The sequence below is a fragment of the Photobacterium phosphoreum genome (genome assembly GCF_002954725.1).
In the GTDB taxonomy this organism is placed as follows: Bacteria; Pseudomonadota; Gammaproteobacteria; order Enterobacterales; family Vibrionaceae; genus Photobacterium; species Photobacterium phosphoreum.
On record NZ_MSCQ01000002.1, the window covers coordinates 1259029 to 1316699 of the forward strand.

At 38.4% G+C, this 57671-nt stretch carries 49 protein-coding genes (1 of these 49 running past the window's edge); 25 read left to right on the forward strand and 24 right to left on the reverse strand.

Annotated elements, in window-relative coordinates; translation table 11 throughout:
* The first annotated feature begins 182 nt into the window (after positions 1-182).
* Positions 183-752 (forward strand): hypothetical protein, encoded by a 570-nt coding sequence (locus tag BTO21_RS17475; protein WP_045029519.1) that lies wholly within the window; start codon positions 183-185, stop codon positions 750-752.
* Positions 753-866: 114 nt separating this feature from the next.
* Here BTO21_RS17475 and BTO21_RS17480 read toward each other — a convergent pair whose 3' ends face one another.
* On the reverse strand, positions 867-1259 hold the full coding sequence (locus BTO21_RS17480; protein ID WP_045029521.1) for an H-NS family histone-like protein: 393 nt from the start codon (positions 1257-1259) through the stop codon (positions 867-869).
* Positions 1260-1874: 615 nt separating this feature from the next.
* Here BTO21_RS17480 and BTO21_RS17485 point away from each other — a divergent pair.
* Entirely contained in the window at positions 1875-3797 is a 1923-nt protein-coding gene (locus tag BTO21_RS17485; protein WP_082056854.1) for a BCCT family transporter, read from the forward strand.
* Positions 3798-3899: 102 nt separating this feature from the next.
* Here the strand turns inward: BTO21_RS17485 and BTO21_RS17490 are convergent, their stop codons facing one another.
* Entirely contained in the window at positions 3900-4529 is a 630-nt protein-coding gene (locus BTO21_RS17490) for a phage repressor protein CI (RefSeq protein WP_045029522.1), read from the reverse strand.
* A gap of 411 nt (positions 4530-4940) precedes the next feature.
* Complete coding sequence (locus BTO21_RS17495; RefSeq protein ID WP_036792931.1) at positions 4941-5189, reverse strand: Ogr/Delta-like zinc finger protein; 249 nt, start codon at positions 5187-5189, stop codon at positions 4941-4943.
* 654 nt (positions 5190-5843) lie between these two features.
* Here BTO21_RS17495 and BTO21_RS17505 point away from each other — a divergent pair.
* The 9 genes from BTO21_RS17505 to BTO21_RS17545 all read left to right on the forward strand — a co-directional run bounded on the left by BTO21_RS17505 (position 5844) and on the right by BTO21_RS17545 (position 18143).
* Positions 5844-6413, forward strand: a complete 570-nt coding sequence (locus tag BTO21_RS17505) for a lysozyme (protein ID WP_045029526.1) — start codon at positions 5844-5846, stop codon at positions 6411-6413.
* Positions 6414-6424: 11 nt separating this feature from the next.
* On the forward strand, positions 6425-6742 hold the full coding sequence (locus BTO21_RS17510; protein WP_045029527.1) for a hypothetical protein: 318 nt from the start codon (positions 6425-6427) through the stop codon (positions 6740-6742).
* Positions 6743-6758: 16 nt separating this feature from the next.
* The gene (gene lysC / locus BTO21_RS17515; protein ID WP_065192394.1) at positions 6759-6962 is read left to right on the forward strand and encodes an Rz1-like lysis system protein LysC; all 204 of its coding nucleotides are present in this window, start codon (positions 6759-6761) and stop codon (positions 6960-6962) included.
* Between the two features lie 11 nt (positions 6963-6973).
* Complete coding sequence (locus BTO21_RS17520; protein ID WP_045029531.1) at positions 6974-9718, forward strand: hypothetical protein; 2745 nt, start codon at positions 6974-6976, stop codon at positions 9716-9718.
* A gap of 315 nt (positions 9719-10033) precedes the next feature.
* A complete protein-coding gene (locus BTO21_RS17525; protein WP_052672648.1) occupies positions 10034-12952 on the forward strand; it encodes a phage tail-collar fiber domain-containing protein in 2919 nt (972 codons plus the stop codon).
* A gap of 768 nt (positions 12953-13720) precedes the next feature.
* Positions 13721-16978, forward strand: coding sequence for a M66 family metalloprotease (locus BTO21_RS17530; RefSeq protein ID WP_045029532.1), 3258 nt, complete (start codon positions 13721-13723; stop codon positions 16976-16978).
* Between the two features lie 144 nt (positions 16979-17122).
* On the forward strand, positions 17123-17374 hold the full coding sequence (locus BTO21_RS17535) for a DUF2999 family protein (RefSeq protein WP_045029534.1): 252 nt from the start codon (positions 17123-17125) through the stop codon (positions 17372-17374).
* A 149-nt stretch (positions 17375-17523) separates the two neighbouring features.
* Positions 17524-17739 (forward strand): hypothetical protein, encoded by a 216-nt coding sequence (locus BTO21_RS17540; protein WP_128973080.1) that lies wholly within the window; start codon positions 17524-17526, stop codon positions 17737-17739.
* Complete coding sequence (locus BTO21_RS17545) at positions 17724-18143, forward strand: flavin reductase family protein (RefSeq protein ID WP_052672649.1); 420 nt, start codon at positions 17724-17726, stop codon at positions 18141-18143. The genes BTO21_RS17540 and BTO21_RS17545 overlap by 16 nt, the downstream gene beginning before the upstream one ends.
* A gap of 39 nt (positions 18144-18182) precedes the next feature.
* On the opposite strand, the gene BTO21_RS17550 is transcribed toward BTO21_RS17545, so the two are convergent.
* Genes BTO21_RS17550 through BTO21_RS17560 form a run of 3 tightly spaced genes read right to left on the reverse strand, consistent with a single transcriptional unit; the run spans position 18183 to position 22194 of the window.
* Complete coding sequence (locus BTO21_RS17550) at positions 18183-18857, reverse strand: polyphosphate polymerase domain-containing protein (RefSeq protein ID WP_045029537.1); 675 nt, start codon at positions 18855-18857, stop codon at positions 18183-18185.
* Complete coding sequence (locus tag BTO21_RS17555; protein ID WP_052672650.1) at positions 18854-21469, reverse strand: CotH kinase family protein; 2616 nt, start codon at positions 21467-21469, stop codon at positions 18854-18856. Before BTO21_RS17555 ends, BTO21_RS17550 begins: the two co-directional genes overlap by 4 nt.
* 2 nt (positions 21470-21471) lie before the next feature.
* Positions 21472-22194, reverse strand: a complete 723-nt coding sequence (locus BTO21_RS17560; RefSeq protein WP_045029538.1) for a DUF4956 domain-containing protein — start codon at positions 22192-22194, stop codon at positions 21472-21474.
* A 312-nt stretch (positions 22195-22506) separates the two neighbouring features.
* On the opposite strand from BTO21_RS17560, the gene BTO21_RS20140 reads away from it, so the two are divergent.
* The 3 genes from BTO21_RS20140 to BTO21_RS17570 all read left to right on the forward strand — a co-directional run bounded on the left by BTO21_RS20140 (position 22507) and on the right by BTO21_RS17570 (position 24538).
* Positions 22507-22644: a hypothetical protein gene (locus BTO21_RS20140; RefSeq protein WP_156728303.1), complete on the forward strand. Its 138-nt coding sequence runs from the start codon at positions 22507-22509 to the stop codon at positions 22642-22644.
* 271 nt (positions 22645-22915) lie between these two features.
* On the forward strand, positions 22916-23923 hold the full coding sequence (locus BTO21_RS17565) for a transposase (RefSeq protein ID WP_105026935.1): 1008 nt from the start codon (positions 22916-22918) through the stop codon (positions 23921-23923).
* Positions 23924-24199: 276 nt separating this feature from the next.
* The gene (locus BTO21_RS17570; RefSeq protein WP_045030264.1) at positions 24200-24538 is read left to right on the forward strand and encodes a hypothetical protein; all 339 of its coding nucleotides are present in this window, start codon (positions 24200-24202) and stop codon (positions 24536-24538) included.
* A 272-nt stretch (positions 24539-24810) separates the two neighbouring features.
* On the opposite strand, the gene BTO21_RS17575 is transcribed toward BTO21_RS17570, so the two are convergent.
* A complete protein-coding gene (locus tag BTO21_RS17575; protein ID WP_045030263.1) occupies positions 24811-25854 on the reverse strand; it encodes a GMP reductase in 1044 nt (347 codons plus the stop codon).
* Positions 25855-26247: 393 nt separating this feature from the next.
* Here BTO21_RS17575 and BTO21_RS17580 point away from each other — a divergent pair, with 393 nt between their 5' ends.
* Complete coding sequence (locus tag BTO21_RS17580; RefSeq protein WP_045030262.1) at positions 26248-26622, forward strand: hypothetical protein; 375 nt, start codon at positions 26248-26250, stop codon at positions 26620-26622.
* An 85-nt stretch (positions 26623-26707) separates the two neighbouring features.
* On the opposite strand, the gene BTO21_RS17585 is transcribed toward BTO21_RS17580, so the two are convergent.
* Positions 26708-27721 carry an AraC family transcriptional regulator gene (locus BTO21_RS17585; RefSeq protein WP_045030260.1) on the reverse strand — a complete coding sequence of 338 codons (1014 nt, stop codon included), beginning with the start codon at positions 27719-27721 and terminating at the stop codon, positions 26708-26710.
* 207 nt (positions 27722-27928) lie between these two features.
* On the opposite strand from BTO21_RS17585, the gene BTO21_RS17590 reads away from it, so the two are divergent.
* Both BTO21_RS17590 and BTO21_RS17595 read left to right on the forward strand, forming a co-directional pair.
* Positions 27929-28267, forward strand: coding sequence for a hypothetical protein (locus tag BTO21_RS17590; protein WP_045030258.1), 339 nt, complete (start codon positions 27929-27931; stop codon positions 28265-28267).
* A gap of 1 nt (position 28268) precedes the next feature.
* On the forward strand, positions 28269-29492 hold the full coding sequence (locus BTO21_RS17595; RefSeq protein ID WP_105026936.1) for an HlyD family secretion protein: 1224 nt from the start codon (positions 28269-28271) through the stop codon (positions 29490-29492).
* 103 nt (positions 29493-29595) lie between these two features.
* Here the strand turns inward: BTO21_RS17595 and BTO21_RS17600 are convergent, their stop codons facing one another.
* Both BTO21_RS17600 and BTO21_RS17605 read right to left on the reverse strand, forming a co-directional pair.
* Positions 29596-30768 carry a cation:proton antiporter gene (locus BTO21_RS17600; protein ID WP_045030256.1) on the reverse strand — a complete coding sequence of 391 codons (1173 nt, stop codon included), beginning with the start codon at positions 30766-30768 and terminating at the stop codon, positions 29596-29598.
* A gap of 29 nt (positions 30769-30797) precedes the next feature.
* Positions 30798-31121 carry a hypothetical protein gene (locus BTO21_RS17605; RefSeq protein WP_045030254.1) on the reverse strand — a complete coding sequence of 108 codons (324 nt, stop codon included), beginning with the start codon at positions 31119-31121 and terminating at the stop codon, positions 30798-30800.
* A gap of 307 nt (positions 31122-31428) precedes the next feature.
* On the opposite strand from BTO21_RS17605, the gene BTO21_RS17610 reads away from it, so the two are divergent.
* Positions 31429-31734, forward strand: coding sequence for a hypothetical protein (locus BTO21_RS17610; RefSeq protein ID WP_045030252.1), 306 nt, complete (start codon positions 31429-31431; stop codon positions 31732-31734).
* An 84-nt stretch (positions 31735-31818) separates the two neighbouring features.
* Here BTO21_RS17610 and sstT read toward each other — a convergent pair whose 3' ends face one another.
* The 7 genes from sstT to BTO21_RS17645 form a co-directional block, all read right to left on the reverse strand.
* Positions 31819-33060: a serine/threonine transporter SstT gene (sstT, locus tag BTO21_RS17615; RefSeq protein ID WP_045030250.1), complete on the reverse strand. Its 1242-nt coding sequence runs from the start codon at positions 33058-33060 to the stop codon at positions 31819-31821.
* Between the two features lie 396 nt (positions 33061-33456).
* A complete protein-coding gene (locus BTO21_RS17620) occupies positions 33457-35136 on the reverse strand; it encodes a BatD family protein (protein ID WP_045030248.1) in 1680 nt (559 codons plus the stop codon).
* A gap of 14 nt (positions 35137-35150) precedes the next feature.
* On the reverse strand, positions 35151-37313 hold the full coding sequence (locus BTO21_RS17625) for a VWA domain-containing protein (RefSeq protein WP_105026937.1): 2163 nt from the start codon (positions 37311-37313) through the stop codon (positions 35151-35153).
* Positions 37306-38271, reverse strand: a complete 966-nt coding sequence (locus BTO21_RS17630; protein ID WP_045030236.1) for a vWA domain-containing protein — start codon at positions 38269-38271, stop codon at positions 37306-37308. The genes BTO21_RS17625 and BTO21_RS17630 overlap by 8 nt, the downstream gene beginning before the upstream one ends.
* On the reverse strand, positions 38264-38788 hold the full coding sequence (locus BTO21_RS17635) for a DUF4381 domain-containing protein (RefSeq protein WP_045030234.1): 525 nt from the start codon (positions 38786-38788) through the stop codon (positions 38264-38266). Before BTO21_RS17635 ends, BTO21_RS17630 begins: the two co-directional genes overlap by 8 nt.
* Entirely contained in the window at positions 38788-39738 is a 951-nt protein-coding gene (locus BTO21_RS17640) for a DUF58 domain-containing protein (RefSeq protein WP_105026938.1), read from the reverse strand. Before BTO21_RS17640 ends, BTO21_RS17635 begins: the two co-directional genes overlap by 1 nt.
* Entirely contained in the window at positions 39735-40691 is a 957-nt protein-coding gene (locus tag BTO21_RS17645; protein ID WP_045030232.1) for an AAA family ATPase, read from the reverse strand. The genes BTO21_RS17640 and BTO21_RS17645 overlap by 4 nt, the downstream gene beginning before the upstream one ends.
* 677 nt (positions 40692-41368) lie before the next feature.
* On the opposite strand from BTO21_RS17645, the gene BTO21_RS17650 reads away from it, so the two are divergent.
* The 6 genes from BTO21_RS17650 (at position 41369) to BTO21_RS17675 (ending at position 46614) form a co-directional block, all read left to right on the forward strand.
* Positions 41369-42109, forward strand: a complete 741-nt coding sequence (locus BTO21_RS17650) for an SDR family oxidoreductase (protein ID WP_045030228.1) — start codon at positions 41369-41371, stop codon at positions 42107-42109.
* A gap of 57 nt (positions 42110-42166) precedes the next feature.
* Positions 42167-43372: an acetyl-CoA C-acetyltransferase gene (locus tag BTO21_RS17655; RefSeq protein ID WP_045030226.1), complete on the forward strand. Its 1206-nt coding sequence runs from the start codon at positions 42167-42169 to the stop codon at positions 43370-43372.
* 74 nt (positions 43373-43446) lie between these two features.
* Entirely contained in the window at positions 43447-43797 is a 351-nt protein-coding gene (locus BTO21_RS17660) for a phasin family protein (RefSeq protein ID WP_045030223.1), read from the forward strand.
* Positions 43798-43912: 115 nt separating this feature from the next.
* Complete coding sequence (phaC, locus tag BTO21_RS17665) at positions 43913-45694, forward strand: class I poly(R)-hydroxyalkanoic acid synthase (protein ID WP_045030221.1); 1782 nt, start codon at positions 43913-43915, stop codon at positions 45692-45694.
* Positions 45695-45885: 191 nt separating this feature from the next.
* Complete coding sequence (locus tag BTO21_RS17670; RefSeq protein WP_045030213.1) at positions 45886-46290, forward strand: DUF4332 domain-containing protein; 405 nt, start codon at positions 45886-45888, stop codon at positions 46288-46290.
* Positions 46291-46332: 42 nt separating this feature from the next.
* A complete protein-coding gene (locus BTO21_RS17675; protein WP_052672674.1) occupies positions 46333-46614 on the forward strand; it encodes a DUF1496 domain-containing protein in 282 nt (93 codons plus the stop codon).
* 117 nt (positions 46615-46731) lie between these two features.
* Here the strand turns inward: BTO21_RS17675 and BTO21_RS17680 are convergent, their stop codons facing one another.
* The 6 genes from BTO21_RS17680 to BTO21_RS17705 all read right to left on the reverse strand — a co-directional run bounded on the left by BTO21_RS17680 (position 46732) and on the right by BTO21_RS17705 (position 53923).
* Positions 46732-47031, reverse strand: a complete 300-nt coding sequence (locus BTO21_RS17680; RefSeq protein ID WP_045030210.1) for a DUF406 family protein — start codon at positions 47029-47031, stop codon at positions 46732-46734.
* Positions 47032-47157: 126 nt separating this feature from the next.
* Complete coding sequence (locus BTO21_RS17685) at positions 47158-49083, reverse strand: RecQ family ATP-dependent DNA helicase (RefSeq protein WP_045030208.1); 1926 nt, start codon at positions 49081-49083, stop codon at positions 47158-47160.
* Between the two features lie 211 nt (positions 49084-49294).
* On the reverse strand, positions 49295-50731 hold the full coding sequence (locus tag BTO21_RS17690) for an amidohydrolase family protein (protein ID WP_045030206.1): 1437 nt from the start codon (positions 50729-50731) through the stop codon (positions 49295-49297).
* A gap of 100 nt (positions 50732-50831) precedes the next feature.
* Positions 50832-51548: a LuxR family transcriptional regulator gene (locus BTO21_RS17695; RefSeq protein WP_232572734.1), complete on the reverse strand. Its 717-nt coding sequence runs from the start codon at positions 51546-51548 to the stop codon at positions 50832-50834.
* A 285-nt stretch (positions 51549-51833) separates the two neighbouring features.
* Positions 51834-52712: a phospholipase A gene (locus BTO21_RS17700; protein WP_045030202.1), complete on the reverse strand. Its 879-nt coding sequence runs from the start codon at positions 52710-52712 to the stop codon at positions 51834-51836.
* Positions 52713-52879: 167 nt separating this feature from the next.
* Positions 52880-53923, reverse strand: coding sequence for an alkene reductase (locus BTO21_RS17705; RefSeq protein WP_045030200.1), 1044 nt, complete (start codon positions 53921-53923; stop codon positions 52880-52882).
* A gap of 124 nt (positions 53924-54047) precedes the next feature.
* Here BTO21_RS17705 and BTO21_RS17710 point away from each other — a divergent pair, with 124 nt between their 5' ends.
* Positions 54048-54626 (forward strand): TetR/AcrR family transcriptional regulator, encoded by a 579-nt coding sequence (locus tag BTO21_RS17710; protein ID WP_045030198.1) that lies wholly within the window; start codon positions 54048-54050, stop codon positions 54624-54626.
* A gap of 131 nt (positions 54627-54757) precedes the next feature.
* Here BTO21_RS17710 and BTO21_RS17715 read toward each other — a convergent pair whose 3' ends face one another.
* Positions 54758-57671 carry the 3' portion of an efflux RND transporter permease subunit gene (locus BTO21_RS17715; RefSeq protein ID WP_045030196.1) on the reverse strand. Its footprint extends 125 nt past the window's final position, so the window shows 2914 of its 3039 coding nt (coding positions 126-3039); its start codon lies beyond the right edge, outside the window; it ends in the stop codon at positions 54758-54760.

A 57671-nucleotide genomic window follows, 5' to 3' on the forward strand; every position in this document is an offset into this window, starting at 1 on the left:
GAATGTATGTAATGGTTTTTGAATTTTTAATTATGTAATTAAATTAACACTATAGTCTGATGTAATAATATAAAATCATATGATACTATTCACTTTGATATTAGTGTTATTCAAATTTATATATGGATATACGCTAAATATTAAGATTAAATTTTTTATAATCACTATTAATTATTAATGGTATGTTGAGAGATATTGCTGTGATTGATCTATTAAAAGATATATTAGGATGGACATCTGTGGTGTTTTATATCTTAATTACTATATTTAACACGATGAAAGTTACCCGTTATGCCGCTTTTGCTTCTGCGACTAACGATACAATATGGTCGATTTTGATGGGATGGTGGCCGAAAGTTATTCTTAATTTATCGGTTACAGCAATAAATTTATACCGATATTTTAAAGATTTCACTCAAACAGCGAAGATTGTTATTCAGCTATTGGCTGCGGTAATGATCCTTGGTATATCGTACATCGTTTATGTTGCGGTGCATGCTTTTATTGCTGAGCCAACATTGGCGGTTGGATTACAATTTGTTGATTTAGGCGTGATTGTTATTGCATTGTATATGACCGAATTGAAAAAATATCGCATATTGATGTTGTTATCAGGTTTTGTTGGGATGGTGGGGTATTTTGGTAATCCACAGATGATGATCATTAAAGCTTTAGTTATTATTATTATGAGTTATAAGCTGTTTACAACACGTAATGATACTCCTGAGCAACGAGCTGCTGAAAATAAGTAAAATATATAAAGCATCAGGTATTCTGCATATAGTTATTGATATAAAAAACGCTCATTGCTTAACACAATGAGCGTTTTTTATTATCTGCTTAAATGTAGATACGTTATATCTAATTTAGATTTCAAAGCTTGCTAGAGCATCGCCGTTATCTAATAATTGTTGCAGAGCTTTAGGTGTACGACCTTGGCCTGTCCACGTTTTTTCATCGCCATTTTCATCTACAAATTTGTATTTAGCTGGGCGAATGGCACGTTTTTTCTTTGTTTTTGGGTTATCGCCAATTAATGCGATTAATTCTTCAGGTGTAATACCTTCAGCGGCAAGCATATCGCGGTACTTCTGCAGTTTTGCTTCTTGTTCTTTATTTTCGGCTTTAGCTGCTGCTTCTTCCACACGACGTTCTTCAACGATTTGAGTGAACTTTTGTAGACCTTCTTGTAGATCTTCAATAGACATTTCACGCGCTTGAGCTCTTAAAGAGCGTAGATTTAAAAGAGTTTCAATCATGTTATTAGTTCTAAATAAAAGTAATTTTGTCTATTGTACTTAACTTTTATAATAAGACACTAAAAATAGTTACTATAGTTGTAACTAAATCTCATTTTTTCTTTTAATTGTCATATTGCGACGGGTTTATTTAATTTAAAAATATAGAGATGACGGCTATTTGTTCATTGGTGGCTAATTAATAAGAAAAATGCAAGCTAGAGGTTATCTTACCGTTATTATATTTTTCAATTATCGCAAATGTTAGCCACTGCATAAAAAATAAAGAGCTATTTATTCATTATAGTGCATTAAAAGCCACAGATTTAACTACCAATATGCTCTGTATTTGATATTAGTATTTGTAATTAGGGGAGGGAGTAGCATAAAGATTTTATCTTTATTGCTTGTTGATATGAATAATAAGTCGATTATTTGTTTCTGTTTGTAACAGTAAAGTCATGTATCTGATTAGTAATTCATCAGATAGTGGATATTTGCGTAAATCATTGATTATTTATTACTGGATTAAAATAATTCATCGTTACCATAATCGATGTTATTTGTGTGTTTAGTGTTAAAAGAACATCATATATGTAACTTTTCATGGATGATATATAGCAGTAAGGATATCGTTTGAGTACATTACGTAAAAATTTCGAATTAATTGATAAGCCCACATTTTTTGGTGCATTAGCAATGCTGATCTCGGTGGTTGTTCCACTTCTTTTGTTCCCTAAAGAAGGGGCTGAGTGGATTGCCATCGCTAAATCCTTTATGACAGACCAACTCGGCTTTTTATATTTAGCATTGGGTATGGCTGCTTTCTTTTTTATGATCTACATTGTTTTTTCTGATATTGGCCAAATTAAATTGGGCGATGCAGATGAAGAACCTGAGTTTAAAACGGCATCATGGGCTGCAATGCTATTTTGTGGTGGTATCGGTGCAAGTATCTTGTACTGGGGTGCTATCGAGTGGGCTTATTATTATCAAAGTCCACCATTTCAATTAGAGCCAGGTAGTGAAGAAGCGGTACGTTGGGCTGCAACGTACGGTGTATTCCACTGGGGGCCTATAGCATGGTGTATTTACCTTGTACCTGCAGTGCCTATTGCCTATTTCTTTTATGTTCGTAAACAACCGGTCTTAAAAGTGTCTGCTGCGTTAATGCCTGTTATTGGTGAAGCGCGCAGTCATGGCTGGATAGGTAAAGTAATTGATGTCCTGTTCATTTTTGGTTTATTGGGTGGTGGTGCAACAACACTAGGTCTAGCTGCGCCATTGATCACTGAAGGTGCGCACTATTTATTTGGTACGCCTAAAAATACACAAACACAAATTATTGTATTACTGCTATGTACTTGTATTTTTGGTTACTCTGCTTATGCCGGTATGGAAAAAGGCATTAAAGTACTGAGTAATATAAACTTCTGGGGTGCATTAGGTTTACTAGCGTTCATTCTAGCGGCTGGCCCAACGATTTTCATGTTAGAAACTGGCTTAGATTCATTAGGTCGTATGTTGTCTAATTTCTTCATTATGGCAACGTGGGCTGAACCTTTTGGCGGCTACGGTACTTTTGAAGATACTCACTTCCCACAAGATTGGACAATTTTCTATTGGGCATGGTGGTTAGTATTTGCACCAAGCATGGGCTTATTTATCGCACGTATTTCTCGTGGTCGTACAATTAAGCAAATGGTAACAGGCTCTATCTTCTTTGGTTCTATGGGTTGTTTCCTTTTCTTTATGGTACTGGGTAACTATGGTCTATCGCTACAATTATCAGGTACGCTTGATGTTGTTGGTATTTTGAATGCAGAAGGCGCAACCAAAGCTATCTTCTCTATTCTTGAGCAATTACCGTTTAGTACGATTGTTATTGCGGTATTTACACTATTATGTTTGATTTTTACAGCAACAACGTTTGACTCTATCTCATACATTTTAGCTTCTGTTGTTCAAAATGATGTAACAGAAGAGCCAATGCGTTGGAACCGTTTGTTCTGGGCATTTGCAATGTCGTTCATGCCATCAGTGTTGATGTTTATGGGCGGTCTGGAGACACTACAAACGGCTGCAATCGTTGGTGGTTTACCACTATTATTTATCACTGTAATGTTAATGATTTCAGCGGTAAAAGCGGCTTCACTAGATTTAAAAAATCAAGATGGTTACGAAGATCCTGTGATCAATATTGAAGATTTGCCAGATGTTGATCCATGGTCGACAGAAGGTATGGCATTAGCGAAGTTTGAGCAATTGAAAGATGCCGCGATTGAAGCTGCTGAGGCTGAGCGTAATGCATTAGATGAAATCTGGAAAATTAAGAAAACAATTCGAGCAGAAGCATTGGCACACGGTAATAGTGGTGCAGATATGGGTGATGTTCCTCAAGAATTAGCGGATGAGTTGCACCGTCTAACTGCAGAAGCAATGGCGGCAAAAGAAGCTAAACTTGAAGCATCAGAATTAGCTCAAGAAGCTCGAATCGTTTTTAATGATATTATTAAGCAAAAAGAAGAAATCTTAGAGCTAGAAATGCAAAAAGCATAGAGAGTAAGAGATTAGATACTTTTATAAGGCGATCTTCGGATCGCCTTTTTTATTGGTATTTTTATTGGTATTTTTTATTGCAAGAGTAATAAAAGTGGTTAGTTATACGTGATCAATCGAAATCATAACTTTGCCAATTATTTTAATATCGTCTTGTGCAACGGCTACTGAAGATTGACCATAATGCAGCACTAACTGATTACCAGGCAGACGTTGGATATCATTAATAGACAGTAGATTATCAATCATAATCAGATAGCTACCGCTAACGGCTAGATTATCACTTTTATCGATGATCAATGTTGCAGACGTGATTTGTAATGCCATAAAAAGGTGATCTTTAATATTGGCTTGGTTGAGTAGTACAGGGTCAAAAAATAAAGCGGGCAGAGACGTCAGTTCACCTGATTTTAATTGATAATGAGGTAAGGTTAATACTTTCTCTTGAGTCGATGTTACCTTGCTAGGAAATGCCTCGCCTTCATTTAAGAGTAGCCAACGCAGTGATACCCCTGTGGCAAGGTGGGAGCGAATAGCGATTTCAAATGGCGTTGTTTCCCGAGTGTGCCATGTGGAGACGGTACCTCGTGGAATACCAAAAACATCAGCAAGATCTTGATATTCATCGATGTTTAAGACTGAGCATAATTTAGATGTGACGGCTTTTCCACCGAGGTATTGGTAGGAGGAAATAGTAGGAACATGAGATTTATGTGTTGGATTAGGTTTCATTTAGAACTATCAACCCTATCAAGGTAATGGAATAACAGCAAATTAAGTATTTAATACAGGCAATAACAGGCATTAAATGACATCTTATGCATAAAGCTTGGTTAATGTATTTAATGATAATTATACATTTACTTTATGTATAGGTATGTAAATTTACTAATTTTGGGTTAAAGGTGAAACTTGTAGCGTATTATTTTGCAATATTTTGTCATATTTGACTCGTTTATATAGAAAGTGCCGCTATATCGTATGGATTGTTACTTATTCATTTTATACCGTGATGTGATAGTTAATGTTATATATCCTAAAAGCAATAAATAATCATATTCCCCTTACAATCTTACAAAGTGCTTAGTTATTATCATTTATATATTGAGCATTAAAGCGGAACGAATAACGTTCCGCATAAATTTATATTGTTAGCATTTGATGAAGTTCTTTCACTTTTTCCGGTGGCATTGTTTTAACTAAAGCAATGACAAGTTCATTTACGTTTTTTGCAGATGGACTGATGGTATGACTAAAACCTAAAGACATAACAAAAGTATGTCCACATTCAGGATCTGAGCATGAACAATATAAATCTGCTGCTGCATTTGAAAACCAGTTTGTTTTATTAATACGTGCTTTTTCGCCACACTGAGTACAATGAATACGCATTGCCATTTGAATTACCTATTTAATATTGAGGCAAAAATTCAAGAATCATTGGTATAAGCAATGTCATTACCCACAAAGAGCTAAAATATTGTGAGCTTTTAGCTCGATATAGATAAGCTTAAATTTTTGCTTTTATGGGAATGATAGGATTACCTACCGCTATCAACCTCGATCTGCTGCATTTTAGTGAATGAGATGTCGGTTAATTGCTCAATTCTGTCATAAAAACCCACTTCTCATATCAAATGGTAAAATGAAATTCGGATTAATTCGGATTTTTACTCTTTTCCGATAATCTCATAACGTCAATTGATGCATTAAGTTTTCAAATGAATAATAATCACTGCATCAAGTAAAACACTGGAGTAATAAGAAATATCAATATTGAGACTTACATCATTGGAGATAGATATTGGGGGAAAATCCCTATTTACTTCAAATAAACAAGGAATTATAAGATGTATGAGTTATTGGATTGGTTAGTAAATAAAATGGTGTTCGTGGTATTTGTTATCATCGGCCATTTTCAATTCATGACAATAGAAGCTTGGTCTTTAACTATTTCGTGTTGTATGGGGATATTCGCTTTATCACTGAGTTATTGGCATAAGAAAGTTATGCAACAAATAGCAAGAGAGAGAGGAATATTCATTCATGAATAAACTAAGACCAATTTTATGCTCAATTACTGCAGTGATAGCGCTCCTTGGTGATGGTGGCGTTGGGGATAGTACATTACCAATAAGAAATGTTGTTATTGCTGGAGAAAGCCAAGGGAAATTAAAACTAACATATAAAGGATTAAAACTTATAGGAGATTATGAGGGGTGTAGGTTAGATGCTTATCGCTGCCCTGCTGGCTATAAAACAAATGGTATTGGTAATATTCATAATATAACCACCGATATTATAGATAATGAACAAGTAGCAAAGGATTGGGTATTAAATATTCAGCAGGCTGAATCTTGTTTAAATAATGTTATTGGGAATAATGATATTACGCAAGGACAGTATGATGCTTTAACATCATTTATCTTTAATACTGGCTGTAAACGTTTTATGAAAAATAAAGATCTTACTGATACAAAAATATCTACCTATGTAAGATCTGGAAAAATACCGCAGGCTTGTTTGCAATTATCTCGCTGGGTTTATGGCGGAGGTAAAAAACTAAAAGGCTTAGTAAAACGAAGAATGTCAGAATATTCACGGTGCATTGAATAGGATGTGTGCCTATGAGGTTATTATTATTATCAATTATCTTTGTTTTATTAGTGAAATCTGAATATATGGACCGTGAGTTAAGTTCTTTAATTATAGATAGAGACAATATTTTGATGATTAATAAATCAAATACAGCCAGTTTGAAATTATTAGTAGATCAGAAAAAAGAGAATAATGAGTTATTACTACAACGGGAACAGCAAAGAATAAAACAGCAAGGAGAACTTGCTTTTACTACAGAATCGTTACATAACTTATTGTATGAAAAAGAAAAATATCATAAGCATTGGCCTGATGATGTTATTGATTGGTTGCAGCAACCATATTGAACCAGTGCGTATAGAAATGATTACTGTGTTACCTGAACCGTGGTTGATCACTGCATGTCATAAACCAAAAATAACAGGGAAAACACCAGCACAGACAATTGCTGTAGATTTTCCTCGACTTAAAAATGCATTATCTAATTGTGCACAACAAGTTGATGACTATCTTCAGTGGTATGAACAACAACAAAATATAATTAATAAAAATAATCATATAAATTGAGAGATTCTAAAATGACAAATGAAATTAATAAAAATGTAAAAAATACCATGTTGAATAATGAGCAATATATTACGGCTATTGTTGACGGTAGCTCGAATATTAATACTTTCCCGACTGAAAGCACTACAATGCGACTAGGTGGGTCGTCACAACCAAATATTCCATCATGGGCAAATTATGGCAATATGTTATCGCTAGTATCGCCAGGTGCAGATACTGCCACTCAAATTTTAAGTGGTTATGATAATAAAAGCATTGGTTTTAGAAGTGGTAATAAAAACACACTTCCTAAGAATGATTTTGTGAAATTTTTTCATGAGAATAATATTCCTACAGCAAAGCAAGTCGGGGCGGCAGTTGCATTAACCAATGGGCAACCAGGTTTGGTTTATAATATGCGTACCGATGGCACATGGACTGAAGCGATCAGTGATGCTCCTTATGATAACAAAGAGTATGTGCGTAAAAATGGTGATTGGGCTGAAGCGACACTAGCACCTACTGTTAGTGATGGGCTAAATAAACCATTGTGGGTAGAAGCAAGTACGATTGGTATTATTTACAATGATGCTAAAAAAGCAGCAGCGAATGCTTTAATTGTTAAAAACTTAGCCGCTAAGCAAATAGTACGGTTAGCGTTTATTGATAATGTGTATTTTGATACCACCGCAGGTGAAATCGTTATTCGTTACGGTTTAGAGCTTCATGGTTGCTTAGGTAAGAAAATTCATTGGGTAGGTTCACCTATAACAACTAATGGCGATCATTGTTTAAATGCTATGAGTATGCCGAATGTGGCGGAAATGCCTTATTACTGTGAAATGAATTGTTATCACGTGACAACAGGTAAACTTAACTTTATTGAAGGTGATGGCTGGGGCGGTTACCGTGGCATTATTTCACGCGACTGTAATTACGATGGCAGCTTTAGCTATAAGTTCTTTGGTAAAGAGCAACACCCCAAAAAAGGCAATCCAAACTCAGCGACACAAACATTTAAAGGTGATTATGCAGGTTTTGGTGAGGTAATTTTTGACAACTTAACCTTGACTAATTCACGTCATCAGGCATTTTTAGGCGCGAATCAATTCCCTTATGAGCGGATTGTTTTCCGTAATGTTGTGATGCGAAATTGCAGTCGAGGTCTTTACTCTGGTGGTATTACTAATACTCACCCATGGTACTTAGAGGTACAAAAAGCGATGCGTAATATGATCGTTGAGGGTCTTGATTGGGAAAATGATGCAGATTTTTGGGCGGGTGAAGATAATAACTCAGGCCTATATATTACATCGTTATTGTGGGAAGGTAATCGCTTAACCCTTACGAATGCGCGTATCCGTGGTGTGAAAATTCGTTCGCATACTAATAATAAAAATGCGGTAGCGCTCTATCCTGTTTATCTTGGCGGTATTCGCGTTGAAATGCGTGATTGTGAAACAGTGAATATGTATAACTTTAGGACGGACGGAAGTACGAATACTTGTGTGTTTTTGAAGAAAGTACGTAATGCATTGATTAATAATATAGATCATCGTTTTGAAGAAAATTTCTTTAGTAATATGGAAACCAAGTTCAATGTGACGGTTGATAATACTGAAGGTGCGTTTATTTCATATTCCCCAGAACCGGGTTCACCTTGGGATGATAGTGTTAATTATGGTAGTGAACCTGCAGAGTCAATTGTTATTCGTAATGTAAAGTGTTGGCTCCCTAAGCTATTACGTACTGCTGAAATATCGACTCAGATTGTAGGAAGTTATGAAATCACGGATTGTGATTTTGAATCGCCAGATAATGGCCATAACAGTAATGGTAAAGTATCAGGCGCATTTACATTTCTTACCGTCAATTGGTGGGATAACAGTAAATATTCAAGTGATAATCAGATGGTTAATCGCCGTGCGATATTCAAAAGGAATCGTGTTTATACGCCAAATAACACGGCTGGTAAGTTAGCTTATATTAATATTCGCGATATGCGCCAACATCGTAATGGTGGTTATATTATCGATATCAGTAATAATGATATTACTGCAAACTGCCTTAAAGAGTTACATTTAACCTGTAATCCAGGCGCTGAATTTAAAACTGAAAAATGTATTATTAACCAAATTACATTAAATAATCGTGTTCATATTGTTGATTCAAGCCAAAATAATGTGAAGCCACGCCATGATGTTTTTGTTGCAGGTAATAAAGTACCGAAAGTTATACGATTAGACATGGGCGGTCATTATACTTCAAGTGCTAAACAAGCTTTATTAGGCCGTATTCAGCAAAATGTGTTTGGTACTGATATGACAGCAGGTAAGTTCCGTATCTCCTATGCAGAGGTATCTGGTGCAACTCCTGGTATTATTTTAATGACTGCAACTCGTCCAAGTAATGGTTGTATGCAGAATAAAACGCATGATTATAACGGTACCATGACCACCAAAGCGGGTTGTTTTGATTTCTATGCTCGTATTGAGATCAGTAATGTCAACATTGAGAAAGAGACATGTACCATTGGTTATTTCCATCCATCAACAAAAAAATGGACCCAAACGCTATGGGATGCAACTAAAAATGACGGTAGCTTTGAAATTCTAATTAATAGTAAAGATCGTTTTAATAATAGCGGTGAAATGTCGCCACTTCGAGCACGTATTGGCCGTCGTTCAAGTGATCTAACACTGATGCTATACCCTAGTTATGGTGACAGTCATTACTCATCAGTATTGGATCTTGAATTAAATATGAATCAATATTAAGTAACAAATATCAAGAGGCGTATATATAGTACGCCTCTTTTTTATTCGTTATACTAATATTTTCTCATTATATCAATAAGATTTAATTGATGGTGTGAATTGATTTTTGTTATTTTTTTAATATTAATACTGCACAGTAGTATTTGATAATAACTTTCGTTATATTTAAATTACTTTATCGTAATAAACAACGCATCGAAACGTGGCAGTATTTAAATACTTTTATTTATACATTTAAGTGACTATATAGTACTTAAATGTATATCTATTAATTATGAATTACAGGGCCATTTATCCACAATAGCAGGTAAGTGAATGAGTAACGATGATAAAAAAGGCATTTCTCGCCGTTCTTTTTTAAGAAGTACAACAATGATAGCGGGTGGTGCAACGGCAGGTATGTTTATCCCTGGTGCCATTGATAAAGTCAGCGCACTTGATTTTATGAAACACTCAAATCAGCCTGCAGTGATCATTACTACCAAAGGACGGGCTTTGATCGCTAAAATGCAAGCCGAAAAAAAGATCTTGCTAATTGACTCAATGATTTTTGCTTACAAAGCTAACCGTGGTAAAGCACCAACAGAAAATGAACAATTACAACCGAATGACATTGTCCATAATGCTAAAATCCAGCATCAAATTCGATTATCTGAAAATGAGATAGCACTTTCAACCACACTTGATAGTGATGTTGGTCCTTTTAAGTTTAATTGGAGCTGCTTATATTGTAGTGAATATGACACCATTATTGCGATCACTTATCCGCAGTTAACAACGAAAACTGTTGATGGCCCGGGTGTTAAAGGTAATACGTTAATTCGCTCTTTTATTATAAATTATAATAATATAGCTGAAATTACTAATAGTACGGCTATGGCTACTAGCCCTAATCTTATGGCGCATCAACGGTTAAATAATGTTGAAAATTCAGCATTACAAGCCATTATTGATCAGCAAGGTCAAGATTGGTTTATTAAAAATGGTTTTATGGTGTTACCCGTTGAAGGTGTCTATAAAGTCATGGCGGGTGTGGCTTATATTTCCGGACATCGTATTGAATTAGAGCATAGCCGTGTTATTGATGTCGCTAATAAGCCTTTTTATATTTATGTTGATGCATATAAAAATAGTAATGATACCGATGGGTTAGAGACTAAATTTAATATTATTGCCTCAACGAAAGATTTAAAAAATTATGTTAATACTGATGGTGTACATCATTATTATTGTAAACTTTGTCAGGTCATGGCAGATGGTTCAGTCAGTGATTTACGGCCTCAAAATACCGTCGTTGATAAAGGTTGGGCAGAAGCACAAGATCATCAAGCGATAGAAAGCGTCTCTGGCCTTAAAATATATCCTATCAGTCGTAACTTAGCCGTCGGTGATATTATTCCATCAGGGTACAACGGGTTACGTGTTAATAATAAAATTTATCGAGTGATCTGTCATGGTAGCGTAGATGAAATCGATACTAATGATACTTTTGTCATCGTTAATGAGAATAAATATTTTCTACAGCCTTGTATTGAAGGTCAGAGTTTTTACTCTATTGATAACCTTGAGCATTATGCGCCATTATCGGATTGGGGCGATAAAATTAATTATGCTGCAGAAATTTGCCGTAAAGGTGGCTTGATTTTATGGATCCCAAATAAAGTTTATCGTTTTAATAAGACCATAGTACTAAAAGATATTAACGTTCAATGGGATGGCACGTTAGAGCTTTGTAGTAATGTCGTTGGTGTCGTTTTTAAATATAACGTTAATTTAACGGGTAATCCCTTTATTCTTCGTTCTCGTTCACTTGATCATTTTGATAAAGCAATGGTGATGTTAACGTCATCAACAGAAAAAGTTAACGGTAAATGGAAAACCAAAGGCTGTGTTGAAAACAAAATATCACAATTAAATATTCTTAATGGCTGGATTGATTATGAAGAGTCCTCAAACGGAAAAGTATTGGATAGCAGTAAACTTACCGGGCGCGGATTAGTCTTATTAGCAGGTAGTTGGACCGCTGGTTTAACGACCCAACGCTCGCATGAATATGTATGGCGTAACTTTGTTTCTGATGTTTATGTTGATGGCTTTGAACAACCTTATGTATTGGAAGCCGTGATTGATGATATTAATCCGAACCGCTGGGTTACTTGGGTTAATGGTAATAAGTTACACAATTTATGTGCGCGCCGCTTTAGTCAAGGGTTTGTGGTTAAATCACCATTATTACGACCGAATGGAAAAATTGGTGGTGAAGTGGCGGGGAATACCTGTGCCAGTCTTGATTTTCAATGGTCAAGTTATACGACAGAGAGCTTTCTTGTTTGTGAGGGCCGAAATAATAAATTTGAATTAATGGGTTGGGATGCGCCTAAAACGGCAACCAATACCATTCAATTTTTACGTGGTAATAGTTTTCCAGCAGGTTATGGTGAAGCGGCTGGTAATATCGTTGAATTATATGGCGCGACGTTACTGCACTTAAATGGCAGTGATTTATCCCCCTTAGTGTATGAATCTAATCCGGGTTTAAACACTTTTATTGGTGAAGGTTTTCAGGCGCGTAATCTTATGCCTGAATCATCACCGCCAACTGTTGGTTCAACATTAACCAATAGCTATATACCTAAATTAGATAATTTTTTAGCATTCATTAATGAGCGTCCAGGCTGCCATGTAAGGCTCTTTAAAAATGGGCATTTCCAATCAAACGTTGATCTTGCGCCAATGTTTGATTTTAATCCTGAGTCTTCAGTACGATTAGCTGTCGAAAAAGGAGATCAATACCGAGTGGTGATCTCGTTAGAAAATGCGATAAACCATTTTAATATGGTCGGAAGCACACTTGGTTATAATAATTTATCTGCGGGGATGATTAATATTGATTTACATGATCGCCATAAGAAATCCGTTTATTCATCACAGCAGACATTAAAAACGGCCAATGTAACCGGATTTATTAATGCCACGAAGATTAAAACCATCGTGATCACTTATAGTGGTTTTGAAAAATCGGGTAAGTTGAATATCAGTGCGTTATATGGTCAGACGTATAATAGAAACTCTTCACAAGGGGTCATGACTGCAGATGGCGCATGTTGGATGCAAGATGATATAAAAATCAATAAAGCAGGTGCTGGGGTTGTTATTCGTGATGAGGTCAACGGTCAGCTCTACCGCATTGCTATCGCGAATGGCGAGCTAAAGCTAGAACCCGTAAAAAAATAATAATTTGTTATGCTATTTATGCCGCTTTTTGAAGCGGCTTTTTTTGATTGCCGTTTGTTAATCAATAAATAGTAATTAAAATGAAAAAATAAGCACTTATAGTGAATAATATAATATGCATCGAAAAGTATAATTAGTCTGTAAAAATGTTTTTACATAATAGTGGTTATGTTAATTAAGAATAAGATTATTCTTATCGGCTATTTAATGATGATAAATATAATGATATGAAAAAAAGAACACCCTCAGTAACGACTAAATTATCACACCTTTCTAAAACACTTTTGATAGTTAATAGTATTTTCCTTATCTCTGACTTTAGCCTGTTTGTCTTATATGGCAGCATATTGGCATTATTATGTAGCTGGTTAATGTTGGCAAATATTGTCTCAATTCGATATAAAATTAATATACTCTATAAAGGTCATATTGTTATAGGCTACTTGCGTTGTGCTTTTATTCCTTTCTCTGTGATACGAGATGCTAAGCGTTTTTATCAATACTAGGTGCTAGGTGCTAGGTGCTAGGTGCTAGGTGCTAGGTACTAGGTACTAGGTGCTAGAGTGGTAGCCTTATCAATAGCGACCAATATTGATGTTAAATATGTTGATAGTGAATTATTTTGCTTATAGTGAATATCCAAATGTGATATTGAGTCCAATAACTGTGTTATCTGCTTAGTTATTATATAAAAAACAACAACCCATGCTGGCGTTAAATTGCTTTCATATGTATATTTATTATGGTTATCATAATTAAGGCTTATATATGAATATTAAATGTATTGCTGTGGCTGTGAGTGCATTGTTATGTGGCTATTCTACGGTAAGTTTTGCGATGTCGAGTACACAAACTGAAAGTGTGCAGCAACTTGAGCAAATGAAATCGAAAGTATTACAACGTATTGTTGAAACGCAAAAACTTATTGAAGATCCTACCAATATTGAGATCCGAGACGGACAACGCTTTCTTAAATATAACGGTTACTTATACGCAATAGCATCCAACAACTTACCTTCTTTTATGCCTTTTGTTGATGGTTTTGATTATGCAGATCGTTCCGCTGAGGCAATGTTTGATTTTATTCAAGCGCCATGGAAATTAGTTAACCAAATGGATGGTGTTTATATTTATAACGATCAATTTGGTTACACGTATTTAGAACAATGGGATAAAGATAAGCAATGTAATGTGCAATATCTTGTTGGTGATAAAGATCTTGTCAGTACCGCGACTAAAGACTGTTTGCCTTACAATGCCGATTTAATTGATGCATATGGTTTTATTGATGAGCAACCTATTGTTAATCATCTTAGTGGTGATTTAGCCGCCCAAATACGTTTTATTCAAAACCAAACAGCTGAGCCATTTGGTAATGATGAAAAAGAGCAACAACGGATTGTTTCTCAACGTGAAGCCTTATTAGTATTAACGCCAATGCTTGACCATGAGCCAAAAAGTATTGAGTTAAAGATTTATAAAGATGGGGTGCTACTTGAAACCCGTCAAATGACCAACCCTCTGCAAATATTAGACTCAGATCGCACCAAGCAAGATGATCGTAAAGATGTTGTTTATTCGAAACGATCATTTACGACAATATTACCCTGGAACTGGGTTGAGCAAGGGTTAAGTTTACAGTTTGCAACCTATAGTGGTCTAAGTGGTGACTTAAGCGCTGATCGTATTGATTTTGCGGTGCCTGCTCATCTTGATATTCCGATGATCCGTATTGGGATGTTAACGGAGCCGCCTGCGGCTAAGCCATTGGAATTACAAACTGCGCATTATGGTTCAGAATTATTTCAACGGTTCCCATTAGCTTCGATGACCATCAGTCATTATTTACCGATTAAATTAGATAAAGTTGTGATGTCTAATGGCGATATAAAAACCCAATATAGTGATTATGCTTCACCGGGTATTCACAGTGGTGATATGCGTGAGGATATTACCAAGTCACTGATTCAGATGGGTATTGCAAATGCTAATTATGGCGTCGCCAGCTCAGGAGCAAGTCAATGGCAAGCTGATAATTACCCAGCGATAATGATGGGTCATTCTATTGGCCGTTATAAAAATGATAAAGGTGAAATCGGCAATTATACCCATGGTTTATCGGGTGGTAATGGCATGGTATTACTTGCTGATACGACCGGTAATGAAGTGACACATGAAATTGGTCACGCACTTAGTATGGGCCATTATCCTGGTGGTTATGCAAATGCAACCCATGGTGCTACAACAGGCTGGGGTTACGATGCGTATCGTGGCTATATGGCTGATAACCTTAACTGGTGGTCAAATGTTAATGGTGAATATGGCTATGGCGATATCATGGTTACACCATATAAAACATATTATGGTTATGGCACCGATCCAATGGGTGGCGGTGGTTTTGATTCATCGACATCAAACTATCCATTATTTACCGGTTATTCATCAAAACGCATTCAACACTATTTAGAGAGTAAAGATTATCTTGATATGAATGTGGCGAGTGGTTATAGCCATTGGAATGCAGTTGATCAGCAACTTGAACCTGTTACAACGACGACCAAGCTAAAACCTGTTCAGCAAGGTGTTGATGTAATGACTGTAGTAGGCTTTTATGATCCACAGCTGACCAATACCAGTTATATTTATCCTGCACTATATGGTAGCTCAGGCAATGTTTATGATTTGCCCCAACCTGTTGCGGGTCAATGTTGGGCAACAGTCACTTATGGTGATAATTCAGAGCAGATTATTGGTCTTGAAGGTAGCCGTAAAAATAACGGCGCAAGCAATAAATTGCATTTCAATTTGGCGCGCGATCGTGCTCCGCAAACAGTGGTTGTTGAATGTCCTCAAATTAGCCTTGAAACGATTGTACGTGATGAGTTATTAGCTCACTACGGCCAAGATCGTTTTTATGCGTGGGGAGAGAATAATCGTTGGGGTGAAATCGGTGATGTCTTTGAATATCATCGTAATGGCCGGGTTGAGCTCTTTGAATTAAAAAAACAACATTATTGGTATTTCCCAGGTGCTGGTGAATCAAATAGTGAATGGGCGTTTGTTGGCTATCTTGATCAATTTATTACTGATAAACAACCAGACGTAAACTTTGATGAATTAGGTCGTGTCACTGTTGATACGCGTACGTTTGCGACTAATACTGAATACCCTGCGAAAGCGGTAACGATTGGTAAAGGTCAGGGATACGATTTAGCAATTGAATCTCAACCAACATTTGCTGAACAAAGTGATCTTGTTCAACTTGATTTTGAAACCATTAACTTATTTGATCAATGGGTAGCTGATCGTTATGGCAATGGTGAGCTTAATAATGGCGTAACGCATAAACGTAAGCGTGCAGGTGCGGTTTATGTTCATTTAAATACTGAGCTGAACACCCGTGATTATTTCTTAATGAAAACAGTCACAGCGGGTGCATTTCCAACCGAACATCACAGTAATAATGATTGGAAATACTTAGGTTCGGCTGAATCTTATGTCAATTTTGATTTCAATCCACTTAAATTGAACCGTCAAAATCTATCAAATGTTGAACGTTTAAAAAATTATTTTGAGCAAGCGTCATTATTGACGTGGGATCAACGGACGACAACGACGTGGGATACATCAAGCAGTGCAGTGTTCATCAATCCTACGGACGACGGAATCAATGAATACTTTATTCAGAGAACGCCAGCTCAAGGTGGTGAGTTCCCAATCAATAAAGTGTCAAATAGTGATTGGATATATTTAGCGGATGATAACTCGTTGAATCAATTAGTGCTTGAAATGGGTACTAACCAAGCAGTATTTGAGCAATTAGTGCTTGATTGGTATAAACAAGATAATTTCGGTAACTGGGGCGACAATGGCCAAAAGGGCAATGTTGGTGATATTTATACCTATCACTTCCATGATGGGAAAACCCATTATTACCGTTTAAAGACCACCAACTATGGTTACTTCCCTTGGCCGTCAGAGCAAGATCCAAGTAATGGTAACTGGCAATATATTAGTCATTATTAAGCGTTATTAGTACTAATTAGTGACATTTAAAAAGCTGTATTTAACCTTGTGTTATTTACGGCTTTTTTATTGATCGTGCAACAAGGTAGGCTCAAATGCTAAACTGAGGCTTATTCCATTGAGTGATTACAGAAAGGTAGTGTAATGAATCCGATTATTGCGTTGTTGAAAGAGAATAATATTAGTGATGGGCAAATCAGTAGTATTTTCGAAATGTTAACTCAAAATCCTCTTGCAGCAATGGCAACCATTAGCCAACTAGGTTTACCGCAAGATAAACTGCAAATGCTGATGGCACAAGTCATGCAAAATCCTGCGTTAATTAAAGAAGCGGTTGAAGAGCTAGGTTTAGACTTTTCAAAAGTAGAAGCAGCAAAAGAGCAACTGCAACAATAAGTTTGCTGATAACTGAATATTTAAGGTCGCATACAGCCTATATACTAAGGCTGAGCGGCCTTTTTTTGTGGGCGTGACAAATATCAATCGACGACAAGGGAACCACTAAGCTGCCATATTCAACCATTGAACAATTGCGTTACGGTCGCGTGACTAGTCAAGCTTATTTCTTTGGTACGGGTATTGAAAAAACACCTGTGAATAAGGTCACGGTAACGACATTAGGGCTGGTGGGGGATGAGCAAGCGGAAACATTTCATGGTGGTGTTGATCGCGCGGTGCTGCAATTTGATTGTGACTATTATGCTCAACTACAGCACACCTTTATACTTCCGCCCAGCGACTTGATGTGGCGCAACTACTAAATACCCATCAACGAGGCTCACATGTTTATAACTGTGGTAGCTCAAAATTCGTGCCGTTAGTGCGTGATAATGCCAGCCATTGGCATGACAATAATGTTCATTTTGAAAACTTTAGCCCAGCTGAACATGCTTGTAATAGTGCATTTACTGCTATTGTCTCGCAAGCTGGAACTGAGGTTGAATTTAGCGTGAGTGCCAAACAATCATTGCTTGATGCCATAAGAGCACAGGGATTACGTCTTGATTCTGCTCGTGAAATAGGCACTTGCGGTCGCTGCAAGGTAACATATAGCGGTGATGTTGATCATCGAGATTCAGTGTTATCAGCGCGAGAGCGACAAACCTATATGACCCCTTGTGTTTCACGTGCTAAAAGCGGGGTGTTGAAACTTGAGTTAGCATAAAGCAATAGCACGAATAGCTATTTTGAATATCAACTGAGCCTACAACCAGATTAACTGCCGAATACCATTAACGTACTTCGAATGGCGTGAGGGGCGTAGCGGGCATGATCCAACCAAGTGAGATAATGCCTGTTCGTTGTCGGCATCGGTTTTTATTTCAAGTAATACATACTCGCCTAAGCTGGTGGCATGGTTAAAATTGGCGACATTAAAATAGCGCTGGTCATAACATTCCATATTGCGATCAAACGTTAGCCGTAATTTACCATCAGCAGAAATATAATAATCGCGCAGATAACGAATGATCACTATGGGGCTTTGTTCGTTACCGATGGTGGCTTGAATATTAGCAGGAAGGGTAACAAAGTATTGTTGTAATACTCGCGACCAGCAAGGGTTATCTGGTTGCCAATTAAGACTCACAGGATGCTGTATTTTCCAACCTTTACCCCCACGGCGGTATTTGTGTTCAAGTGTGGCATCGGTTGGGGTTGCAAGTTGATGGTACCAACGCAGACGTGTTTTTTTACGTGCGCTGATACCACTTAAGTTTTCTTGGTAACGATCTAAAAACGGATTATCCAGATATAAGCTATTAATGTAGCGCGTCTCATAGTGGCGGCGAAACAATGATGGATGCAAGGTCAACCAATTCTCGACTTGTTGTAATCGATTTAATGGGATCGGTATTTTAACTTCAAAGCGTGAATTCATTGCGGTTTATCCGGTTTCATAATGGTGTTGTAAAGCTGGCTGACATTGAGTTTTTGTGGCGTAACAGCTTGACCATCAATAACTAAACGATTACCGATTGCAGCCATTACTTTATGTTGGCAATCAATGCATTGCCAATTATCAACCGTGACTGTGGCACCGCTAAAGAGGTTCTTTTTACGGTAGCTCATTAAGCCATAATAGTGCACGTTACGGCCACTGACATTGGTGGCGTTGATCTGTGAACCATCTTTAGCCACTAAACCGATACTCACATCACTAAAATCAATATCTGTCGCTGTGATCTGGCTCTGTTCGCCGACAGAAATAGCTTTATCACGAATATGGCTAAAATGCAGATTAGCCAAGGTTAACAATGAGCCGCTAACATCAATCCCATCACCACCAGAGCGAGTGCCGATATGCTCAAAGCGGCTATTACTGATGCTGCCGCGACAGAAATCGCAATCAAAACCATCAGATAAAATATGACTTAATGTTAAGTGAGTAATATTAATCTCGCCATTAACAATGTTTAATGCATCTTCAGTGTGGTTATGGTGTATTTCAGTATGGTTAATCTCAACCTTAGCATTGATAAAACTGATCGCTCCACGTGGACGCCAGAGCCCTTGTTTAGGGCTGCCAACATCAGCAATATTGACATGATTTAATACACTTGGTGTAGTCGTTGCCGTTGAAAAAACCACGAGCCCAGCCCACGGTTGATGCTGATGTTTTGCGATCAGTTCGACAGGGGCTGGTGCCGTTCCGTTAATGGTCAGTCGCCCAAACACCATGATGCCAGCTTGAGATTCAAACACTAATTGCGTACCAGCATCAATAATCAGCTGCCAGTTGGCTGGGGTGCGCAATCTGTGATTAATATGCCATCGACCCGCAGGGATTTTCCAATGATCATCACCGACTTCGATAAAGGGGTAGTCACTAAGATTTGGCTGTTCTAACGGACGCGGTAAAAAAGGCGTTTGGAATTGATAGGCCGTTAATCGCACCTCGGCTAAGGTTGTTGTTGGCGTAGCAGTGCTAACTTCCACAGAATCAATAGTGTTGGGAAGGGAGAGAGTAAGTGTTTGCTTAGGCTGTAATTCTAAAGGTAACTGACTATTAGCTTCTTCGATGGCAATCGGTTGATTGGCTGAGTTAAAACCTGTCAGTCGCTGCACATATAACGGCGCTTTAGTTGGATTAGTGATAGTTAACTGTTGTTGATGGTTATAAAAGCTCGCCAATTCCCACAATGGTGTGGCTCGCATGGCGGTCATATTAAGATGATATTCAGCGGCTAGTGGCGTTATTGAATCGCATTCACGATTGCGGTATTGCTGTTGTAAGCAAGTGATTTGAGTGGTTAACAGTGAGGTATCGAACCACGGTGTCAATGGCGCACTACCATCCAGCATTGCTCGTTGGGAGTGCTGGATAGCATTCAAATGTTGCTGTAATTCACCTGATTTAATTAAGCCAGCTAAGGTTGTTAATGCCGCTTGATAATGGTGCTCAACCTCAGGATCGGCGCGCATTGTTTTACTGATCAACAACTGTTCGCTAGGCGAGCGGATTAATAATTGGTGACGGCTAGGAGATACCGCAACATCACTTTGAATCGGCTCTAGTTTTGCTGTATGTGGATTATAATACCAACGCCAATTATTCCAGGTTAGTGCATGCCATGCGCCCCATGTATCAACGGTGGCTAGATATTGGCCTAACAGCTGACTGTCAAAAACATCACTGGCACTGCGGTGACCATTAATAAAATCACTGAGTAGGGTTAATGCTAATTGACGTTGGTAATTGAGCTCCAATTTACGACTGATGCGTTTTTGTTGTATGACACGCGGAGTTAATTCGCGGCTAACGTGATCATTGTCAATTTGCTGTGAATGAAGATCGAGCCGTAAAATCATCCCTTCAGTTCTGTTATGTGTTGCCAGTAAATCTTGACCAAACCCTTGCTCGTGGTACATCACGCCCCAATCATCACCATTGACAATCACTTTTACTGGCGTGTATTGCGGAGAAATAATATTAAATTTGGCTAAGCGTAGGGTTTGTGCAAAAAGCACCGGACCTTGATGCGTTCTCACATGAGGACTAATCAGTGCAAAGCGTTGCGAATTTAGGATTGCATGTTGTTTTTTGAGATTAACTTTTAGCGACCACCGCTGATGACCACTAACATGATCAGTTAGATCACCTTGTAAACGAACATCGGCATTAAAATGTTGATTATTAAACGCTATTTTAGCGGGGACTTGAGATCTTATAGCGGGGATTGAACCTTGCTCTATCGCTTGCTCACGGTTATCGGCTAATTTTTCCCATTCAGGGTAATCAATATCAACCACGATAACGGGCAACTGATGATTGGCATATAGCCAGCGTATGGGGGCATGTAATATATCCGTTGCCAGCTGGTGGATTTTGGTACTTGGCGAGGTTGAGAGGGCCACATAGCCTGAGTGGATTAATTGCGTTTTAAAGTAGTTAACGGAGGGCAGTGCCAGTAGGAGGATCATGATACTAACAACGGTAATGGTGATCCGCTCGGTTGATGTTAACCCACGTTTATTAGGTGTTAGTCTCACCGCTATACTCCAGCAATATTGTGTTGTTCAAGCAATGAGATCTTAATGGTAGGGAAACGTTGTTTTAATAATGCAAGGCAGCTGTCTAGCTGTTCGACTTCTGTAGCAGTAATAAAAAACGTCGCACTAAAGCTGTATTTATCACAATCAAAACGCCTTAGTTCTAAGCGCTCACTATGGCTAGCAAGCAGGTTTTTTAGTTCATTTACCGATACTGTAATTTCATGTTCACTGTGATCGTTGATGGATAAAAATAGCCCTTGTTCTTGAGATACCGTCATATTGCGACGTTTAGTCCACGTGACTAACACTAAGGTTACTGCACAGGCTAATAGTGCGGCTAATGTTTGCCCTGCACCTAAAGCCACCGCGATACCAATATTTAAAAAGAGGTAGATTAATTCTTCTGGCTCTTTTATTGGGGTTCTAAAGCGCACAATAGACAGTGCGCCGACAAGTCCTAATGCCAATGCGAGTGAGGCTTTAACAACGGTAATAATTAAAATAACCGTTAGCATTAACAGCGGAAATAAACGTGAGAAGTCTTGACGGTTACAAAAAGCAGAAGAGTAATGTCGAAAATGGAGACCAATAATAGACGCTAATAAGAAACCTAATAATAAGTTAAGTAACAGCGCCCATAATTGCACACTGGCATAAGGGAAAAAAAGGTTTTTAATATCCTGCGGTAATAAAGTGAGCAATACCGGATCGATGGCATCCATAATCTGTCCTTTTGATTCGATCTTTTCAAAGTGTAGTACAGGAGGAATTGATACATTGTCTAATAGTTAATACTTTCCTATATTAAGGACAGGAAAAATTCTTAAGCTGAATGTTTTGGTGGGTATTTATATGATTCTATCGTATAACGTTAGTTGTGTTTTTATGAGTGCAACGTGATGTAATTCTCAATGTTGCTGTAATTGTGATGTGTATTATGCAAATAAAAATAGAGACTGATAACGGTCTGAATAAGTATATATTGCTGATTGGTATCTTTTAGTGACAATGACCCAATACAAAGGAGACCGCCGATGTCAGAAGTCAAACCTATTTATATATGTGAAGTCTGTGGTGAGTCAGAATATCTTGAAGGTGACCATACTATTATTTGTATTTGTGGGCATATTCAGACAATTGCTGATAATGAAACTGTTTTGGATAGTTTGTAATTTTAAGCCACTCAATATGAGTGGCTTTTTTAACTGTCACCAATACTCTGCCTTGTGAATATGGTGGATATTATTCAGTTTGCATTACTGTTATTAGTTCACGCTCTTTTTGTCTTTTTGATAATAGTAATAACATTATAGTTTGAAGAAGTAGTGTAAAAGTAAAGATAATATAATCTAGTAACGTAAAGAAGAACAAAGGACAGCCATATCTTTGCGTATCAACCATGAGTAACTACACTTAAGCTTCAAGTTGCTTATGGTGAAACCAATGACAATCTCAAGACGGAAGTTGATAGAGCCTCAAATCACGCCCTTTTATCATGTAATTAACCGCTGCGTACGTCGTGCCTATTTGTGTGGCGACGACCCGTATAACGGCAAAAACTATCACCACCGTCGAGGTTGGATAGTAAATAAAATCAAACAATTAGCAGCTGTGTTTTGTATTGATGTTTGTGCTTATGCTGTGATGAGTAACCATTATCATTTGGTGCTAAAAATAGATACCGAGCAACAACAAAAGTTAACCCCTGAAGAGGTAATATCGCGTTGGTTACAGTTATTTAATGGTCATCCTATTGCGGTGGATTTCTTAAAAGAGGGGCAAATCGGCTCGGATAAACAACAAGCATTATCAAATTTAGTGGCTGAATGGCAACAACGATTAGGTAGCATTAGCTGGTTTATGCGCTGTCTTAATGAAGAAATTGCCCGCAAAGCCAATAAAGAAGATCAATGTAAAGGGGCTTTTTGGGAAGGGCGGTTTAAATCTCAAGCATTACTAGATGAACAAGCGTTACTATCGTGCATGATGTATGTTGATTTAAACCCGATCAGGGCTGGTGTTACACCGTCACTAGAACAGTCTGATTTTACCTCGATTCAGCAGCGTATTCGTGAATATCAGCAACCGAAAACCTCCGCTAAACAATCACCATCAAATAAAGGTCATTTTCAATTATTACCCTTTGTTGGTGTTGAACATCAGGCAAAAACAGCCGGAATACACTTTGCTTTTGCCGATTACCTTGAACTTATTGATTGGACTGGTCGGTGTATTCGCAATGATAAAAAAGGCTTTATTGGATCTAACCAACCAAAGATTTTGCAACAATTGGGAATAACTCCTGATGCTTGGCTTGAGCATAGTGAACAATTTATGGAACATTACGCCAATGTAAGTGGTAAATGGTCTCGAATGTGTGCATTCAAACAACATGCCGGTGGGCATTGGTGCAAAGGAAAATCAGCGAGTCACCAGTTACATCCTAATTAGATATAGATTCTTAGTATGAGATAAAAATACCGCAATAATTGTCAGGATTGTGGGCGTTGCCGATCCTGAAATATGAGAATAGGACAGATTTAACGAAGAATTGAAATAATGAGTTGTATATTTTAGCTCCGAGAGCTTATTGCTAGTGGGATAGTTTGTTTTTTGGGGGCTCTATTTTAATAAATATTTGGCTGTCCATTGTTCTTGTCATTGTTCTTTTCTTGTTCTGCTCCTGATAGTGATAGAATCTCCGCATCAGAATTACCGAGAAACTCTATGTTTATCCATCATGTTAACGGCATCGACTGGCTGGTGATTACAGCTTTTGAAGAACTGAAAACTTTATTTATCGAAGAAGCTGGTGCGATCACCTATTGCTTCTCTACTGCCAGCGAATTGAACCTGATTGATCAAGCTAAGCGCAGTTATGGATATTTGCCTACACTCAGCGGCGTAATCACCGATACTGGTACATTTCAACGCCAGAATAACGAAGAAGATTTGATCCCACAGCTTGCCTGCCTAGTTGAAGGGCGTGGTCGAGTGTTTATCTATCACGGCGGCTTTGTGGCTTTTGTGGATGACGAGCAAACCTTTATTACTCGAATGGACTGAATAAAGCATCAAGGACAGTTATAAACAAAAACAGACAGAAAAAAAGAGGAAGAAAAAAAGAGGACAGCCATAATTTATTCTTTGAAGATTGAAAAATTATGATGCTAGAAGTTTTGAATTTCCAACCAACTGAAATAAACCACAGCCAATTCTAATGTGGGCTAGACTAAAGAAAGAACACAAAAAAGCCAGAGTAAGATCATTATCTTTCTCTGGCTTTATATAGCTTTTAAGGCTGTTTAAATAACAAATTTACTGAATAGCAAGTAAGCTTATTCTTTACCGTAAACGTTGTTTTCTTGCTCTTGTACTCGAATAAATGTTGCGCGTTTTGTTAGCTCTTTCAGCTGAGCTGCACCAACATAAGTACAAGTAGAGCGAATGCCACCCATGATATCTTGAATGGTGAAATTCACTGAACCACGGTAAGGCAATAATACCGTTTTGCCTTCAGCTGCGCGGTATGTTGCTACGCCACCAGAGTGTTTAGACATTGCGCTTTGGCTCGACATGCCATAGAACTTCATGAATTGCTTGCCGTCTTGCTCGATAACTTCGCCGTTGCTTTCTGTGTGGCCTGCAAGCATACCGCCAAGCATCACGAAATCAGCACCGCCACCAAAAGCTTTTGCTACATCACCCGCACATGAACAACCACCGTCACCGATGATACGGCCGCCTAAACCATGAGCAGCATCAGCACATTCAATAATCGCTGAAAGCTGAGGGTAACCTACGCCAGTTTTAACACGGGTAGTACAAACAGAACCTGGGCCAATACCGACTTTAACAATATCTGCACCCGCAAGAATCAGTTCTTCCACCATATCACCAGTTACCACGTTACCTGCACTGATCACTTTATCAGGGAATTGGGCGCGAACACGCTCAACGTACTCAACAAGATGCTCAGAGTAACCATTAGCAATATCAATACAGATAAAGATAATGTCACTGGTTAGCGCCATGATGTCTTTGGTCTTTTGGAAATCAGCTTCAGACGTACCGGTTGATACCATTACGTTGTTTAATACTGAAGCATCGTTAGCTGTAATGAACTCAGCCCATTGTTCAACAGTGTAATGTTTATGGATTGCGGTCATTACTTTATGTTGTGACAATGCGATAGCCATATCAAAGCTACCTACAGAATCCATATTAGCAGCAATAATTGGCACGCCTGACCATTGACGACCACTATGTTTAAATGTAAAATCGCGGGTTAAATCAACTTGAGAGCGACTTTTCAACGTTGAGCGTTTTGGACGAAATAATACATCTTTAAAGCCTAACTTTAGATCTTGTTCGATACGCATAATATTTATCCCTTAAATTTTATCGAATGTTGCTCTAGTTAAAATCGTTACTGGCAGGTAACTTTTTTGCCTTTTGAGCAGGCACAAAAAAACCGGAGCGTTGGCAGACGCTCCGGTTTTCAGCATTATAGGCAGAGATTTTTTAAATACAACCCATTAAATGTAAGTGAATATATATTAATAAGAATAAATTTATTAATAACTATCACTTTTTTATTATTAATCCCTTATTTTTTATCATATTTTAATTTCAAACCTCCCCGAATACCTGCATAATTTATGCTATTGATAAGTTATAAAATAATTCAAATGCTATTGGTATCTCTTTTTGTAAGGGCTATGATTGAATTTTAGAATAACGTAATACATTAAATCGGTTGTGGAAGGTTTGAGTTGTTTTATAGACGAAAGAAAAAAAATCAGTTTCCTGTTGATTTTTATGGTGAAGAAGGAAGTTGGCGTTTTGTGATCCGCGCTATGTGTCAAAATGAAATTATCGATGCGATGTATTGGTGTGCGCATATTTCATGTCATCGAAAAGATTTTGATTTGCTTCATATTGCGAGTGATAAATTTGATTGCCGCTATAATTATTCAACAGCAGACCTATCAGATCTTCAATTTGGTTTAAGTGGTACACCGCTTAAAGTGACCATGATGGGTCCCATTGTATTGATGTCGACAATTAAACAATATTTTGTTGATACTGAAATGGATCACGAATCTGAACAATCAGCATCTAATCAATTACATCACACAATGGCGTAAATCCGTTTGTGTTGTCATAAAAAAACGCTAAATAATATCGATTATTTAGCGTTTTTTTGTGATTTTTTTTGAGGTTATATCATGCTTAATTGAGGCTGCGTTCTAATAATTGGTGTTGGTATTGTGCTGGGGTTAAGCCTCGATTACGTTTAAAGGCTTTATTAAAACTTTGCACATTACTGTAGCCCAGTATCGTTGCAATAGTGCTGATATCCATACCTGAAAGCATATATTTTATGGCTAAATTACATAAAATATAATTTGTCGTACCTGTGAATGTCCATCCATAATCGTGTAGTCGTCGTTGCAGTTGTTGTCTGGATAATCCTACTTTTTCAGCCACAAAATCGAGGGTTGGAAAACCGTAATAACGTGAATAGTTGATCATTTCAAACATCACCTTAGCAATATCTTGTGGCTGTGGCATATTGAGTAAATCATCAAGCTGTAAATTTGACACTAAGATGGGTTTGGTTATTGGTAATGGACGTTGATTGCCATGTTCTAATATCGACAGATTGAGCCATACCTTGGTCGCGGGTGCTTGCCATGTAATTGGGCATCCAAAAAATTGTTGGATCGCGGGATCTGTGATTTCAGGACCATATAACTCTATTTTTACGGGCATATAATCATCTCCCATATAATTACGGCTGACTTGAGTAAATAAAATAGCCACTTTTAGGCTATCAAAACTCGCACCACTGCCATGGGCATAACTATTGTTATATACCCACTTGACGATTTTCCCCGATTGCTCTCCATGATAAGAGGCCCCACCTTGTAAGCACGAAATGCCATAGTTGATCCGCCGAAATGCTAATGCGAGATCTGGACAACTGACATACCAATGACCAAGTGGACCAATATTTTCAAAAGTGAGATTGGTTGCCATCTTGATCATGTAAGCGGGATCACCAGTTAACATCTTAATACGTTCTAGCCAGTGTAAATAATCATTAAAAGGAATTAAGGATGTCGGCTCTTTTAGAAGTTGTGCGGGAATACCTAACTCAGTAAGTCTGATGCCATAGTGCTTTTGTAAGCCAAGCTCTAATGGTTTGAGGTAAGCCGTACGAATAAAGGCAATATTTATCATTAGTATCCTTAATCACTATGTTGTCATTTAATAGGTATTAATCATATTTACAGCTTATGTTGGATTGATTATATCAAAAAGCAGCTATTTTTAATTTAAATAGACTCTTATTGTGTTGTTAGTGTGATCTCTCTCCACAATGGCTGTATTCATCACTGCATGAGTGATGGCTTTTGAATGAGTTTTGTTTTGAACCGGAGAGTGTGAATGAGTTTATTGAGTATGCCTTTTGTCGATACCAATATTGATACCGTATTAAGTGTGTTTGCTGGTGTGGTATTGATAGCCACTATAGCAGCAGTGGGGATTGGCTTTTGGAAAATACATGAATTACCAATCCATAAAGCGTCGACCAAAGAACATCATCAAATAGGTCTAATAACGGCGCTCACATGGATTGGTTTTGTATGGCATTGGGTATGGGTGTTGGCGGTTATTATTGCGTTCGTTGATGGTGAACAAGCACTGTGTCGCATTCGTGATATTTGGCATGGTGATCGTATTCCTGTAGCGGCAACTGAATCTGTTAACACTGAGGAGAAATAGCATGTTAGAAGGTTTAGCTGTATGGGCATTGTTTATTTATTTGCTGCGCTTAGTGGGTATGCCATGGAATAAATTCACTCAAGCTTTTGCGTATATTGGTGGCGGTAGTTGGTTAGTATTTGTGTGGTTTGGTTTAATTACCTATGCGCCAATGGATTTATCTGGCGGCTCATTAGTACAATCGCCACATATACAGTTACGACCAGCATCGACATCGATTAATGGCCGTGTGAAAGCGATTTATGTCGAGCCAAATAGTCAGGTTACTCAAGGTCAATTAGTGTATGAATTAGAACCTGAACCGTATGTAATTGCGCTTAACAAAGCCCAAGCAAGTCTCGATTCAGCAAAAGTCGCTCGAAAAATGGCAGATCAAGATATTGAAATGGCACAAGCATCTAAAACCGCAGCGGTGAAAGACATTGATATCACGACCAAGCAATTAGCAGCAGCGACGGCTGATCACCATTTAAAAAGTGCCATGCTTGCTCGGTATGTGAAGCAGAATAATGTTGTTAAACATACAATAACGGCAAGTATGTTAGATGAGCAACGGACAGCAGTTGCAGTTGCTCAATCTCAACAAGTGATGTTGGACTCACAAATTGAAAAAGCGCATATTGCGGTTAAAAAAGCACAATTAAGTATAGAAAAAGCTGAATTAACAGTCAGTAGTCGTGATGTTGATGTTGTGACGGCGCAAGAAAATGTCGCTAAAGCACAATGGGATTTAGATAACACCAAAGTGTATGCACCCGCTGATGGGTTTGTCACTAATTTCATTATGCGAGCAGGGCAGTTTGTAGGTTCAATTCCACGTATCCAAATGTATACCAATGAAAAATATGTATTGATGCGTGTTAATCATCAAGCGATTCGGAATGTGAAACCGGGTCAAATGGCGGAATTTGCGTCAGCTGTTTATCCTGGCAAAGTGTTTGCCGCTGAAGTTGAAGGTATTGTTGAAGCAACCGGAGAATCACAAGGTAATTTAATTGGCCGTGAAACCAATGTTCGTCAAACGACAGGCGCGAATATTGCTAATAAACACCACTTTGTACGCTTAAAGCTTTATGAAACAGAAGGCTATGATATTCCTGTTGGTTCTGTGGGATTAGCGTGGGTGAGTGCAGAGAAACCAATTAGCTTCCTTGGGTTCTTAGATGTTATTCGTGGCATTATCATTCGTATGAAAGCACAAGTGTTCTATGTCTGGTCAATGTAACTATTTGTAAAATATTATAATAATAACGTTTGTATTTCGGTTCACCTGCCGTTGTTTATTCAGCGGCAGTTTTTTTATTATGAAGATAGACAAATTATTTGAGTTAATCTTTACGCAGGTTATTGACCATTGAGATAGGAGTAGGATAACGGTGTACAATCCAATAAGTTGAAATTACAAAAGTGGTAATCGTCACTGTTTCGATGAAGGTTTTTCCTTGATCTGACAGTAAGCCTTGAGCGGTTGCAGCGTAAATTAATAATAATGAAAATTCACTGGCTTGACTTAAGCGAGCCCGTAATTCAACACTTTCAATGTGGTTTTCATTGGCTAATATTAGGGCTATTTTAAATCCCCATGCTTTAATTCTAATTAAGCAGATGCCAAAAATAATCCCTAGTACAGTATAAATATCGCTGTTCCATAAATTTATTTTCGCACCAATAGCAAAGAAAAATAAGATTAAGAAAAACTCTCGTAATGGCTTTAGATGCACCGCAATAGCTTGTGATATGGGGCTGACAGCGAGTGATATACCAGCAATAAACGCGCCTGTTTCATAGGATAGCCCGACACTGTGACTCAATACTGCCCAGAAAAAGCACCACGCTAATGTGGCAATAAAACTGTATTCTTGAATAACATCAAACCGTTTTAGTAACGGTAACATGATGTATTTGACCGCAAAGTAAGCACTTACGATGATAGCTATCAATTTAATGATTAATACGCTTAAGCTGATAGTGAGGCTATGGTGAGTATCGATATTAAGCAGCAAGAGCACACTGATGGCGATAATATCTTGCATCAGTAGAATGCTGGTCATTACTTCCCCCATACGTAAGTGATGCAGGGTAGTGGTTGGGATCAATTTCAAACCAATAACGGTACTTGAAAACATCATTGCTGCTGCCGTGATTAAAGCATCACCCACGGTAAGATTGATGAGTAATGCAAATAAAAAACCACTAATAAAAAAGAGTAAGCAACTGACAAGTGTGATCACTGCACTTTGTTTAAATAGGTGTAATAGTCGCTGAGGTTGAAGATTTAAGCCGAGAATAAACAGCAACAGAATCACGCCGAGATGGCCCATTTGACTAATGCTGGTGGCATTAGTCACTAGTTGCAGCCCGTATGGACCAATAACAATACCAGTAAAGATATATGCAAGAATAATGGGCTGGCGCGTATAAAGGAAAAGGCTACTAAAAATAGCGGTAACAATAATAATGCTACAGAGCTCAGTGATTATGCTGGTTAGGTGTTCAAGCATATGACCTCTATTGTTTTATTATTGTTACGTTAGAACTCGCTGTGGCTGTAATGTTGATAGTGATTGATAATATCAGCGATCAGTTCAGGCTCTGAAAAATCATCGACAAAATAGCGTTGTTGTTCATTTTTGATAAATACCTCAAGGTGAGTGTCATCACCATCAACACTTGGAATAAAATGGATGGCATATTCATAAGGTAATTGTTTGTTATTGGTGATCACTAATCTGAAGCGACGATCGATACAAAAAATATCGGTAAAATAGCCAGCAGCTGAAAGTTGTTTACTTGCTTTTGTTACTGCCGATTTTGCAATGGTATAACCGGTGTGATGTGCGGTGATAGTCGCCATGACGAAGCCCTCTTTAACAATGCTGAGGATAAGACGTTAGGAGTAACGTTGGTCTATATCAAACGATTTTATAGGTAGAAGACACAGCGTTACCAACTAAATAATTCAATCATCGTCATTAGATCTTTTTATCAATATTGAGGTATCGATATTTGCTTAATTTATTAGAGTAACGACCAGATTATGTATAAAACAGTAATAATAAGTGCCTTTTTAGTTTTTATTATTACATTTTAGTCTTAAATTGATGCTTTGGTAGGTAAGATTTGCATAATAAGAATGAATATTAATTTGAGAGGCATTAATTATGCGATATAAAAACCTTCGTTTTATCCCTTTAGTTGTATTATTTGCAACTTCGACAGCCGTACATGCTGACGGTGTAATCAAGCAATTGCACAAGGTAAATAAGCAACTTTCTCATGTTGAAAATACCCTTAGCAGTACTCAGAATAAATATAACAACACAACAAGAACCATGAAAGAACTTAAAGATGGCACTTATGCTGAGAAAAGTGTTGAACGGGCAGTGAAAAAGAAGCAGGAAAAAGTAGTTAATAATCTGATTGATAGTTCAAATAATGTTATCCGCAAAGCAACCAATAGCGATTAGTTAGAGTGCAGGTATATAGAAATACGGCTATCAGATGATAGCCGTATTATTTATGTTGTGTTTTTATATTGTTAGCAATGTACGTTATGATTTTTGTAAGAGTACATTGGCTTGTTTACGCTCTGCTGCCATACATGCTGCGGCAGTGAATACCACATCAGTTGAACTGTTCAGTGCTGTTTCTGCTGAATCTTGAATCACACCAATAATAAAGCCTACCGCAACAACTTGCATTGCGACTTCGTTTGGAATACCAAATAAGCTTGCCGCTAATGGGATTAACAGTAGCGATCCGCCAGCAACACCTGATGCGCCACATGCAGATACCGCAGCAACCACACTCAATAATACGGCTGTAGCAAGATCAACTTCAATACCTAGCGTATGTACAGCGGCCAAGGTTAAGACTGTGATGGTAATCGCAGCACCACCCATATTAATGGTTGCGCCTAAAGGAATAGAAACTGAATAAGTATCTTCATGCAAATCAAGATCTTTACATAGCTTCATGTTCACAGGAATATTTGCTGCTGAACTACGGGTAAAGAAGGCGGTAATACCACTTTCACGTATGCAACGAAAGACCAGTGGATAAGGATTAGCTTTGATCTTAGCGAAGACAATAATAGGGTTGATGACTAAAGCAAGAATAGCCATCGAGCCTAGCAACACAGCCAGTAGGTGAGCATAACCTAATAGCGCATTAAAGCCTGTTTGAGCAAAAGTATGTGCGACAAGACCAAAAATACCAATGGGAGCAAGACGAATAATAAAACGTACAATTAATGTTACGCCATCAGACATGTCTTGGAAAACTTGTTTAGTGGCATCACTTGCTTGGTGAAGTGAAAAACCTAATGCAATTGCCCACGCCAAAATACCAATAAAGTTACCGGTCATTAATGCATTGATTGGATTATCCACGATTTTAAAAAATAGTGAGTTAATAACTTCGGCAATACCCTCTGGCGGTGCAATAGAGGTCGTGTTAGTAACAAGCGTCAAAGTGGTAGGGAAAAGAAAGCTCATTGCTACAGCGGTAAAAGCGGCTAATAATGTTCCTAATAAATAAAGAAAAATTATTGGCTTCATATTGGTATGAGTGCCTTTTTTTTGATTCGCAATCGATGATGCGACCAAAATAAACACTAAGATTGGTGCGACAGCTTTTAATGCCGCAACAAATAGCCCACCTAAAAAGCTTACGCTAAGTGCTGATGATGGAGCAACGACGGCTAAAGCAACGCCGGCAATAATACCTATTAATATTTGTATAACTAAACTGCCATTAGCGACTCTGGCAAGAAAAGGTTGTGATTGGCTCATAGTTCATCCTGCATTTTTATTGTTGTGTTTAAGTTTTATATTTTGTAACAGAAACATTTTTTAACAGGATCTGTTTCAAATAGCTAGCCTTCTTTTTATAAGCACAGGTATTGCTGTTTTTTAACAAAGTTTATTACGTTTTGATCATAATTGAATATCAAAAAGAGTGTTTTTGTTGGTATGTGTCACGTAAATAAAAAATATTAATTAAGGTGGGGTATTTAAATGTTAAATTTTTTTGGGGACATTATTTGCAGGAATAATAACGAATACTGATTTTATTTACAGTTAGTTACAAAATGAAAGCGCCTAATATCGTTTTTTTTACTCGTGTGAGTCATCGATATTAGGCGTTGTGATGAGGCTATTATTATAGCCTCTTATTTTTTGGTGGTGTTATTTAGGATCTAGGCTAGATAATGTTGTAACTGTATATTTTTCTACGGTTAATTGTTTAGCTTGAATTAATAATGCTAACAATGGTTGATTATTCCATACGCTATCGAGAGGGGAATAATGAGCTGCCATCATTGCTTTTACTTCATCATCCAGTTGTTGTAATAATTGTGGTTGAGTATTAAGTATCGAATATTGTTGCTGACGCCATTGTTGATAGTAGGTTTGCACTTTAATCGGATCATTACTATTAACCGCATTTTCAAGAGCTGAAACTACATCTACATTTCCAGTTGTGATTGGCGTTGAGGCAATAATTTGTTGCTGACGTTTTTTAAGTAATAATATTAAGGTGATTATCCATAATATCGCAAACACTAGTGTTGCCCATGGCCATATAGCTGCCGTTGTGATGGTTTTTACTGGATTGGTCGTTGCCGTTGCTGCTGGTGGCGTTATTGTTGCTGGTGGTGAAAATTGGTTATTCGCCGTTGGATCTGCGATCACGTTTATAATTAAACCTGAAATTTCACTGCGTTGTTGTTTTGCTGCTGTTGTGTTCCACCAGTTAATGGTTAATGGTGGTAGCGCGACTTTCCCCACTTGGCGAGGAATAATGACTTGTTTTAATGTCATCACACTGTAGCCATTTTCGGTACGATATTCAGGTTTTTCATTATAAATACGTACGGTGTCAGGGTAGATAAGGTTTATATTTGGCATATTACTTTGAGCAACATCTTTAATCCGTAAGGTAATGGTACGGGTTATTGGCTCGCCAACTTTAGTAGTGACATCATTTTGGTTAGAGACTTGTGGTTGCCATGTTTGCTGTAATTGTAGATCCGGTGTTGGTAACCATAGCCCTTTGTAATCAGTAGGTTTAGGTTTGATATTCAGGCTAATGTTTCGAGCATTTTCCTTAACTGGAATAGTAATACCTGAACTAAAACCATTGGCACCACGAATAGCACTACCATTGAATGTTGAACCGTGGATGATCACCTTACCTGCTTTTTCTGCGGTAATTTGATAATTACGGGTGATGACTAAATAACGACGACCATTTTGGACGATATTATTTTGGGCATCTTGACCCACTTGTGACACTGTTAAACCGTCACCTGATGGCGCACTCAATGATGCTTGAGATAGTTGCTCACCAATTAAAATCTTAACGCGATAATTAATGCTTTCACCAACATACAGTGCATTTTTGTCGATTTCAGCGGTTACTCGAACATTGGCTTGATCTGCTGCTGTTGAATTGTTTTTTTGACTGCCTTTAAGCACTGTAATCGTGATTGGCGTTGTTTGAGAGCTGCCTATTTTAAAGGCAGGAATCGTGGCCGTTCCGACATTTTTTGCAGCAACGGCAATCGTCCAGGTCGTATTGCGTGACATCGTACCGTTAATTAATGACGTTGAGCTGCTGACACTCGGTTGGCCATAAGCAAAATTAGGACTCAAAACACTAAAATCAACGCTGTCGGGATTAATAGCCGTATCGACTGAAACCGATAATTGAAATACTTGATTCACTGCAACAACATTTTTAGATACCGTTGCTTCTGCTTGTGCCGCCATTGCTTGTAGTGGCAATAATGCGACTAACATGGTTAAAAGTAATAACCATGGAGAGAGGCATTTTTTAGCCCAATTATTTTTATTTACTGACATTTTTATCTTCTCTATTACCATGATTTATTACTTTGCTGCTGCTCGGCTCTTTGCTGTGCTTGCAACATTAATTGGGCTCGAATTAACCCTGCGGTATCATCGGGCACTTGCTCAAGTTTTTTCAAGATCGGATTACTGACCGAAAGCACTTGTTGCTGATCACCGTTTGGTTCACCTTGTTGCATCGTTACTGCTGACGGTTGTTGGTCTTTACCGTCTTTATCTTGTTGTTTATCTTGCTGTTGAGCCTGTTGAGCCTGTTGAGCCTGTTGAGCCTGTTGAGCCTGTTGAGCCTGTTGAGCCTGTTGAGCCTGTTGAGCCTGTTGAGCCTGTTGAGCCTGTTGGCTTAGTGCTTGTTTTGCATTGTGTTCAGCTTGCTGTTTCTTTTCTGCCGCACTCATTGACGGTTGTTTGTCTTCTTTTCCAGCCTGTTGTTGTGTACTGTCTTGTCCTTGTTGTCCTTGTTGTCCTTGTTGTCCTTCTTTCCCTTGTTTTCCTGCTTTTTGCTGCTGGTCTTTGTTATCTTGCTGACCTTGTTGCTGCTGGTCTTTGTTACCTTGCTGACCTTGTTGTTGCTGGTTTTTGTTACCTTGCTGACCTTGTTGCTGCTGGTCTTTGTTATCTTGCTGACCTTGTTGTTGCTGGTTTTTGTTACCTTGCTGACCTTGTTGCTGCTGGTCTTTGTTACCTTGCTGACCTTGTTGTTGCTGGTTTTTGTTGTCTTGCTGACCTTGTTGATGTTGGTCTTTGTTATCTTGCTGGTCTTTGTTACCTTGCTGACCTTGTTGCTGCTGGTCTTTGTTACCTTGTTTTCCTTCTTTCCCTGATTGTTCCTTCTTTTCCTGTTGCTGTTTTTGCTTTTCAGCTTGCTCAACAATGGCCAAGTTCTTCTTAGCATCGGCAAAATCAGGTTGTTGTTTTAGCAGTTTTTTATAGGTTTCTAATGCTTGTTTATAATCCCCTTTTTGGGCGTAAGCGTTACCGAGATTGTATTGTGACGTTGGATCTTGTAGCGGTTTGAGTGTCTCTATCGCTTGCTCATACTGCTTGGCTTTATATTCAGCAATTCCTTTCCATTGTGGCGAGGTGAAATCTTGTGCGGCTTGTTTATAATTGCCATCAGTAAATGTTTCATAAGCTTGGCGGTTAGTGTTAGTCCATGGACTCGCTTGAGCATGATCGATGGGTAATAAAATAAACATTGCCGCTAAAACAACCCCACGACGAAAACCGAGTAGGGCAAATAATAGCAATGGAATAATTAACCAGAAGCCACCATTTAAACGTTCTTGTAATTCTTTCTCATGGCCTTTTTTACCGCTGTCTAATGGCTTGGCAGTAAAGTGAACAATAGCGTTAACATCATTATCGGTCGCTTGTGCCATTTGTAATATGCCCCCCGTACTATCAGTGATTGACATTAAAGTACCAATATCAATTTTACTGATCACAGGTGTGCCATTTTCTGATAATAAACTGCCATTAGGGAGCTGAATCGGTGCACCTTCAACGGTACCCATTGCCAAAATAGACACGCGGTAGTGGGTCCCTTTGAGATCGGCTAATGCTTGTTGAGCAACAGTTTTACTCATACCGTCAGTCATTAAGATGATGTCACCGGTATTGTGGCCTGCTTGCTTGAGTAATCGTATTGCTTCTGCGATCCCCGAGGCAGCATTATTACCTGCAATCGGCATCACATCAGGTGATAAACTTGGGATCAAATTACGTAACGTACTGCTATCGGTCGTTAGCGGACTGACTTCATAGCCATCACCCGCGAAAGCAACCAGTCCCGTACTGCCTTCCTTCCAACCCGGTAACATATCTAATGCTTTAAATCTTTCTTGAGTTAAGCGATTAGGTTTTATATCCGTTGCATACATAGATTGTGACATATTCATCACTAATACCCGCGCACCACTGAGGTTATAAGCGGGCAGTTTAACTTTTTGCCAACTAGGCCCTGCCATGGCAATAACGGCAATCAACCAACCGAGTGTTAATAAACCTAGCGGCCATCGTTTAGGTTGTTGTTGAGTCAGCCCCAATTTTTGAGCAAGGTGAGGGGCGATTAAGCCTGAATGCTGTGCTTTGCCTTTTAACCAAGGTAGAACAATGATCAAGGGAATTAACGCTGCAAACCATAATGGATGCATAAAGGTAAAATCAGCCATGACGTTTCCTCATGAAAGCGATAATAACGGATAAAAGTAATGCCAACGCTAATGGGTAGCGGAATAGCTCATCACGTGGTCGCCAAGTTTGTTGAGCATTATTAACCGGTTGAAGTTTGTTAATAACATCGTAAATTTTTGATAATTGTTGTGGGTTTCGGGCGCGGAAGTATTCACCACCGGTCATTGCGGCTATCTTACTTAAGGTTTTTTCATCAAGATCAGACGATGGGTTAACAACCCGATCACCGAAGAAGCCTTTTTGGATCATTTTATCAGCGCCAATACCGACGGTATAAATTTTAACGCCACTTTCTTGGGCAAGTTTGGCTGCTTCAATTGGACCGATAACGCCAGATGTATTACCACCATCACTGAGTAAAATAATCACTCGTTGTGGTGCTTTACTGTCGATAAAGGTCTTTGTTGCCACCCCTAAACCTTCACCGATGGCTGTGCTTTGGCCTATTAAACCAAGCACAGTGCGATTAAGTTGTTGTTCAACGGTTTTGCGATCAAAAGTTAACGGTGTTTGTAAATAACCATGATCAGCAAAAACCACTAACCCCAGTCGATCGCCTTTGCGTTTTGCGATGAAATCAGACAGTACATGTTTCACAGCAGTTAAACGGTCAATACTTTGACCATCTTTGGTTACCATGTCAGGGATCGCCATTGATCCTGAGAGATCGACTGCTAGTAGCATGTCACGGTGCTCAGGTTTTATTTCTATCGGATCGCCATACCACACTGGTCGTGCAACAGCACAAATAAGGCTTATCCATATTATTGTCATTAACACTTTACGAATAATCGAACTGGGTTGTTTTTGGCCCATACCTTGTGGCAACTGCGGCAGATGAATGGCTGCAGGTTGTGCAACGGGTTTACTGAATCGATAAACTACCCATGCTAATGGCAATAAGGCCCATGCCCATAGCCACACAAACTCAAACATTGGATGACTCCTTGGTGATCACATTCGGATGATTATCATGACTCATGGTTTTAGCGGGTAGGGCATGTTGTAGCCATAATAATGCCTGCTGCCGACAATCATTAAATTGCGATTCTGTTAGTGGCGTCGAGGAAAAAAGCCCTTGTTGCCACGATGATTGTTGGTCAACAAAACCACGGTATTTAAGCGGTAGCTGTTGATCAAGAAACAGTAACCATTGCGTACCCGTTAAGGGGGCAATAACAGAACGAGGAAAATAGCTTAATGCGGCTTGTTTTAGTAAGACATTAATAGCCGTTAACCCACCCTCAAAACAATGGCTTTTTAATATTGTGATTGCTTCTTGTTTTGCCGCGTAATGTTGATTACGGCGGCGAAGTTGATAACCCACAATGATAATTACAATCAGGCTCACAGTAATAACCGCCCACCATCCCCATGCTAGCGGCCAATAGCTTGGTGCTGTGTGAAGATGAATATCGGCCAGTGGTAGTGGTGGTGCAGCAAGTTTACTCATCACTTTATCCCTTGAGAGTGTGCTCCCAGCTGTTGCAATAACGGTTGCGCCGCTGAGAGAGTATGCAATGGTATGGCGAGTGATGTTGCCATTTCACTAATGAATTTTTGATGAATTTGATATTGTTGGCTTAATGAATCGCGCGTTTTTTTTGCCGAGAAATCAAGCCATGCTGATTGCTTATTATCAGTAACATGTTCATGGCCTCTGTATTGTGTTTGCCCTTGCTCAAGGGGATCATGAATTTGGACAAATTGAATGCGATTATGTTGCCGAAGTTGACTTAATCGACGTTTATCTGCCGATTTTAGCGTGTTGAAATCACTAATAATAATAATCTCACTGCCTTTAGGACACAGATAATGTAATCTTTTGAGTGTGATTGAAAAGCCATCATTATTGATATTATCTATTGTTTGCAATGCGTCATGCTGGGCTGAAATTACGGCATTAATTATCTGCAATGGTCCTCGCTGACGTGCAGTAGGTTTACACTCAATAGTGTTAATTCCATTATAAATCACCGCGCCAACACGATCTTGTTCATCAATTGCTAACCAACTGAGTAAACTCGCAAAATGCGTAGCTTGTACGGATTTAAGCATTAATTGTGAACCAAATTGCATGCTACTGCTGAGATCAATAAATAACATGATTGGCTGTTCACGTTCTTCGGTAAAGAGTTTGGTATGTGTTTTACCTGTACGGGCAGTCACTCGCCAATCAATAGAGCGAATATCATCGCCAGCTTGATAAGGGCGGACTTCAGAAAAGTCCATTCCGCGGCCTTTATGACGACTTTGATGGTGGCCATTGAGTTGTGACCAGATACTTTTTGCCGGCGCTAGCCATCTTACCGCTTGATTTTTATATTGCAGTAGCTCTGCTAGACACACATTGACGCCATCGCTATGGGGTGGCAGCGCTACGTTGATGTGTGTGGATTTCATAAGCTAGCGACCTGAGAGATAAGTGTTTCGACAACACGATCGGCCGCAATACCTTCAGCTTGTGCTTCATAACTTAACAATAAGCGGTGTCGTAAAACCGGATAAGCCATAATCTGAACATCTTCTGGCGTCACAAAATCACGGCCACTAAGCCAAGCATGAGCACGCGCACAGCGATCAAGCGCTAAGGTTGCACGAGGACTGACACCCATTTGTAACCATGACTGTAATTGTTCACTAAAACGATGTGGTTCACGTGTCGCCATCACTAAACGAATAATGTAATGCTCGACATCATCCGCCATATGAATATTCAAGATTTCTTTTCGCGCTGCAAAAATATCACTTTGGCTAATACGAACAGGTTCTGTTTTCTCTATGCCAAGTGCTTCACCACGATTAAGGCGCAGAATTTCCAATTCACTTTCTGCATTAGGGTAATCAACATTCAATTGTAATAGAAAGCGATCTAGCTGGGCTTCAGGTAGTGGATAAGTACCTTCTTGTTCTATCGGGTTTTGAGTTGCCATCACCAAAAATAATTCTGGTAAGGGGTAGGTTTTACGACCTGCAGTAATTTGTTTTTCAGCCATCGCTTCTAACATTGCCGCCTGTACTTTAGCAGGGGCGCGGTTAATTTCATCTGCAAGTACTAATGAATTGAAGATAGGACCAGGTTGAAAGGTAAATTCAGCGGTTTCTGGACGAAATATATCAGTACCCGTTAAATCTGAAGGTAAGAGGTCGGGTGTGAATTGAATCCGATGAAAATCACCTTCAATACAATCAGCAAGCACTTTTACAGCACGCGTTTTTGCTAATCCTGGTGGACCTTCAACAAGAATATGCCCATCAGCGAGTAAAGCAATTAAAAGCTGTTTTACTAAATTAGGTTGACCGATAACCTGACTTTGGAGGTAATCATTTAGGCGCTGGAATGTACTTGCTAACATACAGATATTTCCTTTGAGATTTAAAATACTGAAGATGAAACATTTTTTTTCGGACTGCGAAAATTTGATTAAGTTCACACTTAATGACGATGGTGGATAAAAAAACATGGATCAAATTTACGTTTTGTTAAGAAAAACATCATTATTAATTATATTTGGGCGATATTTTGAGATTCAATCTATGGAGCATTATTTATAATTTGATGACTTTTTGTAACATTTTTAGTGAATTTGAAAAATCAAGGCATCGTTACTTTTCCTCAATGTCATCTGACCACTGTAGTTTGAAAATAGTTTAAATTTAACTTTTCAGTAACATTTGTAAATGATAAAGATTGTTTTGGTTATTTTAGTTTATTGATTTTAATGAGTTATTAGTTTTCAGTATTAACTCAATAAACACACCTAGTGTTAATAAAATGTGTTTATCTGGCTGTTATTGATTTGTTTGTTAATACCAAGGGGCCGTGTTGTGAAAAATGTTAATTCCTTTGCTTGCCATAAATATGCATCTGTGTTGTTATGTTCGGCATATGCAATATGTTTGTAATTAACTGGTGTTATATTGCAGTTGTAATCTAACAAACAATTATGAATGTAGTAGCGTAACAATCTAAAGATTAGATCGAAAATTTATTTTAATAAATATGGCAATATAAAAGGAAGGAGCCTTGGAAATGAAAAAAGTAGCATTAGTGACTGGCGCTAAAGGCGGTATCGGTTCTTCAATTACTCAGGCTTTAGTTGATGCAGGCTTTCGTGTCATCGCCACTCATCACCCAAAGAGTGAGCAGTCAGCTAAAGAGTGGATTAAAGAAAATAACTATTCAGCTGAATCAGTACAATTGTTGCCATTAGATGTTGTTGATACCGCATTTTGTAAAGAATCATTAACCGCACTATTAGAGCAAGAAGGTCATATTGACGTCTTGGTTAATAACGCCGGAATCACTAAAGATACTACGTTTAAACGTATGACGGCTGAGCAGTGGAATGATGTAATTAACACTAATCTTAATAGCCTATTCAATGTTACGCAGCCTTTGTTTGATTCAATGTGCCAACACGGTAATGCGCGCATTATTAATATTACGTCTGTTAACGGTTTGAAAGGCCAGTTTGGTCAAACGAATTACTCAGCAGCAAAAGCTGGCATGATTGGTTTTACTAAAGCGTTAGCCGCTGAAGGCGCACGTGCTGGTGTAACGGTAAATGCAATTGCCCCTGGTTATACAGGTACAGCGATGGTTGAAGCCATTAAGCCTGAAGTACTGGAATCAATTAAAGCAGAAATTCCAATGAAACGTTTAGCGCAGCCTCAAGAAATTGCGGCAGCAGTTGTCTTTTTAGCAAGTGATGCAGCGGCATATATTACTGGTGAAACATTATCAGTAAATGGCGGTTTATACATGCACTAATCGTGCTTGTTATAACGAAGACAAAATAATAAATCACATATAGAAAGGATGCTAAATATGGCTAAGGTATACATTGTTGCCGCAAAACGTACCCCAATCGGTAGTTTTAATGGTGCGTTAAAATCAGTTTCTGCAGCACAACTCGGCGCGGTTGCAATTAAAGGTGCATTAGCGCAAATCGATGTTCCAGCGGATGCAATTGATGAAGTAATTTTAGGTAATGTTGTTGGTGCTGGTCAAGGCATGGGTCCTGGTCGTCAAGCTGCTATTTATGCAGGTCTGCCAAACGAAGTACCTGCTTATTCACTGAATATGGTTTGTGGTAGTGGCATGAAAGCATTAATGGATGCTGCTGCGCATATTAAAGCTGGCGATGCTGACCTTGTAGTTGCTGCTGGTGCTGAAAATATGTCACAAATTCCATTTTGTGCATCATCGAAGATCCGTGATGGTCAGAAAATGGGTAACCTTGAGCTAACTGACCTTTTAGTTGCTGACGGTCTAACTGACGTATTCAATAACTACCACATGGGCGTAACTGCTGAAAATGTAGTAGCAAAAGTAGGCTTAACTCGCGAGCAACAAGATAACTTTGCACTTGCTAGTCAGCAAAAAGCCATTGCCGCGATTGAACAGGGACGCTTTGTTGCTGAGATTTGTCCAGTAGAAGTCGTTAGTCGTCGCGAAACTGTGATTGTTGATACTGACGAATACCCGAAAGCAAATGCTTCGATTGAAGATTTGGCTAAGTTACGTCCAGCGTTTAATCGTGATGGTTCTGTTACTGCAGGTAACGCTTCTGGTATCAATGACGGTGCAAGTGCAATTATTGTTGCTTCTGAAGCCGCAGTTGCTAAGTACAATTTGACCCCGTTAGCAGAAGTTGAAAGCTATGCACAAGCGGGTGTCGCTCCTGAGATTATGGGTTTAGGCCCTGTTCCTGCGGTACTTAAAGCCTTAGAAAAAGCAAATCTTTCAATTGAAGATATTGATCTTCTTGAATTTAATGAAGCCTTTGCTGGTCAAGCATTAGGTGTATTCCATGAAGTCGCTAAAGAAACTGGCACGAAAGTGGAAGATTTAGTTGAACGTGCGAATGTAAATGGTGGTGCAATTGCACTAGGTCACCCTCTAGGTGCATCTGGTAGCCGTATCCTTGTTAGCTTGCTGCATGAAATGTGTCGTCGTGGTGATAAATACGGCATGGCGACATTATGTATTGGTGGTGGCATGGGTACTGCAGTTATTTTAAAACGTGTGTAAGTAAATAAACTAATACAATCAGTGTGATACTACTTATAGGATCACACTTTATTACTATCAATGAGGAATGTTCTATGTATACGGAAATGTTTAAATCTTTTTCTGAGCAAACAGAAAAAACACTAGCACCATACGCAAAATTCAACAAAGTATTTGCTAAAAATGTTGAGCAACTAACTGAGCTTCAACTGTCTGCTGTTCGTGCTTACAGTGATCTTGGTTTAAACCAACTTAAAGCAGTAAGCGAAGTTAAAGATATTGAATCGCTAACAGCATTTAATGGTCAACAACTTGAAACGTTAACTAAGCTGTCTCAACAGCTTTTAGAAGATAGCAATAAGTTCTCTTCTGTAGCACAAGGCTTTAAAACAGAAGTTGAAGAGTTTGTTGCTGAGAATGTTAAGCAAGCAACACCTGCTATTTAAGTTGTGATAAATTTCATTGTATTTAATGACAATGTAATTATCTAATACTTATACCAATCAGCCATATAAGACGCTTATATGGCTGATTACTTAGTCCAAGTACAGGGTTTTTGTTATGAACAATCACTTCTTTTCGGACTACTTTGCCAAGCTCCAAGATATGAACCAGTTATGGTTAAAGGAGTTAGACTCCGGCAAGGCAGCCATGAATACCCCAGTAACTAAAGCACTTAATGAAATGAGCTTGGAAGATACCACTCAATTTTTAGAGAAAGCGGCCGCGCAGCCTGGTGCTTTAGCTAAAGTCCATATGGATTGGTGGGAAAATCAACTTAAGATTTGGCAGAATGTCGCTGTTGGTAAGACAACCGCAGAAAATGCCATCATTAAGCCAGCAAAAGATGATAAACGTTTTAGTGATCCTGCATGGGAAAATGAAGCTTTTTATAATTATATTAAGCAATCATATTTGTTATTCAGTGACACAATGCGTGAAACAATTGATTCAATTGAAGGTGTAGACGATAAAGCAAAAGAGCGTTTAGGCTTCTTTTCTCGTCAAGCCATCAATGCGTTATCTCCAACAAATTTTGTAACAACCAACCCAGAATTAGCTAAATTAACTGTTGAAACTAACGGTGAAAATTTAATTAAAGGAATGGAACTGTTACAAGAAGACATGAAAAGCAGTGCTGACGTGTTAAAAATTCGAATGACCAACGATGGTGCATTTGAATTAGGTGCTAACATTGCTTGCACTGAAGGTAATGTGGTTTTTAAAAATGAGCTATTTGAGCTTATTCAATACAAACCACTGACTGAAACCGTTAATAAAACACCGCTTTTGGTTGTGCCGCCTTTTATCAATAAATATTATATCCTTGATTTGCGTGAGCATAACTCAATGGTACGTTGGCTTGTTGAACAAGGCCATACGGTATTTATGATGTCGTGGCGTAACCCTGATGAATCAATGAAAGATGTTGATTTTGAACATTATGTTTTAGATGGTGTGATCAAAGCGGTTGATGCTGTTGAAGATATCACGAAACAGAAGCAGATTAATGCGGTCGGTTATTGTATTGGTGGTACGCTATTAGCAACAACGCTAGCGTATTATGCTGTTAAACGTAAACGTAATCGTATTAAATCAGCAACATTCTTTACCACATTATTAGACTTCTCTCAGCCTGGTGAAATTGGTGCTTATATCAATGATCCTATTATTTCGGCAATTGAAGCTCAAAATGATGCGAATGGGTATATGGATGGACGTTCACTTAGCGTGACTTTTAGTTTATTACGTGAAAATAGTTTGTACTGGAACTATTACGTTAATAACTATCTGAAAGGCAATAGCCCAATTGATTTTGATTTGCTTTATTGGAATGGTGATAGCACTAACGTGGCGTCTAAATGCCACAGTACATTGTTACGTCAATTCTATTTAGAAAACAAATTAGTTGCAAATAAAGGCTATAAAGTCGGTGGTGTGTACATTGATTTAAGCAAGATTAAAGTGCCAACATACTTTATTTCTACGCAAGAAGATCATATTGCTTTATGGCAAGGTACTTATCGTGGCGCTAAGCAGTTAGGCGGTAAATCAACGTTTGTTCTTGGTGAGTCTGGCCATATTGCGGGGATTGTAAACCATCCGCAAAAGAACAAATACGGTTTCTGGGTTAACGATAGTAACGAAGAAAATGCTGAAGTTTGGTTTGCTGGCGCTAAACGTCAGGAAGGTTCTTGGTGGACACATTGGAATGTATGGCTAACTGAATTTAGTCCTGCAGAACAAGTGCAATCCTATGAAATTGGAAGTGAAGCCTATGCACCGTTATCGGTTGCGCCAGGTGATTATGTAAAACAAACGTTACCTATTTCTGAATCTTAATTGTAAACGCTTTTCTAAGCCCAGATTATTCTGGGCTTTTTTTTAACGTTAATTTCTTAACATCATGATACTAATATTTTTTTTACTTTTTTTGTTCAGATCTGATTTTTTGTTTCTAAGTTATGCGGTATTTTGAGTTTTATTGGCTATATTTTTCAGATAGGTATAACTAGAAAATAATCGGAGTAAAAATGACAAAGCTCGTTAGTATTGAAGGAATCGGTGAAACTTACGCAGCAAAGCTAGCTGCTATTGAAGTTACCACAATCGAACAATTATTAGAACTTGGTTCAAAACCGAGTGGGCGTAAAATGCTGGCTGAAAAAACAGAAATTAGCAGTAAACTTATCTTAAAGTGGCTGAATCGTGCAGATTTAGCACGAATTAAAGGGGTTAGTACCCAATATGCTGATTTATTAGAGTCTGCAGGTGTTGATACGGTACCAGAGCTAGCGCAACGTAATGCTGAAAATTTGCAGACTAAAATGGTTGAAGTCAATGAAGCGAAAGCATTAGTACGCCATTTGCCACCACTTTCAGCTGTGGAAGATTGGATCTCACAAGCAAAACTATTACCACGTGCAATTGATTATTAAGCTTAGCATAAGGCTGTAAATGGTAGTGAATAAGGACGGAATATGCATTTTTTAAAGCATGGATGGCTTGTTATTATCGGGGTTATGGGTTTTGTTGCGATCAGTAATGCCAAACAATACAGCACTGATACTCTACCTATTATTCAATCTGCTGCTCAATTACAGTTGGACTTATTACCGCAACGCCATTGTTTATATGCGGGAAAAGCGTATTCATTAGGGGCAATTATCCGTACAGATAATATTGTATTGGAATGTCGTTCAGCGCAAGATATTGAGCTCAATGGTCCTTTAAAGTGGGTTATACGTGAGCAATCACCATAACTTTTAATATTTCAAATTAACAATAAAGCCAGCTTCAGATTTACCCTATAAAAATCAGATAAAGCTGTTTACTGGCTTCATTAATTATCAAAATAGTAACTTATACTTATTGATAAATTATTTCGCTAGAGAGCGGCTTTTTAGTTCAAAAATTAACTTTTCAGCGCTACATTCAAATTGAATACGTGCTGTTAATTCTGTACTTGTTTCATCAACAGGCGTTGTTTCTACTTTAAAGCTCGCATTCACTTGTTTTGCTAACGCTAGGTAGTTTGCAAGTTCTAGTTCTAATGCTGTTTTACCTTTTGCGAAAATTTGAACATCAGCGATATCATCATTTTCTTTGATCATAAAGCCCATTTCAGCTGAAACACCACAAGCATCGCAAGGTTGGTATTCTTGGTTTTCTGTTGTCATAACTTTACTTCCTATTAGTTAGTTTTAGCATTTTAAAGCGATGTGAGTCAGATCGCCATTGATTAATATGAAAAGTCAGTTTTTAGCTATTAAAGTGCTAAGTTACAATAACTGGTGGTTATTTATTCAACAATTACTGTGGTATAAGCGGCAAATATGGTCGAAAGTTTGTTGAAAAGGATAGGCTTCTAATACGCCAAATCCTTCAATTTGTTTTGCTTTGAGTTTGCTATTTAGCGGCGTGCTCATGCCATGCAGAAAACGGGTAATTGCAGCCATTGAAGGGGCGCTACTATTACGTTGAATAAATCCATCACTCCATGTTGTCATTTGTTGATCAGTAATTTCTGGCAGTGTCGGTAACGCAGGTAAAGTAATGGTTTTACCGCGGCAGACCGAGCAGTGACCACATTGTTTTGGTGCATGATGATCAGCAAAATAGCTGGCTAATTTGTGGCTTAGACACGTTTTACTTTCAAAAAAAGCAATCATATTTTCAATACGGTGAATCTCACTATGCTCTTTTTGTTGAAATAATTGATACAATGCTTCTGTTTCAGTTTCAATATCAAATTGATTCTGATTAATACGGTAAACATCGGTCATTTGTTTACTTTCAAGGGTGATCCAGCCTTGTTCGTTCAAATAATCAATGGCTGCGACAACCCGTTTTCTATCGACTTGGTAGCCTTGCCACAATGCGTCCATATCTAAGGTATGCCAAACCCGAGCTTTGGGTGAGCAGGCAAAAATTGTTTCAATAAATTGGCGGCGTTCACCTTGGAAACGTTGGGCAATATCATGCTGTGAAATATTCATTTTGTAGCGATAATCCGCAAAATAGGTGAACATCGGTTCAATAATGTGGCGAATTTCAAGATAGACTAATAATGTTTTAAGCGGCAATAAGCGAATGTTACTGTCTTTCGATAAGCGTCCACTCATTATTTCCCATTGCTGATCTTGGGCCTGTATTTCACGTAAAACATAAGCAATAGCACTGCGATCTGGAGTGTCACCAAAGACAAAGTTTTCTAATACATTCAGTCCGGACTTATTCGCGATAACAGTACATTGTGAAATTTCACCATCGCGTCCTGCGCGACCAATTTCTTGGCTGTAATTCTCAATTGATTTGGGTAAATCAAAATGAATTACTTGGCGAATATTGGATTTATCGATTCCCATGCCAAAAGCGATGGTAGCCACGATACAATTGATGTCGCCATTCATAAATTGTTGTTGAATGCTATGACGGCGCTCTGCGTCCATACCTGCATGATAGGCTTGTGCTGGAAAATGACTGCGGCTTAATGCTGCTGCAACTTGCTCTGCTGTGTGTTGTAAGGTGACATAAACAATAGAGGGTTCATTACTTCGTTGTGAGAGCTGGTGCGTAAGGGTATCTATTTTTTCATCTTCGTCAGCGGCTAATACGGTTAAATCAAGGTTATTACGGTAAAAGCCAGTCACAATTATATTATCTTTATCGATGGCAAATTTATCCTGCATATCTTGAATAACTGCTGGAGTTGCTGTCGCGGTAAGCAATAGAACTTGAGGGATATTCAATGCTTGCTGGTAATGAGGCAGTTTCAGATAGTCGGGACGGAAGTTGTGACCCCATTCTGAAATACAGTGTGCTTCATCAACCACTAATAATGAAATGGGAATTTGACCAATAAAATGGCGAAAACGTTCATTTTTTAGACGTTCAACCGATATCATTAGGACTTTGATTTCACCTTGACGGATCTGCTGCATCACTTGTTGTGTTTGTTGCCATGTTTGGCTGGAATCAATCGAGGCCGCTGGAATATTTTTGGTGGCTAAAAAGTCGAGTTGATCTTTCATTAATGCTAATAGCGGTGAAATGACCAAAGTAAGATGGGGTAATTCAATCGCGGGTAATTGATAACATAATGATTTCCCTGATCCTGTCGGAAATATTGCAGCCGTAGAATGGCCATTGAGGACACGGGTAATGACTTCTTCTTGTCCGAGGCGTAAAGAATCAAAGCCAAAATATTTTTTAAGTGTTTGATGATACATGTATTAATACCCGCTAATCATTGATTGGTCGCTATCATACCGTATTGATTTACGGAAAGGTAAAAAGCAGGGCTAAAGTTAAGTTATTTCTGGCGAGGTTATTCTCATTTTAAATGAAGTAGATGTATTGTTGCATTAAAAATTGTTGAGTATGTAAGGGCTTATTGTCCTTACATACTGTATTTTGATTATTAAGAGAGGGGGAGATATATTATTTCATGAGACTGGGTGATGTTATGGCTTTCTTTGCCAACTCTTTAGCAAATTCACTGATATCCGCTTCAATAGCACGAATATGGCGAGTGACATCGGTAGTATCTATTTGTGTCATTTGACGTTGTTCCATCACAATATTGCCATTAACTATCGTTGTGCTGACATTGCTTGGATTTGCTTGATAAACCAAAGTGGCATAAGGGTTGTAATTGGGCATCATGTTAGCTGATTGGGTTTCAACAATAATAACATCGGCTTTTTTACCCACTTCAAGTGAACCTATTTTATCATCCATATGCAGTGCGCGAGCACCACCAATGGTGGCTAATTCAATTACCTGTTCTGGGATCATGATAGTACGATCGTTATGCTTTAAACGCTGCATATTAGCGGCATAACTTAGTGTGCGCCATAGATCGACTTGATTGGAACTCATCGGACCATCGGTGCCTAAACCCATTGGTAACTGTTGTTGATACATCTCCCATGCAGGTGCAATACCCGTTGCGCCTTTTGCGTTTGCCATTGGATTATAAGCAACACCCGCCCCTGACTGTTTAATTAAATCAATGTCAGCTTGGTCAATATGAATAGCATGAGCAAGTACCATCCGTTGATCTAAAACACCAATGTCTTTAAGCCAAGCGACAGGGCTGAGTTTTTTAGGGTTGTCACTAATGCGTGCTGCTTCGTTGCCAAATTCGCCAACATGAATTAAAACGGGAACATTGAGCTTTTTTGAGAGCATATTGATTTGTTGGAGTTTTTCTTTTGAGACCGTATAAGCGGCATGAGGCGCAAAAGCAGGGGTAATTAACGGGTCATTTTTATAATCGTTAATAAATTTCTGACCATACTCAAGACCGCCATACGGTTGTTTTGCATCAACGACTGGGAATTTTATGACGGTTTCACCTAAAATGGCACGCAAACCGACTTCTTTGGTCGCTTTGGCCATTTCATCGACATGATAATACATGTCTGCAAAAGTAGTGACACCGCTTTGTGCTAAATCAATTGCGCCAAGGCGAGTCGCTTGATAAATCAGTTCACGGCTGAGCTTTTCGCTTTCAAGGGGAAAGAAGTAAGCAAATAAACGGTTTTCGATGCCTTCTTCACCTAAACCTCGAAAAGCAATCATCGGCAAATGGTTATGGGTATTTATCATACCAGGCATCACAATCCCATTTTGGGCATCAATAATGCGTGCTGCTTGGTATTGAGCTAATAACGATTGATCACCAACTGCAACAATGGTGTCGTTATTGATAACGACCACCCCATTATTAATCAGCTGTTTTTTGTTATCCATGGTTATAACTTGCCCATTTTTAATGATTAAACTTGCTTGGGGAAGGGATGGTTTTGTTACTAACGAACTGCAGCCTGAAATAAGCAATAGGGTTGTTATTAAACTGATTTTGATACGCATTGATAGCCAATAATAAAAAGAAAGATAATTGGCGGGATTATAGATGCAAAGTAATGTAACTAAACAATCCTTTGCTTAAGTTACCATGATTTTTGTGAGCTTAATCTAGTTGTTCATTATTATTAATAATAATCGACAGTGGAGTTTTAAATAATTGTGCTGGTATTAATGATAACCAACCATTGCCTCGAGCATATTCAATTAATCCGGCACGACTTGAAATACCATAGCAAGCAAATCGAATGACTAAATTTGCTATTTGTTTTTCTACAGCCTTAGGTGTTCGGTGAATAAGCTGAGCTATTTGTTTAGTTTGTCGGCCTCGTAATAACCAAAATAAAACAATTTCTTGTGCTGGCGTTAATTTTGGTTCTAATGGTCGAGTTGTGCTAAATGATAAATTTGATTTGTTAGCCGCAAGAACCTCTGCAAAAGAGGCCATATTTATCCAATCTTTTACTTTGCTTGCTGTAAATTGAATCCCCCAAGGTTCACCATTAATAATAATGGGTTGTTTAATAAACGTATATGCATCCATACCATAAGAGTAATTATGTACATCTATGGTTACTATCGTTTTATTTTGAGCTAATGCTAATTTATCTTGCTCAACAAAAACGTCAGAAAATGCAGCAGTGTCACATGGTAAGTCGTTATCTTTTAATCCTTTTATATCTGGCGGGGCATTAACAAGATCTCTATAAGCATCATTGGCATATTCGAAAATACCTTCTTTCGATTTTAAGCCTGCAGGGTAGGGAGATAACGACAGCATGTGAATTAATACTGATAAGTATGTTGATTGATTAATATTCACAGGATCATTTTATCAAAAATTCATTTTAGTAATAATAGTTATAATTGGGGTAAATCCCCGATTATGCTAGTATATTTAAAACATATAATATTCTATGAGTAAAGAAATAATTATTTAAAGAAGACATAAAATATTTTATTTTAAATTAGTAATATTCTAGAAGTAGCATAGTGATGTTTATTTGTATTTTGAAAGTACAAAAAATATTATTTTCATCTCTAGTTTTTATGAACTCTGTTTATATGCATCTAATTCTAGAGATAAAAAATAATATTAATTGTTTAATTAAAATGAAAAACCAATACCGCCAGCATTATCATAATGATTATAGTCTGAAATAGAAATACCATAGCCGCTTTCAAATATTAGGTATCCACGTAGACGCTTATAAATAGGGAAATTTAACGTCACTTTTTCATAGCCGCGCGAGAAGCCACTTTCTAGTGCATTTCGTACTGTAAAAGTGATCATCGTTTTGCCATCAATATTCCAATTCATACTGATACGACCATAGCCAAGGTAGCTATTGATGTCCTTGTTATAGTCTTTAGCGCCAAAATCAAGTCGTGCCCAAGGTTTAATGCTTAATGTTAAGGCGTCCTTTTTGAACGTCATATCAATAAAAGCCCGATTCCAGCTGCGTTCTTGTTCTCCACCTCGGCCATTAGACTCATGAACTAAGCCTAGTGTACTACTCACATAGTGAAAACCATTGGTATAGGTTGTTTTAGTCGGGAATGTCCAAAAAACAGAAGGTTCGTATTCGGTATCTCTAAAGAAAGCGGATGATGCATAGGCTTGCCAGTTTGAGCGCTGTGTGTAGGCAAAATACAATTGGTCATTGTCATATAAAATACCGGAAAATAAGCGGTATTTTAAACTGATTTGAAAATTGACATTATAGTTACTTAATTTACCATCTTCAGGTATAACTGATTGATATTCTTTGTAGTTCGGTGATTGAGTATAATAGAAAGGTAGAACAAAGTTATCTTTATATTGCTCTAAAAGTAACGCATTATTACTGTCGTAGTTTAGAGAATTATTAATTGACGTTGAAAGAGGTTCATCAGCATAGGCATGAGCAGCATAGCCACTCGTTACGATAAATAAACCCGTTAAAAGTATGTTTTGGTTAAACTGTTTTGGTCTGATATTGTTCATTATTTTCTATCATTATTATTTTTGGCTATTGTTATCATAAGAGCTAAACTAGGCTTTTGTCTATCGATACAAATGCAAACAATGATTTTTCGTTATTTATCTCTAAATTATTAAAATAGGTAAAATAAACGCCTTAATAATATGAGATTAAGGCGTAAAATAATAGATTAAATCAATTGTGCAAGCATCGTATCGTCATACGGAGTAAGCGGTTGACCTGCTTGTACTTTTTTGACGTAATCTGGATTGGCGATGAGTGGACGACCAATCGCAAGTAAATCAAATTTCCCTGCGGCAATGGCATCACTGCCTGATTGTGGGCTATAGCAGCCAACACCAATTAAAGTACGTTGATAATGGGTACGCATATAATGCGATACACTACCATTAAGATAGTCAAAATTCATGGTGTCATCAAAAATTCCCACATGTAGATACGCTAAGCAACGTTTTTCAACTTCAGGCAGTAAGTAATCAAACACTGCACGATCACGAGCATCACCTTCGAGATTGAAGTAACCTCCTGGTGATAAACGTAAGCCAGTGCGATCACGACCAATACGTTGGCTAATGGCATCAATAACAGCGAGTGGGAAACGTGCCATATTCTCTGGGGTTCCGCCAAATTCATCATCGCGCACATTGGTGTTGAAATGTAGAAATTGATCGAGCAAATAACCATTTGCGCCATGAATTTCGACGCCATCAAATCCGGCATCAATCGCGTTTGCTGCTGCTTGGCTAAAATCAGCCACGAGTTGTTCAATTTCAGCTTTAGTTGCAGGCTTCGGCACTGTGTAAGTGAGTTCGCGCATTCTTGGTAAGGTACCTTCAAGCGCGATAGCGGATGGTGCTAATACATATTCACCACCAAAAAAGAACGGATGAGCGACACGACCGGTATGCCATAGCTGTGCAAAAATTTTGCCACCGTTGTTATGAACCGCATCTGTTACATTGCGCCAACCATTAATTTGCTCTGGCGTAAATAAACCTGGTGTGTGTGGATAACCTTGACCATCAGCACGAATTAAAATGGCTTCCGAGATAATAAGTCCTGTATCAGCACGACGGGCATAATAATCGACCATCGCTTGAGTTGGGACTAAATGGTCATCAGACATACAGCGTGTTAATGGCGCCATAATGATACGGTTTTTTAAGGTTAGCGTGTCGTTAAGTACAACAGGGTTAAATAGGTTATCGAGCATGATTATCACCTCTAATTTGAATGCGCGTTCAAGTTAGGCCTATTTGAGTAATGATTCAAGCTTTTTTTGAATGCTTGTTCAATATTAAGTAAACTAAGCAAAGGTAAAGCAAAAGAGAGTCATTATGCGTAGTGCTGAATTTGATCGCGATCAGGTGTTACTATCTGCAATGGATGTTTTTATAACAAAAGGTTATAGCAACACCAGTATGCAAGATTTAAAAAAAGCGACAGGACTTCATCCTGGTTCAATTTATTGTGCATTTAACAATAAACGTGGGTTGTTATTAGCGGCATTAGAACATTACCGTGATCAGCGTTACGCGCAGTTTGTGACTTTATTTTCTCAATCCTCGTCGGTAATCAGTGCAATTGAATCTTATCTAGAGCACGTTGTTGATGAATGTGAACGTGAGCAGATTAAAGATTGTTTATTGCAAAAAGCATTGAGTGAACTTGCTCAACAAGATGTTGAAGTTGCTGATGTTATTAGCCAGATGTTGAAACAATGGCAGCAGACATTGGCCGAACAACTTGCATTAGCGCAGCAAAGACATGAAATTAATGACCAGCGTGATAGCCAACAGCTAGCACAATTTTTAGTGATGGGAATTTATGGTCTTCGTACTTTCTCTCATACACGTCCTGAACCTGGGGTGATACGACGTTTAGCCGCTGATCTGATGGCTTATATTCAACAATAGCGACCATAACAATGGCCATCATTTTGACGATTGTTAAAAAATATTGGCATATAAAATCGACATATAAAAAAGGGAGTCAACATCAATGATGTGACTCCCTTTTTGTTTAGTTGTTATTGCGAAGTAGGTGGTTATTCCACTTTAACGCGGAACAATACCGCATACAGTAATGGAATCACGACTAATGTTAGGATGGTTGCGAACAACAGACCAAACATAATCGTTACCGCCATACTCTTAAAGAATGGGTCTACCAGTAATGGAGCCACACCTAAAATCGTTGTAAATGCACCAAGCAATACTGGTCGAGCACGGCTAAGTGCCGAATCAATAATAGCTTGATATGGCGTTTTACCCGCAGCTATTTCAACATCGGTTTGGTCTACCAATACAATGGCATTTTTCACCATCATACCAATTAAGCTTAGGAAGCCCAGAATAGCCATAAATTCAAATGGCGTTTGGAAGATCACTAAGCCAACCGTTACGCCCACTAAAGCAAAAGGTACAGTTAACCAAATCACTAATGGCTGACGAATAGCGTTAAACATAAAGATCACCGCTAAAATCATTGCTGCAAAGCCGTAAGGGGCAGAGCTAGCAAGACCAGCATTAGCGTCATTTGATGCTTTATATTCACCGTACCATGTCAACTCGTAGCCTGGCGGTAATTCAATTGCCTCAACCTTACCGCGTAGATCATTAAAAGCATCTGCCGTAAAGACTCCTGGTGCAGGGTCTGCCTGAACCAAAATCGTTGGAATACGGTTAATACGGCGTAGGATTGCATCTTCCCAAGCAACATTCACTGATTCAATTAACTGACTCACTGGAATTAAATTATTGACCATACGGCTGTAAACTTGTGTATTTTCAATCGCACGTTCATGAGTACGTTCATTATCTGGCGCACGCACAACGATAGGGATTAAATCATTACCTTCACGGTAAACACCAATGTTACGACCTGTTAACGTTTGTGCAATTGCTTGGCTTATTTCTTGATTCGTTAAGCCAAAACGTTGTGCTTTTTCAGTTGAATATACAGGTTTAATCACTGGAACTTGCTGACGCCAATCATCTTGAACAGCGATTAAGTTCGGATCACTAAGCATAATAGCTTTAGCTTGTTCTGCAAGGTCACGTAATACCTTGCTATCAGGGCCTTTAAATCCAGCTTCAATTTTCTTACCGCCGCCACGACCAAGCATGAACTTCCATACTTTGATTGATGCTTCAGGGTATTTAATATCAAGCTCTTTTTGGAGTTCAACCAACAATGGCGCAATATTACGGTAATCATCAATATCGATCAGTAATTGACCATAGCTTGGATTTCGAGCTTCGGGAGCATAAGTCAGCATGAAGCGTAAACCGCCACCACCGATAAAGCTTGAAATATTACTGATACCAGGTTTTTGTTTAACGTCTTGCTCTATGTTAGCAACAACGGTTTGAGTGTTTTGAATATCAGTACCTTGCGGCAGGTACACATCAACCACAAATTGTGCACGTTGTGACTCCGGCATAAAGCCCGGTGGCACATATTTCACGCCCCAGATAGCACCAACAAGAGTAGCAACCAGTAATAAACCTGTCGTCTTACGGTGAAGAAGTACCCACGATAATAAGCCTTTGTAGCCAGTAACAACTTTGCTTGGTTTATCGGTATCTGTTTTCACTTTTACTTTTAGGAACTGGTGACACAGTAGTGGTGTAACTGTAACGGCAAACAACCAACTTAATAGCATTGAATAAAGGATAACCCAGAACAATGATCCTGCGTATTCACCCATATCTGATGGTGATAGACCGATAGCACTGAATGCACAGATACCAACAACCGTACCGCCTAATAGTGGCCATTTAGTTGCATTAACGACTTCTGGAATAACTACTTCCCGATCTTCGTTATTTTGTAAGCGAACTAAAATACCGTCAGTAACAACAATCGCATTATCAACCAGCATCCCAAGGGCAATAATCAATGCACCTAGAGAAATACGCTGCATCGCAATATCATCAATTAACATGATGCATAGCGTGCCAGCGACGGTCAGTACTAAGACAAAACCGATAATGATCCCTGAACGAACGCCCATAAACAGTAAGAGTACGATAAATACAATCACTACTGCGGCAATCAGGTTATCAATGAAGTTTGTAACAGAATCACGGACTGAATCTGATTGCATCGAAATAACATTCAGTTCCATACCCAGTGGACGCTGGCTTTCTAATTCGGCAATACGCGCTTTAACCGCATCACCCATATCGACAACATTACCACCAGTAACATTAGAAATACCAAAGCCTATCGCACGTTCACCATTGTAACGCATCAACATCGATGCTGGTTCTTGGTAACCACGTTTAAGGTTGGCTATATCTTTGAGATGTAAGACGGTGTTGTTATCACCAAGACCTACTTGCAGGTTTTTTAAGTCATTAAAAGAGTTAACATTTGGCGTTGGCATTACCGGAATACGCATGCTATTTGCTGTTAAACTACCTGCGACTGTGACGATATTTTGCTTTTGTAATACGGATAAAACATTATCGATTGATAAACCAAATTTAGCTAAACGCTCACTGGTGAACTCAACAAAAATAGTTTCTTGTTGTTCAGCTAGCGTTGCGGTTTTAGCAACCCCAGGAACAAGTACTAATTCACGACGAAGACTATCGACATAATCAGACAGTTGTTTATCAGTAAATCCTTCACCGGTTACAGCAAAGAATAGTGCGTAAACATCAGAGAAGTCATCGTTAACAATTGATGGACCAGCCCCAGGTGGTAATTGACGCTGGGCATCAGCAATTTTTCGACGTAATTTATCCCATACTTGTTGGAGGTCTGCTTGGCTTTTTGCAAACTCAAGTTTGATCTCAACCGTAACTTCTGACATACCTTGCTTTGAAACTGATTTAACTTCTTTCAGTTCCTGCAATGACTGCACAGCCCCTTCAATAATATCAGTGACTTCATCTGAGACTTCTTGTGCTGTGGCACCGGCATAAGGCGTAATAATTACGGCTTGGCGA

What these genes read in the sequence shown, in the direction of transcription:
- BTO21_RS17475 (WP_045029519.1), top strand. Translation starts at nt 183, where the DNA reads ATGTTGAGAGATATTGCTGTGATTGATCTATTAAAAGATATATTAGGA.
- BTO21_RS17480 (WP_045029521.1), bottom strand. Translation starts at nt 1,259, where the DNA reads ATGATTGAAACTCTTTTAAATCTACGCTCTTTAAGAGCTCAAGCGCGT.
- BTO21_RS17490 (WP_045029522.1), bottom strand. Translation starts at nt 4,529, where the DNA reads ATGAAACCTAATCCAACACATAAATCTCATGTTCCTACTATTTCCTCC.
- BTO21_RS17495 (WP_036792931.1), bottom strand. Translation starts at nt 5,189, where the DNA reads ATGCGTATTCATTGTACTCAGTGTGGCGAAAAAGCACGTATTAATAAA.
- BTO21_RS17505 (WP_045029526.1), top strand. Translation starts at nt 5,844, where the DNA reads ATGAATAAACTAAGACCAATTTTATGCTCAATTACTGCAGTGATAGCG.
- BTO21_RS17510 (WP_045029527.1), top strand. Translation starts at nt 6,425, where the DNA reads ATGAGGTTATTATTATTATCAATTATCTTTGTTTTATTAGTGAAATCT.
- lysC (WP_065192394.1), top strand. Translation starts at nt 6,759, where the DNA reads ATGATTACTGTGTTACCTGAACCGTGGTTGATCACTGCATGTCATAAA.
- BTO21_RS17520 (WP_045029531.1), top strand. Translation starts at nt 6,974, where the DNA reads ATGACAAATGAAATTAATAAAAATGTAAAAAATACCATGTTGAATAAT.
- BTO21_RS17525 (WP_052672648.1), top strand. Translation starts at nt 10,034, where the DNA reads ATGAGTAACGATGATAAAAAAGGCATTTCTCGCCGTTCTTTTTTAAGA.
- BTO21_RS17530 (WP_045029532.1), top strand. Translation starts at nt 13,721, where the DNA reads ATGAATATTAAATGTATTGCTGTGGCTGTGAGTGCATTGTTATGTGGC.
- BTO21_RS17535 (WP_045029534.1), top strand. Translation starts at nt 17,123, where the DNA reads ATGAATCCGATTATTGCGTTGTTGAAAGAGAATAATATTAGTGATGGG.
- BTO21_RS17550 (WP_045029537.1), bottom strand. Translation starts at nt 18,857, where the DNA reads ATGAATTCACGCTTTGAAGTTAAAATACCGATCCCATTAAATCGATTA.
- BTO21_RS17560 (WP_045029538.1), bottom strand. Translation starts at nt 22,194, where the DNA reads ATGGATGCCATCGATCCGGTATTGCTCACTTTATTACCGCAGGATATT.
- BTO21_RS20140 (WP_156728303.1), top strand. Translation starts at nt 22,507, where the DNA reads ATGTCAGAAGTCAAACCTATTTATATATGTGAAGTCTGTGGTGAGTCA.
- BTO21_RS17565 (WP_105026935.1), top strand. Translation starts at nt 22,916, where the DNA reads ATGACAATCTCAAGACGGAAGTTGATAGAGCCTCAAATCACGCCCTTT.
- BTO21_RS17570 (WP_045030264.1), top strand. Translation starts at nt 24,200, where the DNA reads ATGTTTATCCATCATGTTAACGGCATCGACTGGCTGGTGATTACAGCT.
- BTO21_RS17575 (WP_045030263.1), bottom strand. Translation starts at nt 25,854, where the DNA reads ATGCGTATCGAACAAGATCTAAAGTTAGGCTTTAAAGATGTATTATTT.
- BTO21_RS17585 (WP_045030260.1), bottom strand. Translation starts at nt 27,721, where the DNA reads ATGATAAATATTGCCTTTATTCGTACGGCTTACCTCAAACCATTAGAG.
- BTO21_RS17590 (WP_045030258.1), top strand. Translation starts at nt 27,929, where the DNA reads ATGAGTTTATTGAGTATGCCTTTTGTCGATACCAATATTGATACCGTA.
- BTO21_RS17595 (WP_105026936.1), top strand. Translation starts at nt 28,269, where the DNA reads ATGTTAGAAGGTTTAGCTGTATGGGCATTGTTTATTTATTTGCTGCGC.
- BTO21_RS17600 (WP_045030256.1), bottom strand. Translation starts at nt 30,768, where the DNA reads ATGCTTGAACACCTAACCAGCATAATCACTGAGCTCTGTAGCATTATT.
- BTO21_RS17605 (WP_045030254.1), bottom strand. Translation starts at nt 31,121, where the DNA reads ATGGCGACTATCACCGCACATCACACCGGTTATACCATTGCAAAATCG.
- BTO21_RS17610 (WP_045030252.1), top strand. Translation starts at nt 31,429, where the DNA reads ATGCGATATAAAAACCTTCGTTTTATCCCTTTAGTTGTATTATTTGCA.
- sstT (WP_045030250.1), bottom strand. Translation starts at nt 33,060, where the DNA reads ATGAGCCAATCACAACCTTTTCTTGCCAGAGTCGCTAATGGCAGTTTA.
- BTO21_RS17620 (WP_045030248.1), bottom strand. Translation starts at nt 35,136, where the DNA reads ATGTCAGTAAATAAAAATAATTGGGCTAAAAAATGCCTCTCTCCATGG.
- BTO21_RS17625 (WP_105026937.1), bottom strand. Translation starts at nt 37,313, where the DNA reads ATGGCTGATTTTACCTTTATGCATCCATTATGGTTTGCAGCGTTAATT.
- BTO21_RS17630 (WP_045030236.1), bottom strand. Translation starts at nt 38,271, where the DNA reads ATGTTTGAGTTTGTGTGGCTATGGGCATGGGCCTTATTGCCATTAGCA.
- BTO21_RS17635 (WP_045030234.1), bottom strand. Translation starts at nt 38,788, where the DNA reads ATGAGTAAACTTGCTGCACCACCACTACCACTGGCCGATATTCATCTT.
- BTO21_RS17640 (WP_105026938.1), bottom strand. Translation starts at nt 39,738, where the DNA reads ATGAAATCCACACACATCAACGTAGCGCTGCCACCCCATAGCGATGGC.
- BTO21_RS17645 (WP_045030232.1), bottom strand. Translation starts at nt 40,691, where the DNA reads ATGTTAGCAAGTACATTCCAGCGCCTAAATGATTACCTCCAAAGTCAG.
- BTO21_RS17650 (WP_045030228.1), top strand. Translation starts at nt 41,369, where the DNA reads ATGAAAAAAGTAGCATTAGTGACTGGCGCTAAAGGCGGTATCGGTTCT.
- BTO21_RS17655 (WP_045030226.1), top strand. Translation starts at nt 42,167, where the DNA reads ATGGCTAAGGTATACATTGTTGCCGCAAAACGTACCCCAATCGGTAGT.
- BTO21_RS17660 (WP_045030223.1), top strand. Translation starts at nt 43,447, where the DNA reads ATGTATACGGAAATGTTTAAATCTTTTTCTGAGCAAACAGAAAAAACA.
- phaC (WP_045030221.1), top strand. Translation starts at nt 43,913, where the DNA reads ATGAACAATCACTTCTTTTCGGACTACTTTGCCAAGCTCCAAGATATG.
- BTO21_RS17670 (WP_045030213.1), top strand. Translation starts at nt 45,886, where the DNA reads ATGACAAAGCTCGTTAGTATTGAAGGAATCGGTGAAACTTACGCAGCA.
- BTO21_RS17675 (WP_052672674.1), top strand. Translation starts at nt 46,333, where the DNA reads ATGCATTTTTTAAAGCATGGATGGCTTGTTATTATCGGGGTTATGGGT.
- BTO21_RS17680 (WP_045030210.1), bottom strand. Translation starts at nt 47,031, where the DNA reads ATGACAACAGAAAACCAAGAATACCAACCTTGCGATGCTTGTGGTGTT.
- BTO21_RS17685 (WP_045030208.1), bottom strand. Translation starts at nt 49,083, where the DNA reads ATGTATCATCAAACACTTAAAAAATATTTTGGCTTTGATTCTTTACGC.
- BTO21_RS17690 (WP_045030206.1), bottom strand. Translation starts at nt 50,731, where the DNA reads ATGCGTATCAAAATCAGTTTAATAACAACCCTATTGCTTATTTCAGGC.
- BTO21_RS17700 (WP_045030202.1), bottom strand. Translation starts at nt 52,712, where the DNA reads ATGAACAATATCAGACCAAAACAGTTTAACCAAAACATACTTTTAACG.
- BTO21_RS17705 (WP_045030200.1), bottom strand. Translation starts at nt 53,923, where the DNA reads ATGCTCGATAACCTATTTAACCCTGTTGTACTTAACGACACGCTAACC.
- BTO21_RS17710 (WP_045030198.1), top strand. Translation starts at nt 54,048, where the DNA reads ATGCGTAGTGCTGAATTTGATCGCGATCAGGTGTTACTATCTGCAATG.